53 protein-coding genes, 1 tRNA gene, 1 rRNA gene and 1 other annotated feature (1 of these 56 running past the window's edge) are annotated in these 57671 nt (G+C 46.3%); of the genes, 4 read left to right on the top strand and 51 right to left on the bottom strand.

Annotation, left to right across the window (positions count from 1 at the left end; genetic code table 11):
* The 46 genes from ACWA2B_RS12000 to ACWA2B_RS12225 form a co-directional block, all read right to left on the bottom strand.
* Positions 1-332: ribosomal RNA gene (locus ACWA2B_RS12000) — 16S ribosomal RNA — on the bottom strand; the annotation flags it as partial.
* Between the two features lie 546 nt (positions 333-878).
* Positions 879-2492 carry a LysM peptidoglycan-binding domain-containing protein gene (locus ACWA2B_RS12005; RefSeq protein ID WP_449292241.1) on the bottom strand — a complete coding sequence of 538 codons (1614 nt, stop codon included), beginning with the start codon at positions 2490-2492 and terminating at the stop codon, positions 879-881.
* 159 nt (positions 2493-2651) lie between these two features.
* Positions 2652-3536 carry a branched-chain-amino-acid transaminase gene (gene ilvE / locus ACWA2B_RS12010; RefSeq protein WP_165148833.1) on the bottom strand — a complete coding sequence of 295 codons (885 nt, stop codon included), beginning with the start codon at positions 3534-3536 and terminating at the stop codon, positions 2652-2654.
* A 17-nt stretch (positions 3537-3553) separates the two neighbouring features.
* Positions 3554-4453 carry a prephenate dehydratase gene (gene pheA / locus ACWA2B_RS12015; RefSeq protein WP_029518431.1) on the bottom strand — a complete coding sequence of 300 codons (900 nt, stop codon included), beginning with the start codon at positions 4451-4453 and terminating at the stop codon, positions 3554-3556.
* The gene (thrB, locus tag ACWA2B_RS12020) at positions 4450-5418 is read right to left on the bottom strand and encodes a homoserine kinase (RefSeq protein ID WP_342434401.1); all 969 of its coding nucleotides are present in this window, start codon (positions 5416-5418) and stop codon (positions 4450-4452) included. The genes pheA and thrB overlap by 4 nt, the downstream gene beginning before the upstream one ends.
* A gap of 27 nt (positions 5419-5445) precedes the next feature.
* On the bottom strand, positions 5446-6732 hold the full coding sequence (locus tag ACWA2B_RS12025) for a homoserine dehydrogenase (protein WP_029518429.1): 1287 nt from the start codon (positions 6730-6732) through the stop codon (positions 5446-5448).
* Positions 6733-6775: 43 nt separating this feature from the next.
* Positions 6776-7213, bottom strand: coding sequence for an ACT domain-containing protein (locus ACWA2B_RS12030; RefSeq protein WP_013311587.1), 438 nt, complete (start codon positions 7211-7213; stop codon positions 6776-6778).
* Between the two features lie 157 nt (positions 7214-7370).
* A complete protein-coding gene (obgE, locus tag ACWA2B_RS12035) occupies positions 7371-8681 on the bottom strand; it encodes a GTPase ObgE (RefSeq protein WP_039272573.1) in 1311 nt (436 codons plus the stop codon).
* 13 nt (positions 8682-8694) lie between these two features.
* A complete protein-coding gene (locus tag ACWA2B_RS12040; protein ID WP_029518427.1) occupies positions 8695-9432 on the bottom strand; it encodes a Spo0B domain-containing protein in 738 nt (245 codons plus the stop codon).
* A 146-nt stretch (positions 9433-9578) separates the two neighbouring features.
* Positions 9579-9896, bottom strand: coding sequence for a 50S ribosomal protein L27 (gene rpmA / locus ACWA2B_RS12045; RefSeq protein ID WP_039272574.1), 318 nt, complete (start codon positions 9894-9896; stop codon positions 9579-9581).
* A 5-nt stretch (positions 9897-9901) separates the two neighbouring features.
* Complete coding sequence (locus ACWA2B_RS12050) at positions 9902-10240, bottom strand: ribosomal-processing cysteine protease Prp (RefSeq protein WP_013311591.1); 339 nt, start codon at positions 10238-10240, stop codon at positions 9902-9904.
* Between the two features lie 13 nt (positions 10241-10253).
* On the bottom strand, positions 10254-10565 hold the full coding sequence (rplU, locus tag ACWA2B_RS12055; RefSeq protein WP_013311592.1) for a 50S ribosomal protein L21: 312 nt from the start codon (positions 10563-10565) through the stop codon (positions 10254-10256).
* Positions 10566-10578: 13 nt separating this feature from the next.
* Positions 10579-10666 (bottom strand) — a sequence feature (ribosomal protein L21 leader region).
* Positions 10667-10764: 98 nt separating this feature from the next.
* The gene (locus tag ACWA2B_RS12060; protein ID WP_029518425.1) at positions 10765-11949 is read right to left on the bottom strand and encodes an Rne/Rng family ribonuclease; all 1185 of its coding nucleotides are present in this window, start codon (positions 11947-11949) and stop codon (positions 10765-10767) included.
* A gap of 47 nt (positions 11950-11996) precedes the next feature.
* Positions 11997-12875, bottom strand: a complete 879-nt coding sequence (locus ACWA2B_RS12065) for a M50 family metallopeptidase (RefSeq protein ID WP_029518424.1) — start codon at positions 12873-12875, stop codon at positions 11997-11999.
* Positions 12868-13713, bottom strand: coding sequence for a peptidoglycan DD-metalloendopeptidase family protein (locus ACWA2B_RS12070; RefSeq protein WP_029518423.1), 846 nt, complete (start codon positions 13711-13713; stop codon positions 12868-12870). Before ACWA2B_RS12070 ends, ACWA2B_RS12065 begins: the two co-directional genes overlap by 8 nt.
* Before the next feature lie 343 nt (positions 13714-14056).
* A complete protein-coding gene (gene minD / locus ACWA2B_RS12075; protein WP_013311596.1) occupies positions 14057-14854 on the bottom strand; it encodes a septum site-determining protein MinD in 798 nt (265 codons plus the stop codon).
* Between the two features lie 3 nt (positions 14855-14857).
* Positions 14858-15520, bottom strand: a complete 663-nt coding sequence (locus ACWA2B_RS12080; RefSeq protein ID WP_029518422.1) for a septum site-determining protein MinC — start codon at positions 15518-15520, stop codon at positions 14858-14860.
* A gap of 82 nt (positions 15521-15602) precedes the next feature.
* The gene (gene mreD, locus ACWA2B_RS12085) at positions 15603-16133 is read right to left on the bottom strand and encodes a rod shape-determining protein MreD (RefSeq protein WP_029518421.1); all 531 of its coding nucleotides are present in this window, start codon (positions 16131-16133) and stop codon (positions 15603-15605) included.
* On the bottom strand, positions 16133-16954 hold the full coding sequence (gene mreC, locus ACWA2B_RS12090; RefSeq protein ID WP_029518420.1) for a rod shape-determining protein MreC: 822 nt from the start codon (positions 16952-16954) through the stop codon (positions 16133-16135). The genes mreD and mreC overlap by 1 nt, the downstream gene beginning before the upstream one ends.
* Positions 16955-17009: 55 nt before the next feature.
* Positions 17010-18044, bottom strand: a complete 1035-nt coding sequence (locus ACWA2B_RS12095) for a rod shape-determining protein (RefSeq protein ID WP_013311600.1) — start codon at positions 18042-18044, stop codon at positions 17010-17012.
* A gap of 106 nt (positions 18045-18150) precedes the next feature.
* On the bottom strand, positions 18151-18843 hold the full coding sequence (gene radC, locus ACWA2B_RS12100; protein ID WP_025722728.1) for a RadC family protein: 693 nt from the start codon (positions 18841-18843) through the stop codon (positions 18151-18153).
* A gap of 13 nt (positions 18844-18856) precedes the next feature.
* The gene (locus ACWA2B_RS12105) at positions 18857-19465 is read right to left on the bottom strand and encodes a Maf family protein (protein ID WP_449292242.1); all 609 of its coding nucleotides are present in this window, start codon (positions 19463-19465) and stop codon (positions 18857-18859) included.
* Positions 19466-19487: 22 nt separating this feature from the next.
* Positions 19488-19730 (bottom strand): DUF4321 domain-containing protein, encoded by a 243-nt coding sequence (locus tag ACWA2B_RS12110; RefSeq protein ID WP_023989955.1) that lies wholly within the window; start codon positions 19728-19730, stop codon positions 19488-19490.
* A 121-nt stretch (positions 19731-19851) separates the two neighbouring features.
* Positions 19852-21072 carry an SPOR domain-containing protein gene (locus ACWA2B_RS12115; protein WP_449292243.1) on the bottom strand — a complete coding sequence of 407 codons (1221 nt, stop codon included), beginning with the start codon at positions 21070-21072 and terminating at the stop codon, positions 19852-19854.
* A 163-nt stretch (positions 21073-21235) separates the two neighbouring features.
* Entirely contained in the window at positions 21236-22615 is a 1380-nt protein-coding gene (gene murC, locus ACWA2B_RS12120) for a UDP-N-acetylmuramate--L-alanine ligase (RefSeq protein WP_013311605.1), read from the bottom strand.
* A gap of 6 nt (positions 22616-22621) precedes the next feature.
* Positions 22622-23998 carry a bifunctional folylpolyglutamate synthase/dihydrofolate synthase gene (locus ACWA2B_RS12125; RefSeq protein WP_029518417.1) on the bottom strand — a complete coding sequence of 459 codons (1377 nt, stop codon included), beginning with the start codon at positions 23996-23998 and terminating at the stop codon, positions 22622-22624.
* Between the two features lie 36 nt (positions 23999-24034).
* Complete coding sequence (locus ACWA2B_RS12130) at positions 24035-26701, bottom strand: valine--tRNA ligase (protein ID WP_029518416.1); 2667 nt, start codon at positions 26699-26701, stop codon at positions 24035-24037.
* 409 nt (positions 26702-27110) lie between these two features.
* Entirely contained in the window at positions 27111-28436 is a 1326-nt protein-coding gene (locus ACWA2B_RS12135) for a LysM peptidoglycan-binding domain-containing protein (protein ID WP_069011265.1), read from the bottom strand.
* A 126-nt stretch (positions 28437-28562) separates the two neighbouring features.
* A complete protein-coding gene (locus tag ACWA2B_RS12140; RefSeq protein WP_165148795.1) occupies positions 28563-29477 on the bottom strand; it encodes an RluA family pseudouridine synthase in 915 nt (304 codons plus the stop codon).
* Entirely contained in the window at positions 29474-30778 is a 1305-nt protein-coding gene (gene hemL / locus ACWA2B_RS12145; protein ID WP_069011263.1) for a glutamate-1-semialdehyde 2,1-aminomutase, read from the bottom strand. The genes ACWA2B_RS12140 and hemL overlap by 4 nt, the downstream gene beginning before the upstream one ends.
* Positions 30779-30808: 30 nt before the next feature.
* Positions 30809-31807 (bottom strand): porphobilinogen synthase, encoded by a 999-nt coding sequence (gene hemB / locus ACWA2B_RS12150; protein ID WP_069011262.1) that lies wholly within the window; start codon positions 31805-31807, stop codon positions 30809-30811.
* A gap of 48 nt (positions 31808-31855) precedes the next feature.
* The gene (gene cobA / locus ACWA2B_RS12155) at positions 31856-33412 is read right to left on the bottom strand and encodes a uroporphyrinogen-III C-methyltransferase (protein ID WP_209950329.1); all 1557 of its coding nucleotides are present in this window, start codon (positions 33410-33412) and stop codon (positions 31856-31858) included.
* Positions 33413-33416: 4 nt separating this feature from the next.
* The gene (gene hemC, locus ACWA2B_RS12160; RefSeq protein ID WP_209950328.1) at positions 33417-34343 is read right to left on the bottom strand and encodes a hydroxymethylbilane synthase; all 927 of its coding nucleotides are present in this window, start codon (positions 34341-34343) and stop codon (positions 33417-33419) included.
* A gap of 1 nt (position 34344) precedes the next feature.
* Positions 34345-34992, bottom strand: coding sequence for a precorrin-2 dehydrogenase/sirohydrochlorin ferrochelatase family protein (locus ACWA2B_RS12165; RefSeq protein WP_069011260.1), 648 nt, complete (start codon positions 34990-34992; stop codon positions 34345-34347).
* A gap of 8 nt (positions 34993-35000) precedes the next feature.
* Complete coding sequence (ccsA, locus tag ACWA2B_RS12170; RefSeq protein WP_029518408.1) at positions 35001-35828, bottom strand: cytochrome c biogenesis protein CcsA; 828 nt, start codon at positions 35826-35828, stop codon at positions 35001-35003.
* 16 nt (positions 35829-35844) lie between these two features.
* The gene (hemA, locus tag ACWA2B_RS12175; protein WP_029518407.1) at positions 35845-37239 is read right to left on the bottom strand and encodes a glutamyl-tRNA reductase; all 1395 of its coding nucleotides are present in this window, start codon (positions 37237-37239) and stop codon (positions 35845-35847) included.
* 246 nt (positions 37240-37485) lie between these two features.
* Complete coding sequence (gene speD / locus ACWA2B_RS12180) at positions 37486-37884, bottom strand: adenosylmethionine decarboxylase (RefSeq protein WP_025365654.1); 399 nt, start codon at positions 37882-37884, stop codon at positions 37486-37488.
* Positions 37885-38152: 268 nt separating this feature from the next.
* Positions 38153-38740, bottom strand: coding sequence for a hypothetical protein (locus tag ACWA2B_RS12185; RefSeq protein WP_029518406.1), 588 nt, complete (start codon positions 38738-38740; stop codon positions 38153-38155).
* A 287-nt stretch (positions 38741-39027) separates the two neighbouring features.
* The gene (gene yihA, locus ACWA2B_RS12190; protein ID WP_029518405.1) at positions 39028-39639 is read right to left on the bottom strand and encodes a ribosome biogenesis GTP-binding protein YihA/YsxC; all 612 of its coding nucleotides are present in this window, start codon (positions 39637-39639) and stop codon (positions 39028-39030) included.
* A gap of 18 nt (positions 39640-39657) precedes the next feature.
* On the bottom strand, positions 39658-41994 hold the full coding sequence (gene lon, locus ACWA2B_RS12195) for an endopeptidase La (protein ID WP_449292244.1): 2337 nt from the start codon (positions 41992-41994) through the stop codon (positions 39658-39660).
* A gap of 110 nt (positions 41995-42104) precedes the next feature.
* Entirely contained in the window at positions 42105-43832 is a 1728-nt protein-coding gene (gene lonB, locus ACWA2B_RS12200; protein ID WP_029518404.1) for an ATP-dependent protease LonB, read from the bottom strand.
* 218 nt (positions 43833-44050) lie between these two features.
* Entirely contained in the window at positions 44051-45169 is a 1119-nt protein-coding gene (gene ispG / locus ACWA2B_RS12205) for a flavodoxin-dependent (E)-4-hydroxy-3-methylbut-2-enyl-diphosphate synthase (RefSeq protein WP_025718670.1), read from the bottom strand.
* Between the two features lie 110 nt (positions 45170-45279).
* Positions 45280-46536: an ATP-dependent protease ATP-binding subunit ClpX gene (gene clpX, locus ACWA2B_RS12210; RefSeq protein ID WP_013311623.1), complete on the bottom strand. Its 1257-nt coding sequence runs from the start codon at positions 46534-46536 to the stop codon at positions 45280-45282.
* Between the two features lie 12 nt (positions 46537-46548).
* On the bottom strand, positions 46549-47139 hold the full coding sequence (clpP, locus tag ACWA2B_RS12215; protein ID WP_016324659.1) for an ATP-dependent Clp endopeptidase proteolytic subunit ClpP: 591 nt from the start codon (positions 47137-47139) through the stop codon (positions 46549-46551).
* 411 nt (positions 47140-47550) lie between these two features.
* Positions 47551-48864, bottom strand: a complete 1314-nt coding sequence (gene tig, locus ACWA2B_RS12220; RefSeq protein WP_028541569.1) for a trigger factor — start codon at positions 48862-48864, stop codon at positions 47551-47553.
* A gap of 143 nt (positions 48865-49007) precedes the next feature.
* Positions 49008-49916, bottom strand: coding sequence for a hypothetical protein (locus ACWA2B_RS12225; protein WP_318628059.1), 909 nt, complete (start codon positions 49914-49916; stop codon positions 49008-49010).
* Positions 49917-50173: 257 nt separating this feature from the next.
* Between ACWA2B_RS12225 and ACWA2B_RS12230 the strand changes: the two genes are divergently transcribed.
* The 3 genes from ACWA2B_RS12230 to ACWA2B_RS12240 all read left to right on the top strand — a co-directional run bounded on the left by ACWA2B_RS12230 (position 50174) and on the right by ACWA2B_RS12240 (position 52420).
* Positions 50174-50247: transfer RNA gene (locus ACWA2B_RS12230), tRNA-Arg, on the top strand.
* 312 nt (positions 50248-50559) lie between these two features.
* On the top strand, positions 50560-51639 hold the full coding sequence (locus tag ACWA2B_RS12235; protein WP_069011259.1) for a hypothetical protein: 1080 nt from the start codon (positions 50560-50562) through the stop codon (positions 51637-51639).
* Between the two features lie 16 nt (positions 51640-51655).
* Positions 51656-52420: an exodeoxyribonuclease III gene (locus ACWA2B_RS12240; protein ID WP_328800644.1), complete on the top strand. Its 765-nt coding sequence runs from the start codon at positions 51656-51658 to the stop codon at positions 52418-52420.
* An 86-nt stretch (positions 52421-52506) separates the two neighbouring features.
* On the opposite strand, the gene ACWA2B_RS12245 is transcribed toward ACWA2B_RS12240, so the two are convergent.
* Genes ACWA2B_RS12245 through ACWA2B_RS12255 form a run of 3 tightly spaced genes read right to left on the bottom strand, consistent with a single transcriptional unit; the run spans position 52507 to position 54500 of the window.
* Entirely contained in the window at positions 52507-52830 is a 324-nt protein-coding gene (locus tag ACWA2B_RS12245) for a hypothetical protein (RefSeq protein ID WP_449292245.1), read from the bottom strand.
* Between the two features lie 26 nt (positions 52831-52856).
* Complete coding sequence (locus ACWA2B_RS12250) at positions 52857-53135, bottom strand: hypothetical protein (RefSeq protein WP_029518399.1); 279 nt, start codon at positions 53133-53135, stop codon at positions 52857-52859.
* A gap of 18 nt (positions 53136-53153) precedes the next feature.
* A complete protein-coding gene (locus ACWA2B_RS12255) occupies positions 53154-54500 on the bottom strand; it encodes a GH1 family beta-glucosidase (protein WP_318628057.1) in 1347 nt (448 codons plus the stop codon).
* 311 nt (positions 54501-54811) lie between these two features.
* Here ACWA2B_RS12255 and ACWA2B_RS12260 point away from each other — a divergent pair, with 311 nt between their 5' ends.
* The gene (locus ACWA2B_RS12260) at positions 54812-55852 is read left to right on the top strand and encodes a LacI family DNA-binding transcriptional regulator (protein WP_029518397.1); all 1041 of its coding nucleotides are present in this window, start codon (positions 54812-54814) and stop codon (positions 55850-55852) included.
* Between the two features lie 85 nt (positions 55853-55937).
* On the opposite strand, the gene glpK is transcribed toward ACWA2B_RS12260, so the two are convergent.
* A complete protein-coding gene (glpK, locus tag ACWA2B_RS12265) occupies positions 55938-57431 on the bottom strand; it encodes a glycerol kinase GlpK (protein WP_165148779.1) in 1494 nt (497 codons plus the stop codon).
* A 32-nt stretch (positions 57432-57463) separates the two neighbouring features.
* On the bottom strand, positions 57464-57671 hold the end of the coding sequence (locus tag ACWA2B_RS12270) for an MIP/aquaporin family protein (RefSeq protein WP_165148777.1). 617 nt of this gene lie beyond the right edge of the window; the window shows 208 of its 825 coding nt (coding positions 618-825); its start codon lies beyond the right edge, outside the window — the gene reads right to left on this strand; it ends in the stop codon at positions 57464-57466.

Genomic DNA, 57671 nt, shown 5'->3' on the forward strand with positions numbered 1-57671 from the left:
GTCCCAGTGTGGCCGATCACCCTCTCAGGTCGGCTACGCATCGTCGCCTTGGTAGGCCTTTACCCCACCAACTAGCTAATGCGCCGCAGGCCCATCCACAAGTGACAGATTGCTCCGTCTTTCCTCCCTCTCCCATGCAGGAAAAGGATGTATCGGGTATTAGCTACCGTTTCCGGTAGTTATCCCTGTCTTGTGGGCAGGTTGCCTACGTGTTACTCACCCGTCCGCCGCTAGGTTGTGTAGAAGCAAGCTTCTACACAACCCCGCTCGACTTGCATGTATTAGGCACGCCGCCAGCGTTCGTCCTGAGCCAGGATCAAACTCTCCATTAAAGACCAACCGAAGTTGGTTTATAGAAAGAGCGATAAGCTCATGTTGAAACTGACGAGATAAAAAATATCTCTTGTTTGCTTCCATTTTATACAGCCTGATGGCATGTACCAAAATCTCAGCGTTGGATTTTGCAAGCAAAATCCGCACTCACTCGTTGTTCAGTTTTCAAAGATCAAACCTACATCATATCTCACTTTGTTTCACCACCGCATCTCAGCGGCGACTTAAATAATATATCATGTTTTCCGCGTCTTTGCAACACTTTTTTTAAGAGAATTTTATAATCAACTCTGCTTAGTTTTCGTGTTGCTAACTATCTTGTAAAAGACAGCTATAAGAATATACCACATATATAAGCTTAGTAGCAACACCTTTTTTAAAAAATTATTTTCTCATCTTTAAAATCACTGCATTTAAATAAAGAGACCATTATTCCCTCAAGCAGAATAACAGTCTCTTTAACATTCATTTCTTTCTCTTAATGACTAATAAAGCCGGGGCACTACTAGGAGTCTCTCTTCTTTTACTTTTTACTTTTAGCCACGTCAGTCCCTAATCCATGGATTTTTACGCGAACGAGCACTATAGGATGAGGAACGAGTTTCTCCTCCAGTTGAATTACGGGATTTTTGCTTCTTATGAGTAGCATTTTTACTGGAAACCTTGACTTTGGACGTCTCTTCTTTGGACGTCTCTTCTTTGGATGTGCTGCCAGAGCTGTCTTTTGATTTACCTTTACTCACGCTACGATCCTTTGTTTTAGAAGAAGAATCAATTTCATTTTGGGATGCTATAGTCAGATTGTTACCTACCTCCTGCGTTCCTGGAATTGCTGGTGCCGACTGGACGTTCTCTTCCCGGCATCCACAGTCTGGCATAAACATATAGGGTGTTGTATATCCCTCTAATGGATACATAGGTGCATTCCCATGCGCAAACGGATGATAAGGGGAATTCGCAGATTGTTGCCCTTGTAGTTGGCTATAGTCGGATACGTGTCCAGCCGCAGGCAAACCATATGGAGGTCCTCCCCATGCCTGGCTCCATTGACTGCTCTGGACTGTACTCTCTGAATACTGCGGCGGATGCCCTTGATGGATAAATGGAGGATAGACAGGATAGGATGCATTTTCAGACGCTTCATGGCTCGGATAATATCCGGGGGCGCAGCAATCTGAATAGGCAGGATAAGGAGTTGGATAGGCATTTATAATTGGTGTCTGCACAGGCCCCCAGCACCATGGATGCTCACAGTCATGATGATAGCCCTGATCAGAAACTACAGTAGGAGAGGCATATTCTGCTAAGGAGGTATTTATAGGCGCTTGAGGAGACCCAATCCCCGGATACCACGAGTTCGGCATTGCATTTATTTGTGGGCTATAATCAGATGTCGGCTGTTGTATCGACCACTCGGAATTTACCATCGGCTCCGATTTTGTGCAGCCGCAAAACTTTTCAGCTACAGGTTGCTTCACAACAGTTGTAGGAAGCTGTGGCTTAGATGCAATCGGTTGGGTGACTATAGGTTGCATTTGAGGTGGAGCAGGTGGTGTAACTATGGGCTGCATTTGAGGTGGAGCGGGATTTACGGGTGCCATAGGAACTTCAGGCAGTTTTAATTCAGGAAGCTTAGGAGGATTCACTGTTTCTTTCGGCTGTGTCATCTCCTCTTTAGGGCTAGGCATATTCTCCGGCTCAGGCTGTGTCATCTCTGCCTTGGGCTGGGTAAGTTCTTGCTTAGTGGGGGATTCAGGTTTAGGCTGTGTCATCTCTTCTTTGACTGCGGTATTTTTTTTATTCTCAGTAAAATCAGAATTCTCTTCTTTGTAGTGTGGAATATTAACTGTTTCTCCAACCAGTAGTGCATTCGGGTTTTTAAGCTGGGAATTGGCATCAATAATTAGCTTGAGCGGTACATTCCACGCCTTGGACAATTTCCATAATGAATCTCCTTGCTTAACCTTGTGTTGATATACCGTTGACGGCTGTGTTTCCATCGTGACAGGCTCTGTCGGAATTTTAATTTTCTCTCCGATGCTCAACTGATTAGGGTCTGCCAATTGGGGATTGGCGGCAATAACTTTCTCCAGCGTCACATTATACTTCTGTGCCAGCAAGTATAGAGTGTCACCTTTTTTGACGATGTGTATTTTCACAGGTCACAAACCTCCTAGACTTTCGTTCGGGCGGGATAAACGCCCGGCTTCTGTTATTACATCCTATGCACCTACCGGGCGAATGACCCCATACAAACAAAAAAATCCTTTTAACTAAATACTCTCGCGAGCATTCAGTTAAAAGGATTCGGTTTTATTTTAGTCCTGCCACACTTTGTAGCCATCCTGATCCACGATCTTCCGGAATTCAGTCAGGAGCTCCAAAGTCACTGGGCCAGCAACGCCGGAGCCGATCGTACGACCATCCACCTCATAAGCTGCAATAACTTCTGCCGCAGTTCCTGTAAAAAACACCTCGTCCGCAACATATACATCATGCAGTGTAAAAGGTTGTTCCTTAAGGGAGTACCCAAGCTTAGCACACAAATCGATAATAGCATTACGAGTAATTCCTTCAAGCGCTCCCAAATAGCAAGGAGGTGTATACAACACTCCGTTTTTGACAATGAAAATGTTGTCTGCAGAGCCTTCCGTCACATATCCTTGGGAATTGAGCATAATAGCCTCACCTACACCAGCATAGTTAGACTGGATCTTCACGAGGATATTGTTGAGATAGTTCAATGATTTAATCTTCGGATTCAAAGCATCCGGGATGTTGCGACGCTGAGAGACAGAAATTGTCTTCAGGCCAGTCAAGTAAGCTTCTTCTGGGTAAATGGCGAGCTGCTCCACGATAATGATGACACTCGCCTTCGCACAACGAAGAGGGTCTAAACCTAGATTTCCTGCACCTCGGGATACAACTAGACGGATATATCCGTTACGCATTTCGTTAAGACGAATCGTTTCAGCCATTGCTTCCAACATTTCATCAGAAGACAACGGAATGTTTAATTGAATGGATTTCGCAGAATCATACAGGCGCTCCAAGTGCTCCTTACATTTAAAAATATTTCCGTTATAAATACGAATGCCTTCAAATATACCGTCTCCGTACAAGAATCCATGATCATATACGGAAACCTTTGCGTTTTCCTTAGTCACATGCTGCCCATCCAGATAGATCCATTGTTCTGCCATTAAAATCACACCTCCGATTAATGTTCCTTTAAAATAGGTTCGATCGCTGCTTCAACATACTTGTAGCTTGGATAAGAGCCAAGAACACGTACATGGCACCCCAAAGCCTCGATCTCTGCAAAGGCTGCCGGAAGTAGCACGGAATGCAGAGATTCCAAAACTTCAATGTAAAAATAATAATTCCCCAATTGCTTTTTGGTTGGACGCGATTCAATACGGGACAGATTTAACCTGCGCCATGCAAATGCGGATAAAACCTGATGCAGCGCTCCCGGGAAATCCTGCGGCGGCGTGACCAAAATACTGGTTCGCTGACCTTCAGGCGTACCCGGGAGACTTATAGGTTGATGACCGATCAAGACAAAGCGGGTAAAGTTGTTATCGTGATCCGTCACTTTGCTGGCCAAAATATCCAATCCGTGTTTGGCAGCCGCAAGCTTGGTTCCGAGAGCGGTCCAGCCTTTACCGGGGTTATGTTTAACAATTTCGACGGCTTCCGCCGTACTTCCTGCACTCTCCAACTCGGCCTGAGGAGCGGAAGCCTGTATGAATTCTTTACACTGGGGAAGCGCCACAGGATGAGACATAATTTTGACCACTTTGCTCAAATCTAGCTTGTCCAAATCCTTCGTAAATTCACTGCGATGACCAATAAGATTTTGAATTGAAGGATATACCCATTCCGCCTGCATTTGAATGTCTACTTCATGTACAAGCCAATCCATATGCAAACTTACAGAGCCATCAATCGTATTTTCAATGGGAATTACACTATAGTCTGCCTGACCCTTGTCTACTGCCTGAAATACGTCCGCGATATGTTTGTAAAAAAGTAATTCATGGGACGTATCTCCTAACAAATACTTAATCGCTTCATGAGAAACAGTCCCCTCAGGAAGAAGTGCAATTCGTTTCATATCGTAAGTTCCCCTTTAATCATATCCATAAAAGGGAGAGTATTCCCTTCTGTATATACTTTAACTCCTTCATTCTCAGGGCGCAATTTTAAAACAGAAGCAGTGATCCCCTCTTTGTTCATGGTATCCGTTAAATACTGCTCCAGCTCTGCTTTCCGATTTTCCCGCCGATCTGTCAATGCCAGCAACGTTGGTCCAGCCCCACTTAGAGCCACACCCAAAGCACCATAATGGTGCGCATCCTGCAAGATCTCTGTCATACCTGGCACAAGTGCCGCGCGGTAAGGCTGATGAAGCTGATCACGCATCGCTTCAGCGATTAAGTCGGTTCGCCCTGATGCCAATGCTGCTACCAACATGGAAGCATGACTTATATTATATACAGCATCCTTCAATGATACTTGTGCGGGTAGAACCTCTCTGGCTTTCGACGTGGACAGCTGAAAATCTGGAATAACTACCATAACCTCCAGATTGGTATCCGGTTCAAGTCGTAAATGCCTAGCACGCTCACCGTCCCACATCGCTGTAATAATACCGCCAAACAGAGAAGCTCCAACATTATCCGGATGTTTTTCAATGGCGCTTGCCATATCGAACAACTTGGAATCCGGCAGAGGCGAGCCAATCAACGTATTTGCAGCGACCAAGGCGCCCACAATGGCGGAAGCACTGCTGCCCAAACCACGAGTGAGTGGAATATCTGAGTACATCGAAATATCGAGCTCAGGAACTGATACACCCGCTTCCCGAAAAACCATTTGTGCTACCTTGAAAATCAGATTAGTTTTATCTTGAGGAACACCATTCATTTCATCTCCGTATAAATGAAAAGCCGTCTGTTCGGCCTCCTTCATTTCAATCCATGCATATAAGGACAACGCCATGCCCAATGTATCAAAGCCCGGACCCAAGTTGGCCGTACTCGCGGGCACACGCACTCTTACTGTTTTTAAAACGGTCATACAGACAATTCCTCCTGCTTTTATTGACTATCCCTCTACTCGATATACGCTCTTGATGCGACGGATGACGTCCAAAGTTTCAAAATGCTCCAAAACCTTTTTCATACTTGCTTTACTGGCTAAATGAGTCACGATAATAATTTCAGCATCGGGGTTAACCTCATTCGGTTGCTGCACAACAGATGCCAGACTGACATCAAATTCAGCAAATACTTGCGTAATCCGTGCCAACACCCCTGCTTTATCATCCACATGCAGAAGCACGAAGTTTTTGAAATACACATCTTCGTCGTTACTAATTTTTTTAGGGTTGTAAGGAACGATGGCTTTAAGCCCATTGACACCAAGTTTGAGATTTTTCACTACAGCAACTAAATCGGCTACAACTGATGTTGCCGTCGGCATTTCACCTGCACCCGCACCATAAAACATGGTTTCACCCACTGCTTCACCATGCACATACACCGCGTTGAATACCCCGTTCACCGAAGCCAATGGATGTTGCTTGCGTACCATGGTCGGCTGAACGTTAATCGTAAATTCATCACCCTGGCGCTCTGCAATGCCTAGCAATTTCATTTCATATCCTAGTTTTTTAGCAAAAGCAATATCTTCACTGGTTACCTTTGAAATGCCGCTGACACTTACATCCTTGAGCTCTACATTAGAGCGGAAACCCAGCGTGCCGAGAATTGCCATTTTACGGGCTGCATCCAGTCCTTCCACATCTGAGGTCGGATCGGATTCAGCATACCCAAGCTCCTGTGCTTCCTTGAGAACTTCCTCGTACGAGGCCCCTTCCTGACTCATTTTGGTTAAAATAAAGTTTGTCGTACCGTTCACAATCCCCATAATGCGGGTAATGCGGTCGGAGGAGAAACCTTCAATTAGTGTACGAATGATCGGGATACCACCCGCTACACTCGCTTCATAAAAAATATCACACTGCTTTTCCTGCGCCTTTGCTAATACTTCAGAACCGTGCAAAGCCATTAAGTCCTTATTTGCCGTTACGATGTGTTTACCCCGCTCCAGCGCTTCAAGAATGTACTCCTTCGTCTGATCAACGCCGCCCATGACTTCGATAATTACATCAATTTCAGGGTCCCGAATAACTTCCCATGGGTCCTCAGTAAGTTTGCTCGTCTCCACTTCAATGGAACGATATTTTTCTATGTTTTTTACAGCTATTTTTTCAATGATGATCGGTGAACCGACTTGTCTGCTCAAGTCTTCCTGATTGCCTTCTACGATTCGAACGACCCCCGTTCCTACCGTCCCCAAACCTAACAATCCTACTTTGACCGGTTTCATCCATTCCCCTCCTGATAACTTTTATCTAATGAACTGTATTGCCTTAACCTTGCCCAATCAGGCGAACACGTTTGACTCCAGAGATATCTTCCAAGCCCTCCAGTAGAACACCCAACTCTTCACTGAGTCTGGACATTTCTACCGAGATGACTACGTTGGCTCTGCCTTGCAGTGGAATACTTTGCTGAATCGTCAGCACATTGCCTCCGAAATCTGCCACTCTGCCAAGTACCCTGGACAACATTCCGGATTGATGTTCCAAATCAATAGAGATATTAACAATTCGCTCACGCTCCAGCTGGTTAACCAAATGTATGCCATCCTTATATTTATAAAAGGCGCTTCGGCTTAGCCCAACTTGCTCCACGGCATCATGCACGGTTTTAACATCTCCTGAAGCCAGCAGCAGTTTCACCTGTATGGTCTTAACAATAGCTTCAGGCAAAATATCTTCCCGTACCAAGTAATAGCGCTCTTTCAAGAACGTCCTCTCCTCAAAGACTTATGTTTTTGTATAGAGGACATTATATCGAAACTCATGAAAATCGGCAAGCAAACAATGCAAAAAACGGCTACTGCCTTCTATAGAGTTTCCTATAGTACAGTAACCGTTCAGGTTTTAGACCTTAATTTAAAATTTAGTAGTAGCTGCTGCCTTCAACAAATTCGAACTCGAAATCAGCAATGCGTACAGATGTACCATCTTTGGCACCACGCTTGCGTAACTCAGCATCCACACCCATGTGGCGTAACGTTCTTGCTAATTTCAAAATAGCATCATGCGAGTTCAACTGCATGCGCTTCATCATGCGCTCAATTTTAGGGCTCTGCACCACGAATGTATCGTTTTCACGTACAATTGTAAAGCCCTCGTCTTCTGCTGTATCCAGCTTAAATACCTTACGTTCATTGACTTCTGCTACTTCCTCAACAACCGGCTCGTCTGGTATTTGATCCAGCAAATCAGCAGCCCGGTAGAGCAGTTCCTTCACACCTTGACGTGTCAGTGAGGAAATAGGCATGATTTCAAGATCAGGACGTATAGAAGCAATCTGCTCTTTGAAGTGAGCCAGGTTTTCTTCCGCTTCCGGCATATCCATTTTATTGGCCGCCACAATTTGTGGACGCTCAGCCAATGCTGCATTATATTGTTTCAATTCGTCGTTAATTTTAGTCCAATCTTCAAACGGGTCACGTCCTTCGGAGCCCGCCATATCCACGACATGGATAATAATACGCGTCCGCTCAATGTGCCGCAGAAATTCATGTCCCAGCCCAATACCTTCATGAGCTCCTTCAATCAAACCAGGCAAATCCGCCATCACAAAGTTACGATGATCACCCACATCTACAACGCCCAAATTCGGAGTAATCGTTGTAAAGTGGTATGCCCCAATTTTCGGTTTTGCGGAAGATACAACCGACAACAAGGTAGACTTCCCAACACTAGGAAACCCGACCAAACCTACGTCAGCCATCACTTTTAACTCAAGCGTGATATAACGTTCTTGTCCTTCTGCGCCATTCTCAGCCAACTCAGGCGCTGGATTACTCGGCGTAGCAAAACGGATGTTCCCGCGTCCTCCGCGTCCTCCTTTAGCTACGACGACTTGTTGACCATGACGTGTCATATCTGCTACTACTTCACCAGTATCATCATCTATGATGACCGTTCCCGGTGGTATACGTACGATCATGTGCTCCGCATTGGCTCCGTGTTGACTTTTGTTACGACCTTTCACTCCACGCTGGGCTTTAAAATGTCGTTGGTACCGAAAATCCATCAAGGTACGCAAACCCTCATCTACACGGAAAATTACATCTCCACCGTTCCCTCCGTCACCACCACCTGGGCCACCTTCAGGAACGTATTTCTCACGACGAAACGCAATTAATCCGTCTCCGCCGTCTCCGCCTTTAACAAAAATCTTCGCTTTATCTACAAACATGGTTACACCTTCCTTATGTCTGGCACTGCATCCGAATTTGAAACATTTCGCCCGTAGGGAGCTTCTCTGTTCGAATGCGTTCACTTCCGGGTACGGATCTGACCCGCTTAAGGATATTCAAATCCGCAGGTATGTCACTTCCTTCAAAACGGACGATAACATCATTCTGATCCATACCGAAATAAAGTGTCAATCTGCGCACTTCTCCCCAGGACGACCGGCCCCCGCCATATTGATACGCACGCACCGTTTCTATGACGGCCGAGGCAAGCGACTCGCCGTCTTCGGGAGACATGACAGCGTCTAACTTTAACTGCTCCTCAACCTGTACCGACAACTGTAAATTACCGGCGTTCACGCGAAAAGACTGTAAATAAAACACCAGTGAGGGAATACCCAACTTAGATATTTTACTGTCTTCCGCCACGCGCCCTTTTATTGTTTCCACATAAGCAACAGATTTATCATGCTTATTCATGCGAATATATCCATAAAGCACCTGCAAGTCATTCATCCAGTCATGCCGATGATGGTTAAGCATTGCAATCGCTGTACGCTCAAAAGAACGCAAAGCAGCTTTCCGCTCATACTCAACCTGTCTATTCGTGTACCACATACCAAAACATGCAGCAACTACAGACCATACTGCTAATAAGATAATCGTTAATACTTCGGGATAGAGCAGTGAAAAAACCAAAGGAATCAGAATGGAACCCAACGCCAGATAAGGCGCTCTTATCCGCTGGAACATGGCTTCTCTCCGTTCTGCGATAATTAAATGGATTATTAAAGAACCTTAATCCAGTATAGCACAGACTAACTTTCCAGTTCATTACCATCATGCAAAAAAGCCTCCGACAAAAGTGCCGGAGGCTTTTCAGCGTGTCTAAGCCGCTATTAAGCTTCTACAGTAGCTGCTACTGGAGCAACGTCGATCGGGTAGATGCTCACCTTTTTGCGATCACGGCCCCAACGTTCGAACTTCACAACGCCGTCCACTTTCGCGAACAGGGTGTCGTCCTTACCGATGCCCACGTTCGTGCCCGGGTGAATTTTCGTTCCGCGTTGACGAACCAGGATGCTACCGCCGGTAACTGCTTGACCGTCAGCACGTTTCACTCCAAGACGTTTCGATTTACTGTCACGTCCGTTTTTTGTGGAACCTACACCTTTTTTCGATGCGAATAATTGAAGATCCAATGTCAATTTCAACATGATGTCTACCTCCTTCTTTGATTATTTTCTATTTGAATATACTTACCGTATGATTCAGCAATGCTTGTCAGCATAATCACCATGGACTCCAGCAACAGTTGAACCTGTGCGTTCGCATCATGATAACTTTCAGGAGAAAGATACGCGCTTAAAAAGCCGTTTTCCATTTCCGTTTCCATCTCAACGTCCGTAAGAGCTCCAATCGAATTGACAGTTCCTACTGTTACCGCCGAAACGCCAGCACATACGATATCCTCGCCAGATTTAGCGAAATTTGCATGTCCTTTAACGGAAAACCCCTGTATGCTGCCATCCTCCAGTCGTGTAATACGCACGATAATCACTTATCGCACCCTCTTACGCTTGGATTTTTTCAATCGTCACTTTCGTGTACGGTTGACGATGACCTTGCTTCACATGGTAGTTCTTTTTAGGTTTGTATTTGTATACGATGACCTTTTGACCTTGACCATGCTTCTCAACTTTAGCTGTTACAGAAGCTCCAGAAAGAAGCGGTGTACCTGCTGTCAAGCCATTGTCGCCGGACACTGCCAGAACACGATCGAACGTTACAGTTTCACCATCATTAGCTTCCAACTTCTCGATGAACAATACGTCGCCCTCTTGAACTTTGTATTGCTTACCACCTGTTTCGATAATTGCGTACATTTGCTTGCACCTCCTTATGTCTCAGACTCGCCTAATAGCAGGTGGCAGATTCCCTTAGGATACTGCACTTCAGTACCTGATTGGAGCGGTTACAGCATGTGCAGCCAATCTTACGCATCACACATACTAAATGATTGTAGCACAAGCTTTATACACATTCAACCTTTAGTTTTAAAATGATTTTGGGTTACGCATCGCTCTACACGAGCGTCTTTTCTTCACGCACTTTTTTGCGGGTCATTTCCAGCAAACCTAACCGCGTCCAACCGACAACATAAGATTTGGTCCGATCCTTCTTCAATCTTGCTTCCAGCACAGAGGATACTTCCCGACGGTTCTCCTCTTGTTCCATGTCAATAAAATCAATGATGATGATACCACCAATATCACGCACACGTACCAGGCGGGCAATCTCTTCAGCTGCTTCAATGTTAGTCCGGGTTACCGTTTCTTCCAGATTACTGCCTCCCGTAAACTTCCCGGTATTCACATCAATGACGGTTAGTGCCTCCGTATGATCAATGACAATGTATCCACCGCCCTGCAGCCATACCTTTCGCGCAAAATCGCGTTCCAGCTGCTCATGAATGCCATAAGCTTTAAAAATCGTTTCTTCTGCACCACGAAATATACTTACATGAGCTTTCGCAGGACCAATCTGTTGCAGCATGATTTCTGCATCCTTTGCTTGCTCTTCACTGTCAATAACCAGTTCATCCTGTTCAGGTGTAAACACATCCCGAATCAATCGCTGAACAATACTTAAATCCCGGTGTAATTCGCACGGAGCCGAGTGTTCACCAGCTTTACGCTGAATAGCCGCCCACTGCTTACGTAGTTGATTCAGATCATTTTCAATCGCCTCTATACTCATGTCCTCCGAAACGGTACGGATTATGAGTCCTTCCTCACTTGTGCGTAGCTGCTCTCCCATTGCTTTCAAACGGGTGCGCTCGCCCTCACGTTCGATCTTCTTGGATACGGCCACATAATCAGCACGGGGCATATATACGATCCAGCGACCCGGAAGTGAAAAATGAGTGGTGACCCTGGCTCCTTTGCTACCAACTGCCTCTTTTAATACCTGTACTACAATTTCCTGCCCCACCTTTAACACTTCAGAAATGGATGGCTTTACCTCCGGCTGCTTGTCCAAATGAGCGTGAAGTACGTCATCTACGTACAAAAAGGCATTCTTTCGCTGTCCAATGTCAACAAAGGCGGCTTGCATACCTGGTAGCACATTGACCACCCTCGCTTTGAAAAAAGAACCTAGAATCCCCCGTTTTCGCGGTAGTTCAGCCGCATATTCAACCAATCGTCCCTCTTCCAACAGCGCCATTTGGGTCATCTGCTGCTGGCATTGTACAATCATTTGCTTCATGGTTTTTCAACCTCTCTGGATACAGCCTCTTTCTTACTCATAAAACATTATTTAGGCTTGGGTTCTCCACCATCTGGCGGGCGTGTCGCAAAATAAGAGCGAATAAGGCGTTGCTCCGGCAGTACGGCTACAATTCGTCCCTGTTCATTCATAACATAAACCATATGATACCGATCTCTTCTGAAAAGACGCAAAATAGGCTCCAAATGTTTCATTGGCAGGGATACAATAGGTAAGGCAATACTTCCCTTAGCTATTTCGCGGTAAAAAAGCTCGTCCCTCCCCAGCAAAAACCGTATAAAACGGTAAGGGATATTCCGATAATCCACAATATTAGAATAAAGCAAAAAAATCCCTACCGCCAGCAGATTTAAATGCATAGGCCCATTTTGCCTTAACAACGGTGAAATACCATACATACAAAATAGCAGACTCGTTACGATACTGGCCCTAAAGGTCCACACTAATGTGCGGTGATAAGAAAAGGATAAACTAATCATTGCCTGCAATATTTTCCCACCATCAAGTGGTAAAATGGGCAGCAAATTAAACAGTGCAATAACTGCATTCCCCTGAATTATATAATTTACATAATCATACTCCGGTCCACTCACATTTTTGAACCATAAAAGGATGATGATCATGATTCCGTTTTGCAGGGGCCCCGCTAGCGCAATGACAATCTCCTTCCACGCATTGAGCTTCCCCTGATCCTCAATGACCGCAACTCCTCCAAAGGGTAACATCTGTATGGAAAGCACCCGCGCGCCTAACAACGAAGCAGCTGTCGCATGACCTAGCTCATGAATAAACACCAATGTAAATAAAGTGATGATCTCGATAAAATGTCCCGTTATTATGGAGGTCAGCATAACCAATACAAACAGTGGATGTAGTGATAAGGTCACCCCTCGGACATTAATCAAGGGCTACCACTTCCGACGGGTCAATGTAGTGATCCCCTCTCTGAACTGCCAAAAATAAAGTTGCCGCCTCGCTGCCGCTGCGACTTGCTGGCAGTACACCGATCTCATCTCCCTCCTGAACCCAGTCGTTCACTTTTAAGGTAGAGCGGGAAAGCCTCCCGTAAGTTGCTGTGATACCGCCAGTGTGTCGAACTGTAACCGAAATCCCGCTTTTGGGATGATTTAATATGTCTAATACTCGTCCTGCATCTATACTTTTAACAACGATTGGCCCGTTGTCAGTGACATTCGGCGTAATTTCTACCCCTTTCAGGCTCAGTACAAAAGGCTGTGTTATAGTGCCTTCGATCGGTGGAGAGCCCTTTCGATTTGCGGCTACCTTGTGCGTTTCATGCTCCTCGCCAAAAATCGGCAAAAAGGAAGGAGCTCCGTCAAAATAAGTTTCATACCATTGTCCGACGGCTGCAAAATCCATATCCTTATTCAAGGCATCCGCAATAAACATTCTCAAATTCACTGCATAAGGAATATCCCAACGAAACATTCCCCATACCATTCCAAATAACACCGTTGCTATGACTGATCTTCGCCAAAAGGAAGTCCAAAAAGACGGAGCACGATTCGCCCCAAAAGATTGCTGCCAGTGTTGCCGCTCATTTTTCCACTCCGTTTCTGGGTCTCTGGGCGAGTCGGCACTGACTATAGGCATCGACCTCATATCTTTATCCCCGTGCCTGTACTGATATATGCCAGAGGGATACGTCTCCGCTTTGCTTCCCGCGATTAGCTGCTGTATACGTTCTTCTCTGCGCTGCTTGATTCCGGAATTTTTATTCATCCTGTTCAGCCCCCTCAGCGAGGTATGTTTGATACATCTTATGAGGACGGGCTTCAACTTATGTTGTCCCGCTCGGGAATAAGTACCTAAAAATCAAAAAAAAAACCGGCGCTAACGCACCGGATTTGTTTTGTATTTATAATATTTATGTAGTGACCCTAAATTTTGTGAAGCCGTATTATAGGAATTTAAAAAGACAAACCAAAAACACTTAAATAAGATTATTACTTATTTAAGTGTCTAGTATTACAAATGAATACTACTACAGCTCCTACCTTAGAACCAATAGAAAATCACTTAGGAAGCGTGGAAGCAATTTACCAGCCATAACTTCCGGTTTTCCTCATCCACCCATACCAAAAAACTTCTTAAAACGTGTCATCACGCTTTTCTTCTGGTCTAGCTGCATGAGGGGCACTGTATCGCCCAAAATCCGTCTCGCAATGTTACGGTAAGCAATCGCGGCCTGTGAATCTGGATTCATAACGGTGGGCTCCCCTGTATTAGCTGCTTTAATTACCATTTCATCATCCGGCACAATCCCAATAAGGTCTATGCTAAGCACTTGTAAAATCCCATCAATATCCAACATATCTCCGGATTTAACCATGCTATTGCGAATGCGGTTAACCACCAACTTGGGTGATATCACATGTGAGCTTTCCAGTAAACCAATTACCCGGTCTGCATCGCGTACGGCTGCATTTTCCGGAGTAGTCACAACAATAGCCTGATCCGCCCCAGCAATGGCATTTTTAAAGCCTTGTTCAATACCCGCAGGGCAATCGATCAATATATATTCAAAATCCTTTTTAAGCTCCAAAATAATATCCTTAACCTGCTCCGGCGTAACAGCACTCTTGTCCTTGGTTTGAGCGGCTGGCAGCATATACAGCTCCTCAAAACGCTTGTCCTTAACCAGTGCCTGATTTAAACGGCAACGACCTTCCGCTACATCAACAAGGTCGTAAATAATTCGGTTTTCTAGACCCATCACAACGTCTAGATTACGCAAACCGATATCCGTATCCACCAAACATACCTTTTTGCCGAGCAGTGCAAGCGCTGTTCCTATATTGGCTGACGTCGTCGTTTTGCCGACGCCGCCTTTTCCTGAAGTGACGACGATAGCCTCTCCCATGTGCTACACCCCTTTGAACACGTTAAAATCGCGGCCCAGACGCACAATATTGCTCATTTTATCTATTTGCATAGCGCCATCCTTGAGATACGCAAATTCCATACCGGATTCACGTGTCTCCCATTCGTCTGGTGGACGGCTGATCATTTCGGAAATTCGCAACTGTGTCGGTGCAAAATAGGAAGCCGCTATAATCGCTTCACTATTTCCCTCCATCCCTGCATGCGCCATGCCTCGCAGAGCGCCGAGGACATAAATATCACCAGTACATGTTATAATTCCACCCGGGTTTACATCTCCCAAAAAGAGTAGGTTCCCATTGTGATGAAGCACTTGACCAGATCGGATAATCCCTGTCACCGTATGAATAGGGGGCTTTCCCTGCACTTCCACAGGCAGTCCAGGTGATTCTACAGACCTGATGAGCAGATTCCCCTTTTGCTTCAAAATCTCCAGAATACTTTCCTTCTGTTCCTCTGTCACTTCTCGGCTTCCCAGCTTAATATCCACATGAATGATCGGGCCTGTTAAAATATTTTGATGACTGTGCTCCAGCTTAAAACGCAGCTCACCCAGCAAATTCTCAAACTCGCATTGATCGTCCAGCAGGAATACCAGGCCATCTTTGATGCCTTTAATCGTGACATGATTCGATTTCACTGCCATTAGCCTGTCCCTCCTATCTCAATCATTTCGTCCCCGGGACGTCAAATCCCTGCTAACCCGGACAAAATGTGTGTAAAAAGACCTAGACAGCCTCTTCCTTTTTCACACGGGTACCCAAACGCTGCAACTGCTTGCGAACTGGGACATAAATGATGAGGGCGAACAGAAAATGGATAAATAAATCAGGAATTATATACTGAGCAAGTGCCCAATTGAAAGTCTGATGATTCAGCTGGAACAGCTGGTCAATGGCAAAAAGCATAGAATCCAAGAGGAAACTACCAATCAACACGGCTGCCATCATAATGGGCATCTGCGCACGTCGAGCTGTAAAAACAAGCCCCAATAAGTATGCAGACAACCCCATTGCAAAAGAATAAGGCCCAATGATAAACCCATAGAACACTACATCATGAATAAGTCCAAAAACAATACCTAGCACCAATGCTGTATGACGGCTGTAATACACAGACACAAACAAGATCACGACATACACAAAATTCGGAACCATTCTTGAATGCCAACTATCCGGAAGAAGCCATGGAAGAATCGTCCCTTCAGCTATAAACAGTACAAACAGCAGCAGTATTAGAACCTGACCGCGCATCTTCATTATTCCGGTACCTCAGGAGTGTAGAGGATGAGCAGTTCTTTCCAATCCACAAAGCTAGCTGCCGGTTTAATAATCGCTGTCCGTGTTTTGCCAAACTCCCCAACCTGAATCTTCTCTACCGTTCCAACCATTAGGTTTTTGCGGAATTTACCACCTGCGCCAGATGTAATAATCTGATCACCCTTTGCGATTGGATCTTTTTCCTCAATGCGAGTCATTTGAAATCTGTTCGTACCCGGATCATAGCTTTCAATCATACCAAACGATTGATTTTCCTTGCCCAAGACTGTCGCTGCAATAGCATAAGAATTCGGATTTTTAGGATCCAATGTAGTCAATAGGGTAACGGTGGACGTAAAATTCCCCGTTTGACTAATGACTCCGACAAATCCTTCAAGCGAACTGACTTCCTGACCAACCTTCGCTCCGTCCTTCTCACCAATATCGATCACAAGCGTTTTGGAATCATTGCTGACGCTGTTCACTTGAGCAACACGATAATCATAATTATTTTTCGCCTTTTGCGTTTGGGTGAACTTCAGTTCATTCTGCAGTCTGGCATTTGTTTCAACATAATTATGGGTCTGAATTTGGTCACGAGTCAGCTTTGCCACAGCAATTTTTAACCGTTCATTTTCTTCGTAGATACTGCGCATATTCCCGATATCTTCAAAGAAGCCCGCTATTGCAGAAGCGGGCCTGTAAAAGATACCTTGCACAAAGCCAATCGAATCTCTGGCGAACTTCTCGGGCCAGGTTAAGGAATTCCTCTGTCCAAGTGTAATCCCCATAAGGGCAATAAACAGAACGATTCCTATCAATAGAACAAATAGTCTTTTATTGCCAAACAGCTTAAACAGTTCCTACACCCCCGATTCAACGTTTGGAACGGACGGCAGAACTGCTGCGCGATTTGAACAAATGAATATTTTCCAACGCTCTGCCTGTACCGATTGCCACACAATCTAGAGGATTTTCTGCTACGATCACCGGCATTCCGGTTTCACCTGCCAACAGCTTGTCCAGGTTACGTAGAAGTGCTCCACCGCCAGTAAGTACAATACCTCTATCCATGATATCCGCTGCCAATTCGGGAGGGCATTTTTCCAGTGTTACTTTAACCGCATCCACGATTGCATTGACTGTATCCGATAATGCTTCACTAATTTCATCAGAAGTAATCGTGATCGTCTTCGGCAAACCTGTTACCAGATCACGTCCGCGGATTTCCGAGGTTTCCACTTGCTCTAATGGCATAGCTGAACCCACTTCCATTTTCAGTTGCTCTGAAGTCCGTTCACCAATCATCAGATTGTATTGGCGCTTCACGTATTGGATGATGGACTCGTCCATTTCATCGCCAGCGACACGCACGGAGCGGCTTGTTACAATCCCACCCAGGGAAATGACTGCCACCTCGGTTGTACCTCCACCGATATCGACAACCATACTGCCTGTAGGCTCCCATACAGGAAGATCAGCGCCAATTGCTGCTGCAAACGGCTCCTCTATCGTATATGCCTCTCTTGCGCCTGCTTGCTTCGTCGCATCTTCAACAGCACGCTGCTCCACCGCAGTAATGCCCGAAGGCACACAAACCATCACGTTCGGATGGCGTGGAAACAAAGAGCGTTGGGCTTGCGCCTGACGGATAAAATATTTGATCATCGTTGCTGTCGTATCAAAATCAGCAATGACACCGTCCTTCATCGGACGAATCGCACGGATATTTCCCGGTGTGCGACCGATCATTTTTTTCGCAGATTCACCAACAGCCTCAATGGTTTTTGTATCTGTACGCAAAGCGACTACAGATGGTTCACGAACCACAATTCCTTTACCTCTTACGTATACAAGCGTGTTTGCCGTCCCCAAATCTATTCCCAAATCTTTTGTAAAGCCACCCAGCATGATGTAATCTCCTTTTCTCTTCCCTGAAATCTGTTATCCAATGTATAAGCGGTTTATTCAGGCCGGATTATCCGGTCGTGTTTAAATGTTTGATTTAAATATTATATTATATCAGACCTTGTTCCTTCAAACTTACAAAGGTCCCGTCCCCGATCACTATATGATCAAGCACGTCGATACCCACGATGTTGCCCGCTTCCATCAGGCGGCGAGTCAACTGGACATCTTCGGGGCTTGGCTTCGGATCACCGCTCGGATGGTTATGAGCGCAAATTATTGAAGCACTGCTGCATTTGATTGCTGCCCGAAATACTTCACGTGGATGCACGATGGCAGAATTCAGGCTACCCATAGATAGTGTTTCCTGAGCAATGACATGATTTTTAGTGTTAAGGAACAAGCATACAAAATGCTCTTTCTGCAAATAACGAAGCTGCTCAAACAACAGATCTGCCACATCCCGCGGGCAACTAATCACCGGGGTCTCCAAATGGCGAGACAAAGCTAATCGACGCCCCAGTTCGATACCCGCTTTTAGCTGTATCGCTTTAGCATCCCCAATGCCCTTAATCTGGGTCAACTCGCTCAAGCTCATATCCACCAGTTGACGCAAATTTCCTGCCTGCTGCAAAATACGCTGCGCTAAATGCACCGAAGACTCATTTTGCGTTCCTGTACGCAGCAATATTGCCAGCAACTCCGCGTTGCTTAAGGCATCCGCCCCATATGTCATCATGCGCTCTCTTGGTCGTTCTTCATGGGGGAGGTCGCGAAGCATCAGTATTGGCGACTCCAGCATATGTTTATCCCCTTTATGGACGCAACACATTCACTCCAAAATCGGACAGCATGTCCGACAGCAAGGAAAGCGGCAATCCTACGACGTTAAAATAACAACCCTGAATAGATTCCACCAGCGTAGCACCCATGCCTTGAATGCCATACGCTCCTGCCTTGTCAGACGGTTCACCAGTATTCACGTATGCCACAATTTGCTCTTGACTCAGAGGCTTCATTGTAACCTCCGTTTGGCGATGTCTGACAAGCACTTCGCCGGTTCCGGTATGTATGCAGGCTACCCCGGTGTACACGCGGTGTGTCCTTCCCTGCAATGCAGTCAGCATGCGAACTGCGTCCGCAAGGTCGGCTGGCTTGCCCAATACCGAACCATCCAGCACGACAATGGTATCACTGCCAATCACCAGTCCGGCTTCCTTCGACTGAGTGACGGTGTTCACGACCGCTTGGGCTTTGCGTGCCGCAAGGGTCTCCACGATTTGCTGAGGCGTCCAGCTCTCAGGCGTGCTCTCATCCGCATGACTTGGCACCACCTCAAAGGGGAGTCTCAAAAATGCGAGCAATTCCTTCCTTCTTGGTGAAGTCGATGCCAAAATAATGCGGGGCGTAATTTTCCCGTCCATAAGGGAAGCTCCTTTTCATCAGTTAGAGCCTGCGGTACAGCCAGAACGCGGCAATGATGCCGATCAGACTAAGCAGGCTCAATTCAAAATTTATTGTTATGTTGTAGCTGATAATATCCAGGTCCGCTCTCGGCGACCAAGATATCCTAGTGGGGTGGGTCAGAAAAGAAAGGAATTTGATCGATTGAAGGGCTTTGGCAATCCATGCACCCAAGAGCCAACCGAGCAATAAAAACAGTATAAGCATTCCTACATTTTTTTTCATCCTGATCTTCCCTCGCCATTTTTTGACACCTTCATTATTATACGGTGATTTGTACTGCAATACAAACAGAAATCCGGCATGGGGAACTATTTCCAGTTCCTTGCCGGAAAATATGGTTAGCCTATTGTTTTATGAATTGGATAAATTCCCTCTCACGCAAAACATATTCCATCATGGAGGACTGAATCTCCCAAATGTGTTCCTTGGCTGTATTCTTATTATATTCCCCAAGTGCAGAGATCGCGCTGTTCATCGCCTTTTCAAGTGAGGTTGCGGAGGCAACCGCTTCCTTCGGAAGAGCACTGGGAAGTACAGTGATATTTTGTGTCCACTGCTGATGCAGGTCGTTCAGCTCCTTCATGTCGGAGGCTGGCACCGTATTCGGACCTCCTTCTCCGAGCAAGTTTGAGGAAAGTCCGCTCAACTTACCCACCAATGAGCTACTTAACTGAAAAAAGCTAGTGAGTTTATCACCTTCGCCTCCGTAAGCCGCTTTTTCAAATCCAGGCAATTCAAGCTCACGAACATACAATTCGACTCCTTGTGTTTTCAACTGATTGCTGAGCAACTTGGCTTGCTCCCTATCCGGTGATATTCCTGCATATACCCGGTTTTGGTCCTCGGTATCCCCTCCTGCTGCAATACCTGCCTTTAATAGTTCTTCTTTTGCTTGTAAGGCCCGTTCTGGGGTGCTGAAAACCCCATATTGCAACAAATAGTAGGTTTGAGGTGGTACCTGAGCCTCTATGACAGTGACAGGGACAGAATTCTCTTTTGCAGATATTGCATCCACACCAACAGATTCTTTAAAGACCGGTACAGCCTCTTCTACTGAAGGATCTGATCCCGGAACCATGCTTCCTCCGTTAAACAGTAACAACATAATATATCCAAACATGCCTCCGGTCACCAGTGCGCTGGCTACAGAGCCAACCAGTTTCCATCTAGAAGGGTTGGGCGGACGTCTTCTGTACTCTTGGCCAAAATGATAAGCTTCCTCATCCTCTTCCAGGCTATCCGGTAGAACTTCCGCATCTGACCAGGAAGCCGCCGAACGACCAAAGGGATCTTCCCATCCCTCTTGTACTCTTAATGTCGGAGCAAAACGCCGACTTGAAATGCGTTTATTCCGATCCTCAGGCTCATTGATCTTTGATTCTTGTGTAGTTGCAGTATTTTTCTCCATTCCTCTGTTCCGTTCCGTTCCTTTATGCGGGTTATCAGTTTCACGCTGTTCGTTCGTAATCGACTCGTTTTTGTACGGAAGCACCTGTAGCTTATCCTCCCGGCTTGTCTCCGGCAACTGTTGGTCGAACCGGAATGTCATCTTGGTCTTGTTCATGGATGCACTCCCTCCTTGTCCCATACTTCCTCATAGTCTGTTGTATGAGTTAAGCTAAGAATATATGCCCCAGCATTACAAAAAAGGGTATCCCGAAACACAGTCGTGTTCGGAATACCCTTTTTTTGTAATTCATTGGTGCAACAGCTCATTTTTATACGGTTTACACTTGCTGTCCGCGAAGATGGCGCGCTAACGCGTCACCTGCTTTCCAGATATCTCCCGCTCCCATCGTCAGCACAAGATCACCCGGCTGTAATCGATCTTTCAACTCCTCGATCACAGCTTCTTTGGTCGGCAAATAGATTGCATTAGCATTGCTGTTTTGGACGATTAAATCCACGAGCTTGGAAGAATGCACGCCTTCAATCTGTTTTTCTCCCGCTGGTGAATAAATATCGGTAATGATGACTTCACTAGCCTCGCTAAACGCGCGGCTGAACGCATCGAGCAGGAAAAAGGTGCGGCTATAGCGTTGCGGCTGGAATACAGCAATAATACGCTTGCCAGTCGCTCTCGCTGCGCTAATCGTAGCCTCAATCTCTGTTGGGTGATGCGCATAGTCATCAATAATCAGTATGTCATTGCTTTCACCTAGTACTTGAAACCGACGCTTCGCTCCGTGAAATTCCACAATTGTAGCAGCGATTTGATCGAATGGAATCCCTGCTTCCAAACATGAAATTACAGTCGCCATCGCATTATACATGTTATGTTTACCCGGCACTGATAGTTCGATTGTTCCGAGTGCTGTTCCCTTACGGCTCATAGTGAAGCTTAATCGACGGTCACCTAATTGGATATCTGTCGCCATATAATCCGCTTCATGCTCCACTCCATAAGTAATGACCCGAGTCTGGAGTTGAGGCAGCATTTCCCGGATGTTCTGATCATCTGCGCATACAATAGCCGCTCCATCCGGTCGAATTTGACTCAAAAACTGTACATAAGCACTTTTCAGACGATTAAAGTCGCCATCGTAATTTTCCAAATGATCTGCTTCAATATTGGTTACGATGCCTTGCCAAGGATGATATTGCAGGAAAGAACCATCACTCTCATCCGCCTCAGCAACGACAAACTCGCTTTTACCTGCTTTGGCATTCGTCCCCAAATTCGTGATTTCGCCGCCAATAATATACGTTGGATCAACGTTACATCTCTCCATAACCAGAGCGATCATGGAAGAGGTTGTCGTTTTACCGTGCGCACCCGCAACAGCTATTCCCTTACGTTCGTTAAGCAAGCGAGCCAGCATCTGCGAACGGTGCAGAGTTGGAATATTCAATTCCTCCGCTGCCACCCGCTCCACATTGTCACGTGACAATGCTGTTGAATAGACGACGATATCCGCGCCTGCAATATGCTCAGGCGTGTGTCCAATATATATTTTTGCGCCTTTTGCCGCCAGTTTTTCTGTCAGCTCCTGTGATGCCACATCTGAGCCAGTCACGGTATAACCCATCTCCAGCATGACTCGAGCAATCGCGCTCATCCCGTAGCCGCCGATACCGATAAAATGAACATGTTCCGAAGTAATCAACAAATTTCACCAACCTTTTTCCGAATCGGTTTGATACATAAGGGTAGCCCGTACATCCGCAATAAGGTACAGCGTGCCGGACACCACCCCCAGATCTTCCGCTTCCGTATGTGATTGAAACAGGCCAAGAGCCTTTTTCCAGTCACCTTCTACAATTATTTTTAAATCCGTTTTGGCATAAGACGGCCGCAGCTTCTCCACGAGATGAGCCAATTCAGCGGCATTCATTTTGCGCCGAAAATCGGGCTCGGTCAGGATAAGCGTATCCACTAGTGGCAGTATATGCTGCAAGTATGCTTCATGATGCTTGTTTGACAGCATCCCCATCATTAAAACCAACTTTTTGTACGAATACACTTGAGGAAGACTCTTGGCCAGCGTCTGTGCTCCTTCTGGATTATGAGCCCCGTCAAGAACAATTCTCGGTGATGTACTGACTTGTTCGAGACGCCCTGCCCAGGCAGTTTGCCTAAAGCCCTCCAGCAGTTCTGCATCATCCAACACAAAAGCCATATACTGACGTAGGACCTCAAGTGCCATCATAGCTCCTGCCGCATTAGAACATTGGTGCTCGCCTAACAACGTGATGTCAATTTCCATATGTCGGAAGGGCCCCGCGAATGAAAAGGTTTGAGCTGTTTCATCTCCGTTTAGCCGTTCATACGTAAATTGTTCTCCTGCCAGGTACAAGGTAGCTCCTTGCTTTGTCGCCGTTTCACGTATGACCTGAATAGCCTCGGGTTGGGAAACACAACTGACGACAGGTACACCCGGTTTGATGATACCGGCTTTTTCCCTTGCAATCTGTTCGAGCGTATCTCCCAAAATATCCGTATGGTCATAGCCGACATTTGTAATAACCGAGAGGATTGGATTCACGATATTAGTTACATCCATCCTTCCCCCAAGACCTGTCTCCCATACCACAACATCTGGGAAAGATACCGTAGCATAGTATAAAATAGCCAACGCTGTCGATACCTCAAACATTGTAGGTGATCCCAATTCACTATCTGCGATTTCTTTCACCAACGGATACAAGCGATTGGCAAGCAAAACCAGCGTTTCATCGGGAATATCGGTCCCATTGAATTGAAAGCGGTTCGTAAATCGGGTGATGTACGGAGACGTAAAAGTCCCGACATCGTACCCACATTTAAGTAGCACAGAGGTCAGAAAGGCACAAGTCGAGCCTTTACCGTTGGTTCCCGCAATATGCACAAATTTCAGATGTCGTTGCGGATCACCCAATTTACTCATTAGTTGTTCAATTCGTTCCAGTCCAGGTCTGATACCAAACGGAATCAAGCCGTTAATCCATTCCACTGCCTCATCATAGCTTTGTAAAGGAGCCGTATCTCCGCCCCTGATCGTATCTGACATCCTCTTCACCTTCAGGTCATTTTATTGTGAGTGAAATTATCCCTTGAGTTCTTCAATACGTGCGATAACTTTAGCGCGCTTATCTGAGTAATCGGCTTGCTTGGCCTTCTCTTCCTCGATGACTTTAGCTGGTGCCTTCGCCACAAAGCCTTGGTTAGATAACTTTTTCTCCACGCGCTCCACTTCACTGTTCAAATGCTGAAGTTCTTTTTCCAGTCTGCTAATTTCCTGGGCAATATCAAGCAGTCCGGCCAGCGGCAGGTACAACTCTGCGCCGCTAACTATAGATGTCATCGCTTTATCTGGAACGGTGAACTCTAATCCCGCGTCGAATTCAGACGTATTACAGAATCTACGCACATATTCCCCATTGCGGTTAATGATATCGAGAACGGCTTGATCGCCGGGTTTTATGAGCAACTCAATTTTTTTACTCATCGGCACATTGACTTCAGCACGGATATTGCGCACAGCACGAATTACGTCGATCAGCAAATTCATTTCTGCAACTGCATCCTTATCCTCAAAAGCCGGATCATAAACAGGCCAAGCGGCCAGTGTAATCGTTTCTCCCTCATGTGGAAGATGCTGCCATATTTCCTCAGAGATAAACGGCATGAACGGATGAATCATGCGCAGCGTCCGGTCCAATACATATGCAAGTACGGACTGCGTTTTCTTTTTCGCATCTGCGTTGTCGCCATATAGGGAAAGCTTCGCAAACTCAATGTACCAGTCGCACAAATCATCCCAAATAAAGTTATACAGAAGGCGGCCTGTCTCGCCAAATTCATAAGCATCTATTAGACGCGTGATGTCGCGTGAAGTTTCGTTTAGACGATGCAGAATCCAACGATCAGCGGTGCTCAGGTCACCAGTAATGTCTATATCTGCCGAAGTGACGCCTTCCAGATTCATCAGCGCAAAGCGTGACGCATTCCAGATTTTATTGGCAAAGTTGCGGGCCTGCTCCACCCGCTCCCAGCGGAAACGAAGGTCTTGCCCAGGCGTGCTACTGGTGGAAATCATATAACGCATGGCATCGGTACCATATTGGTCAATCACGTCGAGCGGATCAACACCGTTGCCGAGGGATTTGGACATTTTTCTACCGTCCGCATCACGAACCAACCCGTGCATAAGTACGTCCTTGAACGGAATCTCTTCCGTAAACTCGAGTGCTGTAAAAATCATACGCGATACCCAGAAATAAATAATGTCATAGCCTGTAACCAAGACATTAGTCGGATAGTAGCGTTTGAGGTCCTCTGTCTGCTCAGGCCAGCCCAGTGTCGAAAACGGCCACAAAGCCGAGCTGAACCAAGTATCCAGCACATCCTCATCCTGTTTTAGCTTTCTGCCAGCATACTCAGGCAAAGTTGTAGGGTCCTCCGCCGATACAATCACTTCTCCGGTATCCTCATCGTACCAAGCCGGAATACGGTGTCCCCACCATAATTGACGGGAAATACACCAGTCACGCACATTTTCAATCCAATGCAGATAAGTACGTTCAAAGCGATCCGGTACAAAGTTTACCCCGTTGCCAGCCTTCTGCACTTCAATGGCTTTAGCTGCCAGAGGCTTCATTTCCACAAACCATTGTGTGGACAGATAAGGTTCTACAACTACACCTGTACGCTCGCTGTGGCCTACTTGATGTACGTGCTCTTCAATACGAATCAGTACGCCCTGCTCTTTCAGATCAGCGACGATTTGCTTACGGCAATCGCTACGATCAAGGCCCTGATATTTGCCTGCTTCGGCATTCATCGTTCCCGTTTCGTCCATCACTGTAATTTGTGGCAGCTGGTGACGTTGTCCCATTTCAAAGTCATTCGGGTCGTGAGCCGGTGTAATTTTAACCGCGCCGCTACCGAAATCTTTATCAACATAATCATCCGCAATGACCGGAATTTCCCGTCCGATGATTGGGAGCACAAGCGTTTTGCCGATCATTTGCTTGTAGCGTTCATCTTCCGGGTGTACAGCTACAGCTGTATCGCCCAGCATCGTTTCAGGACGTGTAGTGGCTACCGTAATAAATCCGCTACCGTCTTTCAGTGGATATTGCAGGTGATACAGATTTCCGTTCACCTCTTTGTATTCCACCTCAATGTCCGATAATGCAGTACGTGCAGCAGGGTCCCAGTTTATGATGCGTTTACCGCGATAAATCAGACCCTTCTTGTACAGTTTAACGAATACCTCGCGTACCGCTTGGGACAGTCCCTCATCCAGCGTAAAACGCTCACGAGAATAATCGAGAGAAAAGCCCATCTTTTCCCATTGGTTATGGATATTATCTAGATAAAGATCCTTCCACTCCCACACTTTCTCCAAAAACTTCTCGCGGCCCAAATCATAACGTGTCAGGCCTTCTTCACGCAGCTTTTGCTCTACCTTTGTTTGGGTAGCAATACCCGCATGGTCTGCCCCTGGCAGCCACAAGGCATCATAGCCCTGCATCCGCTTGGCGCGAATAATAATATCCTGCAAAGTAAAGTCAAGAGCATGTCCAATATGCAACATACCTGTAACATTCGGTGGTGGAATAACGATTGTAAAAGGCTCTGCCTCTGGATGTTGCCCAGCGCGGAAATAGCCCTTCTCCATCCACGTTTTGTACCATTTTTGTTCTGCTGATTTTGGATCGTACGTTGTTGGCATTTCCAAGGTTGTCTTGTTGTCTTGTTCTGACATATCAGGATACCTCCATGATTTTTCAATTGGCAAATAAAAAAAGCCCTTCATCCTCAAAGGACGAAAGGCTGTTCTCTCGCGGTACCACCTTTGTTTCACCCCTAGTGTATGTATCCACTGATCCATTACACATGGTGTGACACTTTATGCAGATAACGGTTGCGGACCGGCCTTATTCTACCGTGAACCTCTTATCTTCCGTAGGAATTAAATGAGGAACCGTTCAAACAGGCGACTCCCGGGTGACTTCGGCCAGTAGCTTCCTGCGGAACCTCACAGCGCTGCAATTCCACTCTCTGAAGGGCTTGCTGCCTACTCTTCCCGATCTCAGTCTTTCAATAACTATACCACATCATACATTTCCCATTGACTATAGTCAACACCCGCTGTGCATTTTTCAGCAACCGGATCAAGGGATGTACAATACCTGTCCTTCTTCCACATGATGCTCCGCCAATCTGTTATACAGTTGAAGCTCACGCGTGCTGAGCTGATAACGGTCAGCTATGGTTTCCAGTGTATCCTCGCGCTGTACTATGCATAACCGCACCTTACGAAAAGGTGTTTCATCTTGTGTATGAAAAAAAAGGTTCTTCCACTTGGCATTCTCCCGCTCTTCTTCGGCTTTCTGATCCTGCGGCTCCTGCTCCAATTGCTGCTGGTATTCCGCTTCTTTCACCGAACGGCTGGATTGGAGCAATGATGAGTAGACAACCGGGTCTGGCTCGTCTGCCTCTTCATCCTTTTTACTGTTAAGCGCCACACGCATCTCTGGCTTATCCTCAGTAAAAGTGTCATGGGCCTCGTGATTCACCTGTTCTGACGCTTCAGGCCTGAAGTCGAAGCTATCTACTTGACTCGCTTCCAACTGTGGCTCCAGATAGACCTCGGACTCCGTAGCAGGATGCGGTTCAGACAGCAAAGGGTCATAATTTACATTAGGAGATGCGGAAGATACTTTGGACTCATTTCCCCCTGCCCATGCTTCCTTTTGCTGAAATCCCCACACTTCCGGAGACCCATGCTCATGTTTGACCTCGGGAGAGTTATCTTCAACTGCTTTGCCCGTCCAAGGCTCATAGAATCGGTTAGGATCTACTGCTGGCTCATAAGCTTGCTGTTCCGACGATGATTGCTGTTCCCCTTGGTCCTCAGACAGCTGTTCCCAGGAAATGGACTCCTGTTGTACTGGCACACTGTAGGAGGTTTCAGGATCTGTAACGTAATCAGAGGTCGAGTCATTGGTAGAATAGGCCTCTGCCTGACGATACTCTTCATCGGCGGAAAGGGATTGAACCGGATGCTCAGGTGCATGCACTACGGTAAATTCTTCATCCAACCAGACCGCCGTCTCTTCCGCGTGCGAGCTTTCCACACCATGCAAAGAAAGAACGCCTGTAATGTTTAGACTACGTAAAGAAAGCAGGTCCACATCAAAATTTTCAATCTCGACAGAGATATCTTCCAATCTCCCTACGCGGTTTAGCGGAATGGTAATTTCCACAGGGATCAAATGATGAAGCTCGCTCGTGAACTGTTCAGGTGTGCGGTACACGCCCTCCAGCAGCAAATGCCCTCGCAAAGCGGCATGGTCGCCGTGGGTTACAACCTGAATGCGTGGCAGAAGCTCGATTTCCTCCAACTCAGCAATCCCGGCAGCTTCCTCCGTCAAATGAATGCGTTCATAAATATCAAAACGCAAGCCTTGCGGCTGATCATTCTGTTGTTTGTTCAAGGATGGCATCCTCCTTTGGGCAGTCTCCGCACATCCTCTGACTTCTGGTCAGGCGCACGGAAACTCCATATTGCAAACCGTTTCTAGGTTCAAGTATATGCGCCAAAATAGAAGGCATGCCATCTTTTATAGCTGTTTGTGCAGCTTTTGAAAATCATCCGGCCAAGCATCCTCCACAGTAATCGTTTCGCCACTCAGCGGATGACAGAAGGTAAGACGCTCTCCGTGTAGCGCCTGCCTGCCAAAATCAGTAGCACGCCCCCCGTATAATACATCCCCAAGCAACGGGTAGCCAGCATGACTAAGATGTACGCGAATCTGGTGCGTCCGTCCTGTCTCCAGCGTCAGATATACGAGACTCACTGCACTTGAACCGCTTCCCCATACTTCCCCGAGTTCAATATGGGTAACCGCCTTCTGCCCAGTCGGAGATACACGACGGCGCTGCTTATGATGCCTGTCCTTGCCAATCGGCCAATCCAACGTTCGCAGCGATGGAGGTACTTCCCCTCGTACCAAAGCTACATACCGGCGGTCGATATCCTTAGCTCTCATTTGCTCGTCCAGCTTGAGCAACGCAAACTCATTTTTGGCATATAGCACCGGGCCCGTCGTATCCACATCCAGACGATGTACATGCCGTACCACCGCATGAATGCCATTCATCTCATAGTAGGATGCGACAGCATGATCCAACGTCAGCGGACCATCCTGCACACCACCGTCCGGATGTACTGCCATACCTGCTGGTTTATGTACTACCAGACAAAAATCATCTTCATACAGTACCTTCAAATCATACCAGCGAGGGGTGATGCCAAGGTTCATTACAGGAAAAAGGGCCAGCCGCAGCCGGTCCCCTGTAAGTTCAATCTCTTTATCATGGCGCAGTCTGCGCCACAGCTTTTCCGGTAATTCCAAACGATTCAGCAACCACTGATCTACAGCATCAGCGCTGTTTTTTTCCCCGTCTGTGATTTCCCGTCCTGGCGTGACTTCCAGCCAGGGTCCTCTTCTTTTCCAGCCACCTTGCCAGCTCATAGACGTTTGAGCGCGCGATAGTTCGCCTCAATGGTGGCATCAATATCCTCTACCGTATGCACGCCCGATACAAACATACCCTCAAATTGAGATGGTGCTACACTGACTCCCTCATTCACCATTTCAGTAAAGTAACGACGGAAGTGGTCCTGATTACTCGTTTTAGCTGTATCAAAATTGACAACCTTTTCTTCTGTAAAAAATGGACAAACCATGGAACCCACGCGATTGATCGTGACAGGGATACCTAGCTCGTTCGCATTACGTTCGAATCCGGCTTGAAGTCGTGCTGCCCGCTCTTCCAAGCGATCGTATACTTCTGGCGTCAGCAATTTAAGTGTCGAATAACCTGCTGCCATAGCCAGCGGATTTCCGCTAAGCGTACCCGCTTGATAAATGGGCCCCGATGGAGCAATCCGCTCCAGAATATCACGACGTCCGCCGTAAGCACCTACAGGGAGTCCACCACCAATCACTTTACCCAAACAGGTAAGATCCGGTGTCACACCAAAGCGACCTTGAGCCGAATGAAGTCCAACCCGGAATCCAGTCATCACTTCATCAAAAATCAGCAGACTTCCGTACTGCTGGGTTACCTCACGCAAACCTTCCAAAAATCCAGGCTGTGGCGGTACAACTCCCATATTGCCTGCTACTGGCTCGACAATAATTGCGGCAATCTCTTCGCCAAATTTCTCAAAAGCTAGCTTCACCGAAGCTAGATCATTATAAGGGACAGTGATGGTATGGGTGGCCACAACTTCAGGCACACCGGGACTATCGGGCAAGCCTAATGTGGCAACACCAGAGCCTGCTTTAATCAGCAAGCTGTCCGCATGACCGTGATATGATCCCTCAAATTTAAGAATTTTACTACGGCTCGTAAATCCGCGTGCGAGTCGAATCGCACTCATAGTCGCCTCAGTACCGGAGTTAACCATACGTACAATGTCCATAGAAGGAACACGCTCACATACGAGCTTGGCCATTTCGGTTTCTGCCAACGTTGGTGCGCCGAAGCTGGTTCCTTTTACAACAGCAGCCTGTAAAGCTTTAACCACTTCGGGATGTGCATGGCCCATAATAAGCGGTCCCCATGAACATACATAGTCTAAATAGGATTGACCATCAATATCATATACGCGCGATCCTTCGCCATGGTCGATATACACAGGTGTAATTCCAACAGATTTAAAAGCCCGTACCGGGCTGTTTACGCCACCCGGAATGTATTGTTTTGCCTCATCAAAGGCTACTTTGGAGTTCGTATCCTTGCGCACTGTTCGTTGTTCGTCGATCATTCTGACCACTCCTATCTTCTGAAAATAGACTTATTGCTTCAACCATCTTGCCGCATCCTTGGCCGAATAGGTAATAATCATATCTGCACCCGCACGCTTCATACTTGTCAAAATCTCTAGCACCATTGCTTTTTCATCAATCCAGCCTTGAAGAGCCGCTGCCTTGACCATGGCATATTCACCACTAACGTTGTAAGCCACCATAGGCAGATCAAATTGATCCTTAATCGTGCGCATTACGTCAAGATAAGAAAGGGAAGGCTTCACCATCAGCATATCTGCCCCCTCCAGCACATCAGATTCTGCTTCTCGCAATGCTTCACGTGCATTAGCAGGATCCATCTGATAGGATTTGCGGTCACCAAACTGCGGCGCAGAATCTGCGGCCTCCCGGAAAGGACCGTAAAAAGCAGACGCATATTTGACGGAATACGACATAATTGGAATATGTGAAAAGCCTTCTAGATCCAACCCCTGCCGAATCGCCTGTACAAAACCGTCCATCATATTAGATGGCGCGATAATATCTGCACCAGCTCTGGCCTGAGATACAGCTGTACGTACCAGCACCTCCAGAGATTCATCATTCAATACCTCACCGCATACCTCACCATCATGCTCATGCATGTGCACCATACCGCAGTGTCCATGGTCCGTAAACTCACACAAACAAGTGTCAGCCACAACCAGCAGTTCGGGATAACGCGACTTGATCAGACGAGTAGCTTCCTGAACAATACCATCGTCCACAAAAGCCGAAGTCCCTACGCTGTCTTTGGTTTCTGGGATGCCAAATAGGAGCACAGCGGGAATGCCGAGCTCACTAATCTCTTTCAGTTCTTCCTCCAGCCGATCCAGAGAAAAACGGTATACACCTGGCATAGAGCTAATTTCCTGTTTCACCCCAGTGCCAAATGTTACGTAGATCGGTTGGATAAAATCAGTGGGATTCAATACGGTCTCACGCACCATACTGCGGATTGCAGCCGACTGGCGCAAACGGCGATGTCTGGTAAAAGGAACACTCATGATTACAAACCTCCATTTTTTATACATTCATTAGTAAAAACAAAAAAATTATAATGTCATAACAGTACTTGAACGTTTCCACTCACACAACGATTGGATCAGACTTTCAATGGTCGCCTTCTCTGACATAAAACTTACAGTCAAGCCGGCTTGGGTAGCTGTCTCACCGGTCAAAGGACCTATCACAGCAATCGTAACTCCCTCCAGCAGCGACACCGGATCATGGATCCCCATTTGTCTGAGGGCTTCTAAGAAAAAGGTTACAGTTGAGGAACTGGTAAACGTAATCGCATGAATGGCACGCTCCTGAAGCAGCTTGAGAAGTTCATCATCCTGTGTGTTGGCTGCTAGCACCGTTTGATACAAATCAGCCTCGGTCACATGAAGTCCCATCTCCCTCAGCTTTTCTGGCAGCCACGGCCGAGCTAGATCACCTCTTGGGAGAAATACGTTCTGCCCTGCCTGCAAATCCTGCTCAAATCCTTCGAGCAAGCCCTCTGCCTGAAATGGGCCCTCGATCTGTTCTGCCACAATTCCGTGCGTCCGAAGCGCGGCTGCTGTAGCCGGTCCGACTGCGGCAATACGCGCTTTGAACAGCATACGTACGTCCTTGCCCTGTTCCTTTAAGTGCGTGAAAAAGTATTCCACTCCATTAACGCTGGTAAAAAACACCCAATCATATTCTGGCAGTCGCGCAAATGCCTCTTTAATTTCCTGTTTGGTTGGCTCGTCCGAAGGGGCGACCGTCTGAATAACTGGAAATTCATAAGGCTCGCCACCAAGCTCTTCTATCCGATGGACCAGACTGCTGGCCTGCGCACGCGCGCGAGTAACCAAAATTCGCTTGCCAAACAAAGGCATGTCCTCAGCCCATTTTAACTGTTCACGTTGATTGACCACTTCTCCGACAACGATGACGGCGGGAGGCTGAAAATTCGCAGCCTTCACCTTAGCTTCAATATCCGCAAGCGTACCCACCAGCGTATCCTGCTCGGCACGGGTTCCCCAGCGGATCAAGGCAACAGGAGTATTTGATGGCTTGCCGTGTTTTATCAGCTGTTCACTGATATAGCCAATCTTTGCTACACCCATCATAAAGATCAGTGTGCCCGTTGCGTTCGTCACTTTATCCCAATGAATACTTTTGTCGAGTTTATCCGGACTTTCATGACCTGTAATGATAGATAGCGATGAGGCCATATCCCGGTGTGTGACTGGAATCCCCGCATAGGCGGGCACACTGATTGCTGATGTGATGCCGGGTATAATTTCATAGGAAATACCATGTTTACGCAGTAGCCCGGCTTCCTCGCCGACTCGTCCAAATATAGTAGGGTCTCCCCCTTTAAGACGAACAACTGTTTTTCCTTCCAAGGCCAAATCCACCAACAGCTGATTAATTTCCTCTTGCTTCATAGTGTGACGATCTGGCAACTTTCCAACATATATTTTTTGGGCCCCTGGCTTCATCAATCCCAAGAGGCGCGGGCTTGCCAGTCTGTCGTACACAATGACATCGCCCAATTGAATGCATTCCCAACCCTTGACCGTAATTAATCTTGCGTCTCCGGGTCCTGCACCTACCAAATATACTTTTCCTGCCATGCTATCATCCCCTCACCTGCGCCAGAATCTGTTCTGCTCCTTTGGCTATCAAACTGGCCGCCACCGCTTCTCCCAGCTTTTGCGGATCATTTCCCTGGAGCGTTTCCTTCAAAATAACCTCGCCATCTGGCGAGCCTACCATGCCCGTAAGGCTGATTTCTTGACCAGCCCAGACGGCATGAGCCCCGATCGGCACTTGGCACCCCCCATTTAACACGCCCAAAAAGGTTCGTTCTGCCGCAACGGTAGCCGAGGTATCCCGGTCGTTGTAAAGGCGCAGCAAGGCCAATAGCTCTTCATCACTCGCGCGACATTCAATACCCAGCGCTCCCTGCCCAACCGCCGGCAAACAGTCTTCTTCCGGTATATAGGATGTAATTCGATCTTTCCAGCCCATCCGATGCAAACCTGCTGCCGCCAAAATGATAGCGTCAAAACCTTCCGTCTCCAGCTTTTTCAGACGGGAATCAATATTCCCACGCACAGGCTCCAATTGTAGATCAGGTCGCATGGACTTGATTTGACTGGCTCTGCGCAGGCTACTCGTGCCCACCTTTGCCCCTTGAGGCAAATCCTCCAGGCTCTCGGCGCCCAATGTGATCAGGCAATCACGTGGATCCTCACGACGCGGTACAGCGCCGTTGACAAGCCCTTCCGGCAATTCGGAAGGCATATCCTTCATACTATGTACTGCCATATCAATCTCACCAGCCAGCATGGCCTGTTCAATCTCTTTGACAAAAAGCCCTTTGCCACCCACTTTGGACAAGGTTACATCCAATATTCGATCACCCTTGGTCAGGATTTTCTTTACGACAAATTGCAAATCCATTCCATGCTCCGCGCATAGCGCGTTCAAATCTTCAATGACATGCCCGGTCTGAGTTAACGCCAGCGCACTCTGTCTGCTGCCTACCACAATTGTTCGCATGTTATTCCTCCTGATTTTGCGCAATCCACAGGTCTATTTGTTGTTCGGTCCAAGCCATAAATTCATGACGGCGTATTTGATCCAAAATTCCGCTACTCGCCAAGCGCCTCAGTAGTTTAGTCCTTTGCTGTGGGGAACTTATCTTACGTTTGATGATCTGTCGCATATCGTGCATGAAATCCAGATATGGCTCGTATTCGCTACCAAACAACGTATCCAAGGCTGATGTAATATCAGCGGTCACAGCGGGGCCTGCCCCTTCTGTAGAGATACTAATCGTCAGTCTCCCTCGTCGGATGATGCCCGGCGTTATAAAATCTCCCTCTTCCGAGCGATCCGCCACATTTACCAGTATACCCCTTTGTCTGGCCTCATGCGCAACCTTATTATTCACTTCTCTCTGGTTCGTAGCGGCATATACAAGAAAGGCTCCCTGGAGGTCACCCTCGCGATATACGCGATTTACCCAGTGGAGCTGCTTGTGATCGGCCAGGACCTGTAAATCCGGCGTTATATTCGGGCTAATGAGGGTAATGGACGCCCCACTTTCCATCATCCCCTTAACCTTTCGTTCCGCAATCCTGCCGCCGCCTACAATACAACAGATCTTATTGTTACAATTCAACGAAATCGGGACAAAATGCTGCAAATGGCTTTTCACTCTCCCGTCCACTGATGAAATACAGACCAGGAATTCAGCAAAAAATTAAGAATCAATAGCGTGTAGCCCACCAATGCCCACTTTGCCATCACAAGCCCTGAACGCTGATTCAATCTTTTGCTCACTAAAAATATAATATACACACACAGGGCAATCGCTGTCATCAGCACCTTGGTATCTAGCAAGAGAAGCCAGCGTTCCTCAGCAATAATAGAAATAACGGCAACTACAATAGAGACTCCCAGCAAAGGAGTACCAATCAACAGCGCCATATGCGTATACCGATCCATCATTTCCAGACTCGGCAGGCGTCTGATCGTGTCATTCCATTTCTTTACTTTCAATTTACGATGCAAAAACAGATATAACCCCGAAAATACAGCTGCTACCGTCATCGCTACAAAACCAAGATTAGCCAGCGCAATATGAATCAGGAGCAGCCCATGCACGGTATGCCAATTTCCAAGTGGATTGTCGAGAGGCTCCATCCATATATTGTTGAGCACCAGCACTGCAAAACTAATAATATTAAGCAGCAATACCGCAAATTCGGAACGCTGATAACGTGTCAAAATCAAAGAAATCAGCACTAAAATAACTGAAAACAGAAATAGAAAATCGTAGGTCACGAAAATAGGAAGGTGCCCTTCATTCCAGGTTCTTATCCCCATATAAGCAAGCTGGAGCACCAGAACGACAACAAGAAGCCCTGTACCTGTCCGTTTAGCATTCGCATTGCGACGAATCCCATCCGAGAATACAAACAGAAGGCTCAGGGCAAAAACATAAATCATTGAATCATATATAAGCATGCCTGAAGCCACGTCTGTTCACCCACTTTTACAGGCTGGCCGGCGCAAACGACGCTGGCAAAGCCTGAGCCTGAACGGTTTTTTCATGAACACCGGCTTCCGGTTTTATTAACGCAGATGCATCGCTTTTATCTACTTTCTGAGCGGCGTCATCCAAACGATCCTCCAGAGCAAAAATGTGGCTAAACATGTCCAGGGCCTCATTCCCCTGTTTTTGGACAGCCAGTTCCTTTACCCGATTGATCGGATCATGCATCATCTGGTTCAGCATGCTCTTCGTCAAACGGCTAATCACTTTGCGTTGCCGTTCATCCAGCTCGGGAAGCTTATTGAACAAGCTTTCCAACGTATCCTGATGTACAGACTCCGCTTTTTCCTGTAATGCACGAATCACCGGACGCACTCCCATCGTTTTCAACCATTGATAAAACTCGCTAAGCTCATCTTCGATCATATGCTCGATTTTTGTAGCTTCGGTACGGCGCATTTCCAAATTGCTCTCCACGATCCCTTCCAGATCATCAATATCGTACAGGAAAACATTCTGTAATTCACCAATAGCCGGGTCGAGATCACGCGGAACCGCAATATCAATCATAAACAAAGGACGGGACTGTCGACGTTTCATACTTGCTTCAACCCGAGTCCGATCCAGAATATACCCCTGGGCACCTGTCGAGCTAATAACAATATCCACGTCCGCCAACCGATTCATGCCTTCCTCCATCGTAACCGGCGTGCCATGGAACTTGGAGGCAAGGTCTTCCGCACGGGACAAGGTTCGGTTGGCTACAATAACCTCGGCTGCTCCGCCGCTGTACAAATGCTTAACCGTAAGTTCACTCATTTTACCAGCACCGAGAATCAGTACCTTTTTATCGGTAAACATCCCGAAAATCCGTTTGCCTAGCTCAACTGCTGCATAGCTGACAGATACGGCACTTTCTCCAATAGATGTCTCTGAATGGGCACGCTTGCCCAATGTGACGGCCTGCTTAAACAACATATTAAACCACGTTGCCGTAATTTTCTGGGATTGAGCCTGAAGAAAAGCGTTCTTTACCTGTCCCAAAATTTGTGTTTCTCCGATTACCATAGAATCAAGACCACAAGTCACACGGAACAAATGCCGAATCGCCTGCTCGTCCTCATATATATATAAATGTTGTGTAAATTGATCACGCGGAATGCCAAACCATTGCTCCATAAAACTGCGTATAAAATAGCCGCACATGTGAAGGCGGTCCACTACAACATATATTTCAGTCCGATTGCAGGTTGCGACAACTACGCCTTCCAACACACTTTTGGTAAGTTTGAGTTGCTCCAGCGCTTTTGGCAAATCTTGTTCTGCAAATGTAAAACGCTCTCTGACTTCCACAGGCGCCGTACGATAATTCAACCCAACAACGACGATGTGCATTGCAAATTCACCTGCCTAAACTGTAATAAGAATAACCACTGTTATCATAAACTATGTTAATTATATCACAGAAGTCCGAATCTCCTCCGGCTGTTTTATGAATTGTTTATGAAAATTGAATAGCTTTCATGAAACCAGCACGTTCTGTATGATTTGATTTAGTGTAGACCACTTTTAAAACAAATAACCATGGAAATGTTCCATGGCTATAATATAGGACGCACAAACGGCTCCATAAAAAACGATTTACACTAACTCAGCCAGCTTGCACTCTGGTGATTCCACCTGAAGTTCTCCCAAGCCGCGAATCAGCTTTTTCGCATATGTTTTTTTCGGTTTTAGAACGGATACCAGGTAATCAATAGCCAGCTGCGGATCGACAGTCTCACCGCAAGTATAACAATCAATAGCGGCAAACCCTCTCTCAGGATACGTATGAATAGAGAGATGACTCTCCGACAACAGTACAAGCACGGTAGCTCCCTGTGGTTCGAACTGCTTGGATTGAACGGACATCACCGTTGCTCCGCAAGCTTCAGCTGCTTCAACTAATTGAGCCTCCAAAAACTGCGCATCATTCAGTAATTCAAACTCAACACCCCAAGTATCTACGGCAACGTGTCTTCCGAAAGTTGAGTACTCCAATTCCATCTTTCGGTTCCCCCTTCCTAGGAATAAAATGTTTGGAAAAATTTCATCCGCTAGGACCTACGTCATTCACTTCCCGAGGGAATAACCTCTCGCAACATTCAATGTCCTGAGTGAATCCTGGTTCCTATATTTCATTTTCAACGAGATTAAAAATAACATCTATGTGCAGCAAATGCAATCATTTTTTAAGAATAAAAAAGCCTATTTCGGTAAAGAAAGGGACTACATGGCATAACGATTCATTCCATATATTCATGCCTTATTAAGCTTCCAGTGCAAATAATTTTGAGCAACTCATTCGAAGCTTGTGGTCAATCTGTTCCAACTCCGAGAAAGTACGCGCCAAATTCCGCTGGTCAAGCAACGAATTAATGAGATGATATACGTCAGATATTTCATTTTCGACGTTCTGATGCTGAAAAAGCTGTTGCAATTCCTGCACCGTATTTTTATATTCGAATACCAGCCTGGAACCTCCGGCATTCTTCTCCATAATTTTACGAACCGTACCTTCATTATAAAAATACACCATAGTGAATCCTTGATACATTCGGTAAACGATGCCTTCGCCCTTAAAACGAACAAAAAGTTTGCGTATAAACAGGGTTAGTTGCGGATGAATTAAGCGACAAGTCAATTCACACACAAACGCTCCCTCTTTGGCTTCAAAAAACAAATGAACTTCCTCACCCGCACTATGCTCCAGAACGATTTCCTGTCTTCCGTTATCTAGAACTTTAATATAGTAATGCACCTGGGGATCATCCACTGCCCGCAAAAATTCGTCCATTTGGGTTTCCGACAAGGTCAAAGTGGTTTTAACATACTCTGTGGCTAACCGCTGAGCCATACCCATCTCCTCAATTCTTTCCTGAACCTATAAGTTTAAGCTTTAAATTTATTATACATCAGACCTAAAGTGCTTTTCTTGCACATCAAATCATAAATTCCCGCCATACATCGGAAATAAACGGAAAATGATGGGGTTGAGACTGCATTATCCCCCATATACTCACTTTTCGGCTTAAAATCCACGAGTTCTTTTTGTTATTATATATTATTCCCACCTATTTAGTAAGTTTATTTTTTTGAAGCCCGAACCATGAAAAAAGGACGTCCTCAAGGACGTCCCTAGCCTTACAATTCCGTCTGCTCTTCTTCGTCATTCTCTATATAGCTGGAGATGACAGACCACAGCTCTTCCTTGCCCATACCTTCTTCGGATGAAAAGGGGATAAACAATCCCCCGGGAAGTATTCCGAGTTCCTGCTTGATTACCTTGTAATGCTTTTCTCGCCGCGTTTTAGGGATTTTATCTGCCTTCGTGCCTACAACACATACGGGAAGCCCGTTATGACGCAGCCAATCATACATCATGATATCGTCCTTGGACGGCGGATGGCGCAAATCTACCATTTGAAGCACCAGTTTGAGTGGCTCACGCTCCAGCAAATAAGACTCAATCATCTGCCCCCAAGCCTTGCGGGACGTTTTGGATACCTTGGCGTAACCGTAACCGGGAAAATCGACAAAATAGAGATCATCATTAATCCGGTAATAATTGAGTTGCTGGGTTTTACCTGGCGTAGAACTGGTACGCGCCAAATTTTTACGGTTAATCAACCGATTAATCAATGAAGACTTTCCTACATTGGAGCGCCCCGCCAGAGCAATCTCTGGCAAAGCGTCCACAGGAAACTGATCGGGACCAACCGCACTTATTATAAATTCTGCTTTTGTTACTTTCATTGTGTCCTTAATTCCTCTCTAATGTACCCTTGCCTGCTCAACCAAAGCATGCTTTAGCACCTGATCCATATGGGCAACGGGGACAAATTCAACATCCTGCCGGATACTGTCGGGAATATCCTTTAAATCCCGTTCATTATCTTTGGGAAGCAGAATTTTTTTGTAGCCTGCCCGGTGGGCAGCCAGCGACTTCTCTTTTAAACCACCAATCGGCAATACACGGCCGCGTAGAGTAATTTCGCCCGTCATAGCCACATCCTTGGATACATGACGGTTGGTCAAAGCTGAAATTAACGCGGTAGCAATAGTAATTCCCGCAGATGGACCATCCTTCGGAATCGCACCCTCAGGAATATGAATGTGGATATCATTTTTCTCATAAAAGTCTAGTTCAATGCCCAGATCAACTGCTTTGGAACGGGTGTAGCTGAATGCCGCCTGTGCAGATTCCTTCATAACGTCTCCCAGTTTACCCGTAAGAATCAGTTTACCACTACCAGGTACGACCGTCACTTCAATCATCAGTGTTTCACCACCGACCTCTGTCCATGCCAAGCCTGTAACCGTACCGATCTGATCCTCCAGTTCTGCAACACCGTAACGGAATTTAGCGATACCCAGATAATCCTTCAGATTATCCGGTGTGATTTGAATTGGTCCTTCGCCACCAGATACAACGGACTTCGCCGCCTTGCGGCACAGAGAAGCCATTTGCTGCTCAAGATTCCGCACACCAGATTCACGCGTATATTCGCGAATGACACGCAGTAGCGTATCCTCCCCGATAACCAGTTGTTCCTCGTCCAAGCCATGCTCTCTCTTCTGCTTGGGCAATAGGTACCGATTGGCGATTTCCAGCTTCTCCAGTTCGGTGTAGCCAGGAATATAGAGCGTCTCCATGCGGTCCATTAGCGGACGCGGGATGTTGTGTGCAGCATTGGCTGTCGTTACAAACATCACATTGGACAGGTCAAACGGCAGCTCAACAAAATGGTCACTGAACGTATTGTTTTGTTCAGGATCAAGCACTTCGAGCAATGCCGCCGATGGATCTCCTCGAAAATCGGAAGCCATTTTATCAATCTCATCCAGCAAAAATACTGGATTAGACGTTCCTGCGGTCTTCATCCCCTGAATGATCCGCCCCGGCATCGCACCAACATAAGTCCGACGGTGACCGCGGATTTCCGCTTCATCCCGCACACCTCCGAGAGAGATGCGGACAAATTCCCGACCCATGGATTTGGCAATCGAACGGGCCAACGAGGTCTTGCCGACCCCTGGCGGACCCACGAGACACAGAATCGGTCCCTTAATGGTCTTCACCAGCTTGCGTACAGCCAAATACTCCAATACACGCTCCTTGGGTTTATCCAATCCGTAGTGGTCGTTATTAAGTACCTCTTCAGCTTTGACGATATCCAGATCATCATCGGTAAACTTGTTCCATGGCAAGCTTAATAACCAATCCACATAATTACGGATGACGCCACCCTCGGCAGAGCTTGCCGGCATTTTTTCCAGACGATCGATTTCCTTTTCGACCTTCTCCTTCACCGGAATAGGCAACTCCAGTTCACTTAGCTGGTTGCGCAGTTCTTCAACTTCTCCCGCGCGACCTTCCTTCTCGCCAAGTTCCTTCTGAATTGCCTTCATTTGTTCACGCAGATAATACTCCTTCTGCGTCTTTTCCATCTGCTTCTTCACACGCTGGTTGATTTTACGTTCCAGCTCCAGTACTTCACGCTCATTGTTCAAAATATCCAGAAGCTTCTCCAGACGCTGAGTAACGTCGATCGTCTCCAGTATATCCTGCTTTTCCTTAATTTTGAGCGTCAAATGACTTGTGATTACGTCTGCTAGCCGTCCCGGCTCCTCAATATCCGATACCGCAGCGAGAGTCTCCGGTGTTACCTTTTTGGACAAGTTGATATAATGCTCGAACTGAGTTAATACAGTGCGCATTAGCGCATCCGTCTCAGGCTGTACGTTTTCTGCCTCGTGCAGCTCCTTCGCCATTACCTCGTAATATTCTTCATTGTCCGTATATTGAATAATCTCGGCCCGTTCCAGCCCTTCCACCAATACTCGAATGGTTCCATTAGGAAGTTTGAGCATCTGGCGTACCTTGGCTACCGTGCCGACTCGAAAGATGTCCTCTTGTGTAGGTTCTTCAATATTTACTTCTGATTGAGAACACAGGAGAATCAAATTGTCTTCAACCATCGCTTTTTCCAAAGCCTTGACCGATTTTTCCCGGCCCACATCGAGATGCAGAACCATACTCGGGTAGACCAGAAGCCCTCTTAAAGGCAGCAAAGGAAAACGACGACCTTTTGTCTTGGTGGGTCCCATCGCTTTCGCACCTCCAGTGATTCTCAGGTTCCGGATTTTACAATCCTCAAGTTGTTATCTTTCATATTTTATCAAATGTTTTATGAAAAAACCAATGAAAGGGTGGTTCATCAGCAAGATCCTGTATCTGATATCGTCCCGTTATGCGTTCCATCAGCCTGTAACAAGGAAGATTGGGATGGGCGAAAAGTCTCAATTGGCGCATGTACAGGCGAATCCGACGTTATCTCTTCCCCGAACACATGTCGGAACACTTCGGTAACCGACTGTACGGGAATCACTTTTAAACCCTCAATGCTGTCAAAAAGAGCTTGCCAGTTGTCCTGCGGAATGATCACTTTTTTGGCTCCTGCCTGAAAAGCGGCTTCAACCTTGGCTAATACACCACCAATCGGTTTGACACGACCATGGATGCTAATTTCGCCAGTCATTGCAATTTCATGATCCACCGGAATTCCCCGCATCGCGGAAGCAATGGCTGTTGCCATCGCAATTCCTGCGGACGGGCCATCTACCGGCGTACCCCCAGGGAAATTGATATGCAAATCGTAATTCGACGGAGACAATCCGAGCGTACGCAAAACGGTTAGAACATTTTCTACAGAACCTTTAGCCATGCTCTTACGGCGCAGTGTACGGGACCCGCCTCCGATTTCTTCCTCATCCACAACCCCCGTAATATTATAGCTGCCCTTTCCCTCAGGAACCGGAACTGCTGTAACTTCAATTTCAAGCAGCATCCCCATGTTCGGGCCATATACAGCTAATCCGTTAACAAATCCGATTTGCGGCAAGCCTGGTATTTTTCGGTCAGGACGCGGTTGAATTTGACTACTGCCCGCTACCCATTCGACGTCGGAAGCATTGAGACATTCCCTTTTCTCGGTAAGTGCCAAACCAGCAGCCAGCTGGATCATATTGACCGCCTCCCGACCGTTCGTTGCGTAACGCTGTACAACTTCTACCGCCTCAGGACAAGGGCCAAAGCCTAGCTTGTGGACGGCATCCTCTGCAATACGAGCAATCTCCTGTGGCTGCAAGGCACGGAAATAAATCTCCATGCACCGGGAGCGAATCGCAGGTGGCAGTTCATGCGGCGAACGGGTCGTCGCACCCACCAAACGAAAATCGGCTGGCAAACCGTTTTGGAAAATATCGTGGATATAAGCAGGAGTATTCGAATCTTCCGAGTTGTAATACGCACTCTCCAAAAATACCTTGCGATCCTCCAGTACTTTCAAGAGTTTATTCATCTGCGTTGGATGCAGCTCACCAATCTCATCAATGAACAGCATCCCCCCATGCGCCTTCGTCACAGCTCCGGGTTTAGGTTGTGGGATACCCGCTACCCCCATCGCTCCTGCCCCTTGATAGATTGGATCATGCACTGAACCTATCAGCGGGTCCGCAATACCGCGCTCATCAAAGCGGGCCGTCGTAGCATCAATCTCCGTGAATTTGGCGTCTCCCTTGAACGGAGAGGACAGATTCTTCTTAGCCTCTTCCAGCACAACGCGTGCAGCAGCTGTCTTCCCTACACCCGGCGGGCCATAAATAATGACATGCTGCGGATTCGCACTACATAACGCAGCCTTGAGCGCGCGCAGTCCATCCTTCTGACCCACGATATCCTGTAATGTGGCAGGACGTGTGCGTTCAGCCAACGGCTTGGTAAGTGAAATAGAACGCAATTTGCGTAGCTTATCCAATTCCTTGCGGGATTCCCGATCCACCGCACTACGGTTCGTTTTCTGGCTCCGCAGGAGGTTCCAGAAATACAGACCAATAACAATCCCGAAAAACATTTGCACCAATAACAAAATCATAGTCAAGTCCATCGTATTTCCTCCGTTTCTCATCTCAGCAATTTTAAAAATGCCGCTCTATGAAAAACAGTATTTCCTTTTCCGCGATAGCTAAACGGCGGTCTTTCAAAAGATCAGAGAGAAATACAAAAACACCGCGAAGAACAGTTCTGTAGCAGAGCTGCTCTCCACGGCGTTTAAATGATGACAATAGATTATGACTATGCCTCTTTATAATAACTGCTTTTTGCCTACACCTTCTCGGCGGTATGACGTTCTTCACGTCCAGGTATTTTCCCTGTTTCCTCATATGCTTTGACGATGATATCAATTTCTTTTTTCAATTCGTCCACCATATCAGCCTCAGGTACTTTGCGAATCATTTTTCCATAACGGAACAAAAGGCCTTCACCGCGCGCTCCGGCAATTCCAATATCAGCTTCCTTCGCTTCACCCGGGCCATTTACTGCACAACCCAGTACTGATACTTTAATCGGTACCTTGAGTTTTGCAATGTAGTCTTCTACCTCGTTGGCAATAGAGAACAGATCAATATCCAGACGTCCGCAAGTCGGACAAGAAATCAATGTAGCTGCGTTTGTGATTAATCCAAACGTCTTGAGCAACTCACGGGCTACCTTCACTTCTTCCACCGGATCAGCACTAAGTGAAATACGCATTGTGGAGCCGATGCCTGATGCTAGCAAAGCGCCCATACCTGCCGCGCTTTTAACTGTACCCGTAAAGAGTGTACCCGCTTCGGTAATACCCAGATGGAGCGGATACTTAATAATTTCAGCGGCCTTCGTATAAGCAGCAATCGCCATAGGAACATCAGACGCCTTCAGTGACACGATAATGTCATGGAAATCAAGTTCTTCCAGTATCCCGATATGATACAGCGCACTTTCTACCATCGCTTCTGGCGTAGGGTAGCCATACTTATCAAGTAAATGCTGTTCCAATGACCCGGCATTCACACCAATTCGAATCGGAATCCCTTTTTCCTTACATGCCTTCACGACAGCTTCTACTTTTTCACGTCGTCCTATGTTACCTGGATTAATGCGAACTTTATCAATCCCATTTTCAATTGCCAGTAGAGCCAGCTTGTGATTAAAGTGAATATCTGCAACTAGCGGAATATGAATCCGTTTTTTAATTTCCTTAATGGCTGCGGCAGCTTCCTCATTGTTGACGGTAACCCGCACCAGTTGACATCCGGCTTCTTCCAAGCGAAGAATCTCGGCTACAGTTGCTTCCACATCTGCTGTTTTAGTTGTACACATGCTTTGGATGATGACTTCATTGCTGCCGCCAATCGTCAGATTCCCGACTTTAACGGGACGTGTGTCTTGTCTTAAGAACATGTACTTTTCTCTCCCATTAACGCCAAACCTCCACCCCTTAAAACCTCATACAGGTTTAGTGAAGTGGAGATCCGGCTTCTCATGTTTTAGAGATCGCGAAGTATCAATCCTTAGGCGCTCTCTTCTTGTTTTTTATCCTTATCTGTACCACCGAGTTCCGGTGCGATTTTGTCTTTTACAACCTGCTCATTGATGACGCAAGTAGTCACATCCTCACGGGAAGGAACCTCATACATTACGTCCAGCATAATACCTTCGATGATCGCACGAAGGCCACGGGCACCCGTGTTACGCTTGATCGCTTCACGAGCAATGGCTTCCAGAGCATCTTGCTTAAACTCCAGTTGCACATTATCCAGCTCAAGCAGCTTCTGGTATTGCTTGGTTAACGCATTTTTCGGTTCGGACAGAATACGAACCAATGTGTTCTCATCAAGCGGCTCCAGCGTAGAAATTACTGGCAAGCGTCCTACAAATTCCGGTATCAGACCGAATTTCAAAAGATCCTCAGGCAATACCATTGAAGTATATTCGCCTGGTTTCAGGTCTTTTTGTTCGCTGGTAGCGTTGAAGCCGATAACCTTTTTACCGATACGACGTTTGATCATTTGCTCCAGACCATCAAAGGCACCACCGCAAATGAACAGGATATTCGTGGTGTCAATTTGAATAAACTCTTGATGTGGATGCTTGCGACCGCCTTGAGGTGGTACAGAAGCAACCGTGCCTTCCAAAATTTTAAGCAACGCCTGCTGTACACCTTCACCCGAAACGTCACGCGTAATGGACGGGTTTTCGGATTTGCGGGCTACTTTATCAATTTCGTCAATGTAGATAATGCCGCGTTCGGCTTTTTCTACATCATAATCGGCAGCTTGAATCAGTTTCAGCAAAATATTTTCAACGTCTTCACCCACATAACCTGCTTCCGTAAGGGAAGTGGCATCTGCGATAGCAAAAGGAACGTTCAAAATTTTAGCCATGGTTTGCGCAAGCAACGTTTTACCCGAACCTGTAGGTCCAAGCATCAAGATGTTACTTTTTTGCAGTTCCACATCATCAATTTTGTTTTGAGTATTAATTCGTTTGTAGTGATTATATACCGCTACAGACAACGATTTTTTCGCTTGATCCTGACCAATAACATATTGGTCCAGAATGTCACGGATTTGCATTGGTTTCGGAATGTCTTTCAGATCTACTTCTTCTTCATGACCCAATTCCTCTTCTACAATCTCCGTACACAACTCAATGCATTCGTCACATATATATACGCCCGGTCCGGCAACAAGCTTGCGAACCTGATCCTGAGATTTACCGCAGAAAGAACATTTCAATTGTCCTTTTTCATCATTAAATTTAAACATAGAGCCACCCCTTTACAGATTAATCGGTTTAGACAGCACCTGGTCAATGATACCGTATGCTTTTGCCTCTTCCGCTTCCATGAAGAAATCCCGGTCAGTATCACGTTCGATTTTTTCGAGGGGCTGACCCGTACGCTCTACATAGATTTGATTCAGCTTAGCACGTGTTTTGATAATCCAGTCCGCATGAATCAGCATATCGGAGGCTTGCCCCTGAATGCCACCAAGTGGCTGATGAATCATGACTTCACTATTGGTAAGCGCGTATCTCTTACCTGGCGCACCCGCTGTTAGCAGCAACGAACCCATACTTGCAGCCATGCCTACACAGATCGTCGATACGTCCGGCTTAATGAATTGCATTGTATCATATATACCCATGCCCGCAGTTACAGAACCGCCTGGCGAGTTAATGTACAAATTAATATCCTTCTCTGGATCTTCCGCAGAAAGGAACAATAGCTGTGCAATGACGAGATTGGCGACATCGTCATCAATCGGGCCACTTAGGAAAATAATACGATCCTTAAGCAACCGCGAGTAAATATCGTAAGATCGTTCTCCTCGATTCGTTTGTTCCACAACCATAGGGACGAGACTCATCACGACCAACCTCTTTTCTTTATTAAAATGAACACCTGTATTCATCCGCTTCCTTATGTCCCATTAAAACGGAAGCAGCAAGCATGAAACGTGAACACCTTACAAAATATTTTAACATGTTCAGAGTCTCGTGTCATATTTGCATGCGCTCATATATGCAGTGCGGGCTATTTACAGTACACTCTGCCGAGACCTTCTCATATTTAACCATGTTTCGTATGTATGTGCAAATATACGGTAGTGACTTATGTAAAACAAGAAAACGCGACTCACAGCACTTTCCATAAACGACTAAAATTTGGGTTATCAAAGGTAAAAATAAGGCACGTAACTTTCACTACGTGCCTTATCCCTATCTAATTACTACGTTTCAGCTTGTTACAGCATACTCCGTATATTTTATCGTCTGAATTACTCAGCAGCTTCAACTGGCGCTTCTACTTCTTTGCTGTTTTCCACCAACAAAGCAATGGTTTTGCGCAGTGAAATTTCTTCTTTCAGGTTAGCGAACGAGCCGTTACCTTCCAGAATGCTACGGATTTCTTCAACTGAACGTTTGTAAGCTTCAGCCATGTTTTTCAGTTCTTCATCAATTTCCGCTTCGGAAACTTCGATGTTTTCTGCTTTAGCCACTTGCTCCAGCACGAGGTTGTTACGTACGCGCTTCTCAGCATCAGCTTTCATTTGCTCTTCCAGGTCTTCCTTGCTTTGACCAGAGAATCCAAGGAACATTTCAAGGTTCATACCTTGGCTACGCAAACGGTTGTCGAAATCGCGAACCATGTTTTGCACTTCGCTCTTCACCATTGCTTCAGGAATGTCGATTGTTGCATTCTCAGCAACCTTCTCCACTACAGCACCCTCGCGAGCTGCTTTAGCTTCGTTTTCCTTACGATCCAACAATTGCTTTTTCAAGTCTTCCTTGAATTCAGCCAGTGTGTCAAATTCGCTTACATCTTTAGCAAATTCATCGTCCAGCTCAGGAAGAACTTTGCGTTTCAGTTCGTGAACTTTCACTTTGAATACCGCTTGTTTGCCAGCGAGGTCAGCAGAATGGTAGTTCTCAGGGAACGTTACTTCAACGTCCTTGGAATCGCCAGTGTGCAAACCAACCACTTGCTCTTCAAAACCAGGGATGAATGTGTTAGATCCCAGTTCCAAAGAATACTTCTCAGCTTGTCCGCCTTCGAATGGTACACCGTCCACGGAACCGTCGAAGTCAATAATAGCTGTATCACCGGATTGAGCAGCATCTTCATCAACGACAACCAGTTCAGCATGACGTTGTTGCAGGCGCTCCAGTTCTTGAGCCAGTTCTTCGTCGCTTACTTCGAGTTTGCTTACAGGCACTTCTACGCCTTTGTAATCGCCCAAAGTCACTTCAGGTTTAACAGTAACCTTTGCTTTGAACTTGAAAGATTCGCCTTTAGCAAATTGATCAATTTCAACGTCAGGGCTGTCAACCGGGAAGATGTCCGTTTGCTCTACAGCTTGGCTGTAAGCTTCTGGCAACAGGATGTCAATTGCATCTTGGTACAGACTTTCAATACCATAGCGTTTTTCAAAGATAGGACGTGGTACTTTACCTTTACGGAATCCTGGTACACTTACTTGTTTTGCCACTTTATTAAAAGCTTTGTCGAGTGCAGCGGCTACACGATCCGCGTCAACCTCAACTTCAAGAACCCCAAGGTTCTTCTCTATTTTCTCCCAAGTTGCTTTCATTTTATGCTTTCCCCTCCAACAAAATCTTCACTTAGTTTTCATTACAATCAACGCACACAAAATAACCACTATAGTATATCTAACATTACTGTCTTTTTCAAGAGCAGCCCTTTGAATGCTTCACAGGTAAACGTTTCCGGTCACTAAGGAGTGTGCATTCCCGCCGCTACGAATAGTCGCATCGACCGATACGCCTGCTCAAAACGGAAGCGCAACGCATCTGTAATACCATATATAGCACGGGTTTCTTCCTCATTATTATTACCGTTCAAACTTTCCGAAACGGTCTGATGGAGTGCTGCAGCCCAAATATCCGGCATTCCGTCCTCTTCCACCAACATGGATCTATAATCATTCGTACCGTATACTGCCATCACAAACTGTGACCACAACTCCTGTGCAAAATAGAATAGTGTAGGCTCGTGCACCTCAGTCTGATCAGCCACCCGTTCCAAAATACGCATAATCGACTCTGGAAAATCACCAGGCTGTAACGGAACCGTTTCAATGTCGATTTCCGCTTGTTCATCACCCCGTCTGATTTCTATCGTCCCTTCCATTCCGCGTCGTCGCATTGTCTGTAGAACACGGAATTGAAGTAAAGGATGGATTTCCCGGTCCATAATCCAGCGAAGCAAGGCATCGTCGATTTCTGGCAGTTCCAAATAGGACAACTGCTCCAACGCTAAAATCGTCTGTTCGGATAAGGGTTCATCCATAGCCATCCGCAACAGCTTGTTGCCGTAGCCCGCATCCTGCTCCTGCTTAAAGCGTGCATGACGGCGAGCTAACTCTACTTCACTGACCTCTTCTTCCACAGCGTCCGTTATCGCCCCGCTGTCAGCGTACTGTGGAAATGCAGCTTCCAGCCATTGTAATAGAGCGTTCCATTCATCGTATTGCTTCTGCTCCTGTCCCTGACACTGCATTAAAAAACGCAGCATCGCCATCGCCTCTCCGTAACGTTCGTTTTCAAGCATCACAGTAAGTTGGATTTGATAATAGTCCAGTGTCTTCGGAAACAATACAATATTATTTTCTTTTGTCGTCACCTTGGAGTCCTTTATTCAAGGCACCCCCTCTCCTTCACAAGCTCAAGTATTTGTAGATTATATGAGAAACAGTAGCCGAAGTCCAACCACTCGTCTTACACATATTCACCTGTATTCTAACATACCCTTTTATAAGGCAAAAAAAACTACGTCTACTCAGAATTTATGCTGTATAAAGCCTAAATAAGCGATATATGCAAAATAAGACTTGAATTTCTTTTATCCATATGATATATTAATATTCGCTTGAATTTTATGTCCCAGTAGCTCAGCTGGATAGAGCAACGGCCTTCTAAGCCGTCGGTCGGGGGTTCGAATCCCTCCTGGGACGTCATAACAAGAAGCTTCCATAATGGAGGCTTTTTTTGTTCTCATGAGATAACTCACAGGGTAACGTCGGCCCATCGGCATCGTTAGCCTATACTTCGCAGTCAACCATAGGGAGAGTATCTCTCTTGATAAATTACATCAAAAAAAAGCTTCCGCAAGGGAGCTTTTTTTGATGATAAATAATGTAGAAAGAATAGTCTGCCACGCTACTTTAGGCGCTGGTTTCAAGTCACTACTCTTTCAATAAAACGCAGATATTGCTATCATCTATCATGTTACACCATTTTGAAGTAAAGGAGGTTGGCTGACTCCCTTGACTACGAATAAACTCCAAAAGTCGCGGGAAATTCATCGTTTTGTTGCCACTTTGCTTTCTATATTAGGTACTGGATTGGGTATGTTTTATCTCGCCATTCCTTCCTATATGATTGGAGGAGCGGCTCTGATCATCACACAGGGAATTCTGATCTATTTTACATTATTTTCTCTCGGATACCTGCTTATTATTTCGGGACCGCTGGCCATTATTCTCCACATTTTAGGCATTATTTTTACAATACGATCTTTTCAAATTACAAGCAATGTGGGTAGCGCGCCGACAAGTGCATCGTTGCCTTCCAAATGGCGCATGTTGCTCAGTCTCACTGTGGGAGCTACACTTCTACTTCTTGCAGTCACAATGAAATACGTAGATATTATAGAACCTTTTACACAAACAGGTGAAAATAAACGCAACGTAGCCGCAGAATCAGAGCAATATCTGGAGCAGAAATACGGAGAGGACTTTCAAATTCAAAATATTAGCTATCATAGTATTCCCTTCACTGAATATACCATGGAGGCGATCTCTAATCGTCATCCTTCCGTCCTCTTTAACATGACCAAGCGTCCTTATGAGGATGTCCCATTTAGAGAAAAATATCTTAACGCCCTTTGGGAGAGCCAACTGGACATGAAGCTCAAACCTGTTATACAGAAGCTATACAATGATGCAGCCGCTGTTCATTCTGGGGTGCAAGAAGGGGAAACAGATAAAATGATCAAAGAATACGACGATTTTAAACTGAATCCCGAAGCGGTCGGCGATCAATATATTCGTATAATTGTATTCGAGGATCTAACTGACTCAGGATTGTCATTGGAAAAAGAACGGGTATTACAAACTGCAAAAGTTCTCAAAACAGTGTTGGCCGGAAATAAAGCCTCATTAGACATCGAATACTTCCCTTCGGCTATGAATACCAACCGAAACCTTAAGGCAATAGAACTAAACGATTATATGTTTGGTCAGGACCATTTTGATGAAAAGACCTATGAAGTCAAGATAGAAGACATTTATAAGCTTATGTCAACAAAGGATATACAAATCACATCGCTTGACCGCGTGAAGTAGCAAGGAGATTAATCAAATGAAATTAATATCTTGGAATGTAAATGGCTTAAGAGCCTGTGTGACCAAAGGGTTTTATACTTATTTAAAAGAAACGAATGCCGATATTTTTTGCGTACAGGAAACGAAGCTTCAAGAAGGGCAGATCCTCATGGAGAACATGGAGGAATACACACAATACTGGAATTATGCTGAGAAAAAAGGGTATTCCGGCACGGCTATTTTCACCAAAATCAAGCCGCTCTCTGTGCATTATGGACTTGAAGAAAATGAAGAACCGGAGGGCCGAACCATCACTTTGGAATTCGAAAAATTTTATCTCGTCAATGTGTACACACCGAATACCAAACGGGACTTATCCCGACTGCCCTACAGACTGGAATGGGAAGACCGTTTTCGCAGCTACCTGCAACAACTGGATGCTTTGAAGCCTGTCATCGTGTGTGGAGACTTGAACGTAGCTCATCAGGAGATCGATCTCAAAAACGCCAAAGCTAACTACGGAAATGCCGGTTTTACGCCTGAGGAACGGGAACGCATGTCACAGCTGCTAGACGCCGGATTTATAGATACCTTCAGAACCTTTTATCCTGACCGGACGGATGTTTATTCCTGGTGGTCCTACATGCCAAAGGTGAGAGAAAGGAATATCGGCTGGCGGATCGATTACTTCCTCGTCTCAGAGAGACTTCGTCCGCTATTGATGGATGCGAGCATTGATTGTCATATTACAGGCAGTGACCACTGCCCTGTGATATTGGATTTGCAAGATATTTCAGCATAAGTCCCCTGCCCTGACACAAGGATTTATGAAACTTTAAAAAGCGGTCATGCTCTGTTATTGCAGCATGACCGCTTTAATGAATGGAGCTATGTCCCCAAATATACCTCGATACGGGAAATCAACCGCTCTCTCACATCTTGTGCCTCTTTTTGATCTAATACTGCCTGGCTTATTGTCTTCTTTTCGCCACTAGCGTAATGCAGTACATACTGGGTCACTATGCATTCCGGTGCATAAGTATCCTTGCGATCCGTATTAAAATAAGTCACCTGACAGCTTCCGAGAAAACAGAAAGATAGCTCACCTGTAGCTGTAAAAAGCCAGCCTGGCAGCTTGGGCTCCAGCTTCAAGGATAGGCCCCTATGATCATAACCAAACGGCTGCCCGCCCGTCATCATCCATATCCACATATGAATAAATTCTGCCGTAGATCCGCTCAGCCTCGCGATATATCCCGTTCCATGCAAACTTGCATCAGGATTAGCACTGCTAGCAATAAAGGAGCTGTTCGGTTGGCCGGAAAAAACTCCATGATAGCTCCATTCTTATCCTCCACACCAAAGCTCGCAATTCCTTGTCCACGATTAACATAATACGCCCACAGAGGAATTCCCTGAACACCAGCAATACCGGGTAGAAAACTGGAAAAGGGCTTGGCCTGCGCAAAATTCTCAATCACAAAACGTCCTTGATCGTCAAAATAATACTGCTGCATCGTGCACCCCTTTTCTTTTTAAAACCCGTTATTCGCCATCACTTGCTTGAACCACAGCGCACTTTGTTTGGGTGTCCGTTCCTGCGTGTCGTAATTGATGTGTATAATCCCAAAACGTTTGCTGTATCCCCAGGCCCATTCGAAGTTATCGAGGAATGACCATACAAAATAGCCCTTAAGCTGACCTCCCTCCCCAATAAAGCGATGGCATGCCTTTAAATGTTCCTCAATGTAATGCTGACGCCCAATGTCTTCAATCTTTCCATTCACCAGTTCGTCCTTCATCGCTGCTCCGTTTTCTGTAATCAGGATGGATAATCCTCTGGTAAAATCCTTCTCAATCCGTGTCAGCAGCTTATAAAAGGATTCAGGGTGAATCTCCCATCCCATATCCGTTACCGGTTCTTCTATGGAAATCTGCTCGACCTGAAGCAACGAAGCGTCTGTAGTCGCTCGAATGATACTGCGGGCGTAGTAGTTGATGCCCAAAAAATCCCCTGGCTGCTGAATCAGCTCCATATCACCAGGCTGTACAAAATCCAATCCGTTCAAGTGCTCCCCGTACCATTCCACCATATCCTCAGGGTATTTCCCGTTAAACAATGGCTCGGCAAACCAACGATTAATAAAGCCATCCCGCCGGACAGCAGCGGCTACATCCTCGGAGTGTTCAGAGGCTGCATCGACATGCTCCATGTTCAGCGTAATACCGATATTGCCCGTCAGGCCCTTTTCCTTGTGTAAGTTCATGGCTATCCCGTGACACATCAGAATATGATGAGCGGCAGCAAGAGCTTCCCTCCAGTTCTCATGGCCGGGGGCATGCTCGCCTGTACCATAGCCCAAAATAGAGGCGCAGTAGGGCTCATTTATCGTATTCCACCAGCTTATACGCTGTCCAAATCGATCCATGATTACAGAGGCATACGTTTTAAAATGTTGGATAGTCTCTCGCTGCGTCCAGCCACCCTCGTCCTCAATCCATTGCGGCAGATCCCAATGATACAGCGTCAGCATTGGAATTAGCCCAGCCGACTCAATCTCATCCAGCAGACGCTCATAGAAGAGTAGCCCCTGTTCGTTAACCACGCCAGGTGCGGGAATAATGCGCGGCCAGGCCACGGAAAAACGGTAATGTAAAAAGCCAAGTTGCTTCATTAATTGCACGTCTTCCTTAAAGCGGTGAAAATGGTCACAAGCCACATCTCCGCAGTCCCCTCCGATCACCTTCCCGGGTACTTGACAGAAAGTATCCCAAATAGAAGGCGTTCTTCCTTCCTCATCCACGCCACCTTCAATTTGATAAGAAGAGGTCGAAGTTCCCCACATAAACGTGGTGGGGAATGTATAGGTATTCTCATTCATACTTGGTATCATCCTTTCAGGAATCAAGACTTCACAGCTCCGGCTATCTTAGAATAAATGCACTTACCTTTACGAAAGCGGTTTAGTTAATTACAGCTACTATTATGTATCGGATAGCCTGTATTTGTAAATAGAGATTTGTAAATTATCAAATAAAACACAAATCACCGTTATTACTCCTTAAAATATTAGGAACCATCCTTTATTAGCACGGTTGACTCACTTCTATGAGGTAGCATAGAATACGAGTAATCATTAATTTTGAAAAACAAAGTCAATTTAACTAAATCAGTTTAGTTGCGGAGGATTCCATGAATATAAAAACAATAGCTAGCATGGCAGGCGTTTCAGTAGCAACGGTTTCGAAAATCATTAACAATTACACAGACATCAGTGAGGAAACCCGGCAGCGGGTACTTAAAATCATGGAGGAAACAGGCTATAGACCCTCCTCCTCGGCTAAAACGCTTGCTACCAAAAAATCTAATCTGGTAGGCGTTATATTTGCTGGTAAGCTGAATGTTGATTTTAGTCATCCTTTTTTTGTAGATATCATTAATGTCTTCAAAAAACAGATTGGCTTGCTTGGTTACGACCTATTGTTTTTTTCAAATGAGAAATTTCTGGATAATGGAGAGGACTATTTGGCTCGCTCGAAATATTTTTCAGTGGACGGGTGCATTATTATTGCTGGAGATGAAGTAGAGAAGAGTGTTTTTGATCTCGATGCCAGCCCTATCCCCTGTATCGGTGTCGATATTGAACTAACCGGAGCCAGTTCTTGCTACATTATGTCCGACAATCAGAAGATTTCAATGAAGGTTGTTGAGCACTTTTACATGAATGGATACCGCGACATGGGGTTTATAGGCATTGAACGCCCCTCCTTGGTTATTAAAGAGAGAGAGGAGGCCTTTATTGCTTCACTAAAACGGTTTAGTCTTGATGTTAGACCTGAATGGGTCGTGTATGGTAAGGACTACGCGGCAGAAGATGGATACCAGGTCGCGAAAGCGTGGATACAGCAAGGAAATTTACCAAAAGCTATTTTTGCGGCTACCGACCTGCTTGCCTTTGGTGCCATACGTGCTTTCAAGGAAAGCGGCTTGAGGGTACCCGAGGATATTGCTGTAGTGGGATGTGATGATATAGAAGCCTGTCGTTATACCGAACCTCCACTGACGACTGTAAAACAAGACAAGCAAAAAATAGGCCGTCTAGCTGCTATGGTGCTGTTTGACCTGATGAATAAACAAATGGATACCAAATGTATTAAAGTCGAGCCGGAACTGGTCATTCGTAGTTCCTGCGGAGCCGGCCAACATTGGAACCATACGAAGGTCAAAGGTTAGCTCATGCCTTAAAAAAGATGACTCCTGATAAGATTCAGAAGTCATCTTTTTGCAGTTTAATATTCAGAGACCCAGCGCTTAATCATTACTTGTAGGCCATCGTCGCATTCACAGCCTTTTTCCAGCCTTCATACAAGCCTGCACGTGTTGATTCATCCATATTCGGGGCAAAAGAGGTTTCCACCCTCACCCGCTTACGAAGTTCATCCGTACTCTTCCAATATCCAATAGCCAAACCTGCCAGACATGCAGCCCCCAGTGCCGTCGTCTCATGGATCACTGGCCGCTCCACCGTTGCATCTAAAATATCGCTCTGGAATTGCATCAGAAAATTGTTCAATACAGCTCCTCCATCCACCCGCAGCGTCTTCACCGCAATACCTGAATCGATCTCCATGGCTGTAAGCACATCCTTGGTCTGATAAGCGAGTGACTCCAATGTGGCGCGGATAAAATGCTCCTTCGTGGTCCCTCGTGTCAGGCCGAACATTGCTCCGCGCACCTCGCTATCCCAGTAGGGGCTCCCCAGTCCGACAAAAGCGGGGACAAGATACACTCCTTCCGTAGACGAAACACGAGCGGCATAAGGCTCACTGTCTTTCGCTTCACGGAACATACGCAGCCCGTCTCGCAGCCACTGGATCGCCGACCCCGCTACAAACACACTCCCCTCGAGTGCATATTGCACTTTGCCTTCCTCCAGTCCCCAAGCGATGGTCGTAATCAGGCCGTGTTTAGATTCAACAGGCTGATCCCCCGTATTCATTAGCATAAAGCAGCCTGTGCCGTAAGTATTTTTGATCATCCCTTTTTCGTAACATGCCTGACCGAACAAGGCTGCTTGCTGGTCACCTGCTGCACCGGCGATCGGTACATTCTGACCGAAGAAATGATAATCCACGGTGTGCGCATATACCTCAGAAGAAGGTCTTACCTCAGGCAGCATGATTTTCGGAACACCCAGAATGTCCAGCAGCTCTTCATCCCACTTTAGCTCATAAATGTTGTACATGAGCGTCCTGGCTGCATTCGAGTAGTCCGTCACATGTGCCTTTCCGCCGGATAGTTTCCAGATCAGCCACGAGTCAATCGTACCGAATAACAGGTCACCTCGTTCCGCCTTTTCCCGCGCGCCCTCTACATGGTCCAGTATCCACTTTACTTTAGTGCCTGAAAAATACGGGTCGATCAGCAGCCCTGTTTTGCTGTGAAACAGTTCCTCGTGCCCTTGTCGCTTCAATTCATCACAGATGTCCGAGGTTTGGCGTGATTGCCATACGAGTACATTATATACGGGCACTCCTGTATTTTTGTCCCACACAGCCACCGATTCTCGCTGATTGGTAATGCCGATGGCAGCCACTTGATTTGCTTTTACACCGGATTCGGAAAGACAGGAGGCAATGACTCCGAGAATAGAACTCCAGATTTCATTCGCATTCTGCTCTACCCAGCCGGGATGAGGAAAATATTGCGGAAATTCTCGCTGAGCCGAGTACACTACATCTCCCTCGCTATTGAACAAAATCGCTCTTGAGCTTGTCGTTCCCTGATCTAGTGACAAAATATATTTTCCCATTGTTCATCTCTCCCCGTGTAAATCCATCGTTTTTACGCTATAAGTTTGTGATCCTTTTTATGATTTTTATAAGTACGACTCATACGGAAGGTAATCAAGAGTACAATCACGATGATCCCTAGTAAAATCCAGAAAGCTGGAGTCACACTCCCCTTAAAAACAGCCTGATAAAATGGCCCTGCGAAAGATCCCCCCAATAGCGGTCCTATAATGGGCACCCATGCATATTTCCAGTTGGAC

Source organism: Paenibacillus sp. CMM36, from assembly GCF_053570945.1.

Bases quoted from the DNA above. Each gene is read 5' to 3' on its own strand.
- ilvE (WP_165148833.1), bottom strand. From the start codon at position 3,536: ATGGCAGAACAATGGATCTATCTGGATGGGCAGCATGTGACTAAGGAA.
- pheA (WP_029518431.1), bottom strand. From the start codon at position 4,453: ATGAAACGAATTGCACTTCTTCCTGAGGGGACTGTTTCTCATGAAGCG.
- thrB (WP_342434401.1), bottom strand. From the start codon at position 5,418: ATGACCGTTTTAAAAACAGTAAGAGTGCGTGTGCCCGCGAGTACGGCC.
- ACWA2B_RS12025 (WP_029518429.1), bottom strand. From the start codon at position 6,732: ATGAAACCGGTCAAAGTAGGATTGTTAGGTTTGGGGACGGTAGGAACG.
- obgE (WP_039272573.1), bottom strand. From the start codon at position 8,681: ATGTTTGTAGATAAAGCGAAGATTTTTGTTAAAGGCGGAGACGGCGGA.
- ACWA2B_RS12040 (WP_029518427.1), bottom strand. From the start codon at position 9,432: ATGTTCCAGCGGATAAGAGCGCCTTATCTGGCGTTGGGTTCCATTCTG.
- rpmA (WP_039272574.1), bottom strand. From the start codon at position 9,896: ATGTTGAAATTGACATTGGATCTTCAATTATTCGCATCGAAAAAAGGT.
- rplU (WP_013311592.1), bottom strand. From the start codon at position 10,565: ATGTACGCAATTATCGAAACAGGTGGTAAGCAATACAAAGTTCAAGAG.
- ACWA2B_RS12060 (WP_029518425.1), bottom strand. From the start codon at position 11,949: ATGAAGCAAATGATTGTACAATGCCAGCAGCAGATGACCCAAATGGCG.
- ACWA2B_RS12070 (WP_029518423.1), bottom strand. From the start codon at position 13,713: ATGAATAAAAATTCCGGAATCAAGCAGCGCAGAGAAGAACGTATACAG.
- minD (WP_013311596.1), bottom strand. From the start codon at position 14,854: ATGGGAGAGGCTATCGTCGTCACTTCAGGAAAAGGCGGCGTCGGCAAA.
- ACWA2B_RS12080 (WP_029518422.1), bottom strand. From the start codon at position 15,520: ATGGCAGTGAAATCGAATCATGTCACGATTAAAGGCATCAAAGATGGC.
- mreD (WP_029518421.1), bottom strand. From the start codon at position 16,133: ATGAAGATGCGCGGTCAGGTTCTAATACTGCTGCTGTTTGTACTGTTT.
- ACWA2B_RS12095 (WP_013311600.1), bottom strand. From the start codon at position 18,044: ATGCTGGGTGGCTTTACAAAAGATTTGGGAATAGATTTGGGGACGGCA.
- radC (WP_025722728.1), bottom strand. From the start codon at position 18,843: ATGCTGGAGTCGCCAATACTGATGCTTCGCGACCTCCCCCATGAAGAA.
- ACWA2B_RS12105 (WP_449292242.1), bottom strand. From the start codon at position 19,465: ATGGACGGGAAAATTACGCCCCGCATTATTTTGGCATCGACTTCACCA.
- ACWA2B_RS12110 (WP_023989955.1), bottom strand. From the start codon at position 19,730: ATGAAAAAAAATGTAGGAATGCTTATACTGTTTTTATTGCTCGGTTGG.
- ACWA2B_RS12115 (WP_449292243.1), bottom strand. From the start codon at position 21,072: ATGAACAAGACCAAGATGACATTCCGGTTCGACCAACAGTTGCCGGAG.
- ACWA2B_RS12125 (WP_029518417.1), bottom strand. From the start codon at position 23,998: ATGTCAGATACGATCAGGGGCGGAGATACGGCTCCTTTACAAAGCTAT.
- ACWA2B_RS12130 (WP_029518416.1), bottom strand. From the start codon at position 26,701: ATGTCAGAACAAGACAACAAGACAACCTTGGAAATGCCAACAACGTAC.
- ACWA2B_RS12140 (WP_165148795.1), bottom strand. From the start codon at position 29,477: ATGAGCTGGCAAGGTGGCTGGAAAAGAAGAGGACCCTGGCTGGAAGTC.
- hemL (WP_069011263.1), bottom strand. From the start codon at position 30,778: ATGATCGACGAACAACGAACAGTGCGCAAGGATACGAACTCCAAAGTA.
- hemB (WP_069011262.1), bottom strand. From the start codon at position 31,807: ATGAGTGTTCCTTTTACCAGACATCGCCGTTTGCGCCAGTCGGCTGCA.
- cobA (WP_209950329.1), bottom strand. From the start codon at position 33,412: ATGGCAGGAAAAGTATATTTGGTAGGTGCAGGACCCGGAGACGCAAGA.
- hemC (WP_209950328.1), bottom strand. From the start codon at position 34,343: ATGCGAACAATTGTGGTAGGCAGCAGACAGAGTGCGCTGGCGTTAACT.
- hemA (WP_029518407.1), bottom strand. From the start codon at position 37,239: ATGCACATCGTCGTTGTTGGGTTGAATTATCGTACGGCGCCTGTGGAA.
- ACWA2B_RS12185 (WP_029518406.1), bottom strand. From the start codon at position 38,740: ATGGCTCAGCGGTTAGCCACAGAGTATGTTAAAACCACTTTGACCTTG.
- yihA (WP_029518405.1), bottom strand. From the start codon at position 39,639: ATGAAAGTAACAAAAGCAGAATTTATAATAAGTGCGGTTGGTCCCGAT.
- lon (WP_449292244.1), bottom strand. From the start codon at position 41,994: ATGGGACCCACCAAGACAAAAGGTCGTCGTTTTCCTTTGCTGCCTTTA.
- lonB (WP_029518404.1), bottom strand. From the start codon at position 43,832: ATGGACTTGACTATGATTTTGTTATTGGTGCAAATGTTTTTCGGGATT.
- ispG (WP_025718670.1), bottom strand. From the start codon at position 45,169: ATGTTCTTAAGACAAGACACACGTCCCGTTAAAGTCGGGAATCTGACG.
- clpX (WP_013311623.1), bottom strand. From the start codon at position 46,536: ATGTTTAAATTTAATGATGAAAAAGGACAATTGAAATGTTCTTTCTGC.
- clpP (WP_016324659.1), bottom strand. From the start codon at position 47,139: ATGAGTCTCGTCCCTATGGTTGTGGAACAAACGAATCGAGGAGAACGA.
- tig (WP_028541569.1), bottom strand. From the start codon at position 48,864: ATGAAAGCAACTTGGGAGAAAATAGAGAAGAACCTTGGGGTTCTTGAA.
- ACWA2B_RS12240 (WP_328800644.1), top strand. From the start codon at position 51,656: ATGAAATTAATATCTTGGAATGTAAATGGCTTAAGAGCCTGTGTGACC.
- ACWA2B_RS12245 (WP_449292245.1), bottom strand. From the start codon at position 52,830: ATGTGGATATGGATGATGACGGGCGGGCAGCCGTTTGGTTATGATCAT.
- ACWA2B_RS12250 (WP_029518399.1), bottom strand. From the start codon at position 53,135: ATGCAGCAGTATTATTTTGACGATCAAGGACGTTTTGTGATTGAGAAT.
- ACWA2B_RS12255 (WP_318628057.1), bottom strand. From the start codon at position 54,500: ATGAATGAGAATACCTATACATTCCCCACCACGTTTATGTGGGGAACT.
- ACWA2B_RS12260 (WP_029518397.1), top strand. From the start codon at position 54,812: ATGAATATAAAAACAATAGCTAGCATGGCAGGCGTTTCAGTAGCAACG.
- glpK (WP_165148779.1), bottom strand. From the start codon at position 57,431: ATGGGAAAATATATTTTGTCACTAGATCAGGGAACGACAAGCTCAAGA.